This window comes from Maribacter sp. PR66, from assembly GCF_028464205.1.
GTDB lineage: Bacteria > Bacteroidota > Bacteroidia > Flavobacteriales > Flavobacteriaceae > Maribacter > Maribacter flavus.
Window position 1 is genome coordinate 57,672 of the sequence record NZ_JAQPCH010000011.1, and the last position, 57,671, is coordinate 115,342.

General features: G+C 40.7%; 54 protein-coding genes and 5 tRNA genes (2 of these 59 cut by a window edge). 38 read left to right on the forward strand and 21 right to left on the reverse strand.

Features of this window, described 5'->3' with window-relative positions:
• Positions 1-239 carry the 5' end (the start) of an orotate phosphoribosyltransferase gene (pyrE, locus tag PP181_RS16120; RefSeq protein WP_154920722.1) on the reverse strand. The gene continues 403 nt to the left of window position 1, outside the view, so 239 of the gene's 642 nt are visible here — the first part of the coding sequence; the start codon lies at positions 237-239; its stop codon lies off the left edge, out of view.
• A gap of 7 nt (positions 240-246) precedes the next feature.
• Here pyrE and PP181_RS16125 point away from each other — a divergent pair, with 7 nt between their 5' ends.
• Positions 247-837, forward strand: a complete 591-nt coding sequence (locus tag PP181_RS16125) for an NUDIX hydrolase (protein WP_154920723.1) — start codon at positions 247-249, stop codon at positions 835-837.
• 32 nt (positions 838-869) lie between these two features.
• Here the strand turns inward: PP181_RS16125 and PP181_RS16130 are convergent, their stop codons facing one another.
• The 5 genes from PP181_RS16130 to PP181_RS16150 form a co-directional block, all read right to left on the reverse strand.
• Positions 870-2,618, reverse strand: coding sequence for a M14 family metallopeptidase (locus PP181_RS16130; protein WP_272637846.1), 1,749 nt, complete (start codon positions 2,616-2,618; stop codon positions 870-872).
• A gap of 77 nt (positions 2,619-2,695) precedes the next feature.
• Positions 2,696-3,100, reverse strand: a complete 405-nt coding sequence (locus tag PP181_RS16135) for a response regulator (protein WP_154920725.1) — start codon at positions 3,098-3,100, stop codon at positions 2,696-2,698.
• The gene (locus tag PP181_RS16140; RefSeq protein WP_272637847.1) at positions 3,087-4,937 is read right to left on the reverse strand and encodes a PAS domain-containing sensor histidine kinase; all 1,851 of its coding nucleotides are present in this window, start codon (positions 4,935-4,937) and stop codon (positions 3,087-3,089) included. The genes PP181_RS16135 and PP181_RS16140 overlap by 14 nt, the downstream gene beginning before the upstream one ends.
• Positions 4,938-5,105: 168 nt before the next feature.
• A complete protein-coding gene (coaD, locus tag PP181_RS16145) occupies positions 5,106-5,564 on the reverse strand; it encodes a pantetheine-phosphate adenylyltransferase (protein WP_154920727.1) in 459 nt (152 codons plus the stop codon).
• Between the two features lie 129 nt (positions 5,565-5,693).
• Positions 5,694-6,668, reverse strand: a complete 975-nt coding sequence (locus PP181_RS16150) for a D-alanine--D-alanine ligase (RefSeq protein WP_272637848.1) — start codon at positions 6,666-6,668, stop codon at positions 5,694-5,696.
• A 149-nt stretch (positions 6,669-6,817) separates the two neighbouring features.
• Here PP181_RS16150 and PP181_RS16155 point away from each other — a divergent pair, with 149 nt between their 5' ends.
• The 4 genes from PP181_RS16155 (at position 6,818) to PP181_RS16170 (ending at position 9,736) form a co-directional block, all read left to right on the forward strand.
• Entirely contained in the window at positions 6,818-7,405 is a 588-nt protein-coding gene (locus PP181_RS16155) for a PASTA domain-containing protein (RefSeq protein WP_272637849.1), read from the forward strand.
• Positions 7,406-7,407: 2 nt separating this feature from the next.
• The gene (locus PP181_RS16160) at positions 7,408-8,436 is read left to right on the forward strand and encodes an RluA family pseudouridine synthase (protein ID WP_272637850.1); all 1,029 of its coding nucleotides are present in this window, start codon (positions 7,408-7,410) and stop codon (positions 8,434-8,436) included.
• A gap of 115 nt (positions 8,437-8,551) precedes the next feature.
• On the forward strand, positions 8,552-9,313 hold the full coding sequence (yaaA, locus tag PP181_RS16165) for a peroxide stress protein YaaA (protein ID WP_272637851.1): 762 nt from the start codon (positions 8,552-8,554) through the stop codon (positions 9,311-9,313).
• A gap of 57 nt (positions 9,314-9,370) precedes the next feature.
• On the forward strand, positions 9,371-9,736 hold the full coding sequence (locus PP181_RS16170; RefSeq protein ID WP_154920732.1) for a hypothetical protein: 366 nt from the start codon (positions 9,371-9,373) through the stop codon (positions 9,734-9,736).
• Positions 9,737-9,738: 2 nt separating this feature from the next.
• Here the strand turns inward: PP181_RS16170 and PP181_RS16175 are convergent, their stop codons facing one another.
• A complete protein-coding gene (locus PP181_RS16175) occupies positions 9,739-9,867 on the reverse strand; it encodes a 30S ribosomal protein THX (RefSeq protein WP_138259533.1) in 129 nt (42 codons plus the stop codon).
• Between the two features lie 281 nt (positions 9,868-10,148).
• Here PP181_RS16175 and PP181_RS16180 point away from each other — a divergent pair, with 281 nt between their 5' ends.
• A complete protein-coding gene (locus tag PP181_RS16180) occupies positions 10,149-10,808 on the forward strand; it encodes a uracil-DNA glycosylase family protein (protein ID WP_272637853.1) in 660 nt (219 codons plus the stop codon).
• A gap of 277 nt (positions 10,809-11,085) precedes the next feature.
• On the forward strand, positions 11,086-13,632 hold the full coding sequence (locus PP181_RS16185; protein ID WP_272637854.1) for a phosphoenolpyruvate carboxylase: 2,547 nt from the start codon (positions 11,086-11,088) through the stop codon (positions 13,630-13,632).
• Positions 13,633-13,702: 70 nt separating this feature from the next.
• Here the strand turns inward: PP181_RS16185 and PP181_RS16190 are convergent, their stop codons facing one another.
• Entirely contained in the window at positions 13,703-13,846 is a 144-nt protein-coding gene (locus PP181_RS16190; protein ID WP_165776594.1) for a hypothetical protein, read from the reverse strand.
• 279 nt (positions 13,847-14,125) lie between these two features.
• Between PP181_RS16190 and PP181_RS16195 the strand changes: the two genes are divergently transcribed.
• Positions 14,126-14,770, forward strand: a complete 645-nt coding sequence (locus PP181_RS16195) for a TonB-dependent receptor plug domain-containing protein (RefSeq protein WP_272637855.1) — start codon at positions 14,126-14,128, stop codon at positions 14,768-14,770.
• A gap of 3 nt (positions 14,771-14,773) precedes the next feature.
• Here PP181_RS16195 and PP181_RS16200 read toward each other — a convergent pair whose 3' ends face one another.
• The 12 genes from PP181_RS16200 to PP181_RS16255 all read right to left on the reverse strand — a co-directional run bounded on the left by PP181_RS16200 (position 14,774) and on the right by PP181_RS16255 (position 25,303).
• Positions 14,774-16,276: a M20/M25/M40 family metallo-hydrolase gene (locus PP181_RS16200; protein ID WP_272637856.1), complete on the reverse strand. Its 1,503-nt coding sequence runs from the start codon at positions 16,274-16,276 to the stop codon at positions 14,774-14,776.
• 63 nt (positions 16,277-16,339) lie between these two features.
• Positions 16,340-16,555, reverse strand: coding sequence for a hypothetical protein (locus PP181_RS16205; protein ID WP_138259538.1), 216 nt, complete (start codon positions 16,553-16,555; stop codon positions 16,340-16,342).
• On the reverse strand, positions 16,552-17,313 hold the full coding sequence (gene trpA / locus PP181_RS16210; RefSeq protein ID WP_272637857.1) for a tryptophan synthase subunit alpha: 762 nt from the start codon (positions 17,311-17,313) through the stop codon (positions 16,552-16,554). Before trpA ends, PP181_RS16205 begins: the two co-directional genes overlap by 4 nt.
• 98 nt (positions 17,314-17,411) lie before the next feature.
• On the reverse strand, positions 17,412-18,632 hold the full coding sequence (gene trpB, locus PP181_RS16215; RefSeq protein WP_272637858.1) for a tryptophan synthase subunit beta: 1,221 nt from the start codon (positions 18,630-18,632) through the stop codon (positions 17,412-17,414).
• A gap of 53 nt (positions 18,633-18,685) precedes the next feature.
• Positions 18,686-19,333: a phosphoribosylanthranilate isomerase gene (locus PP181_RS16220; RefSeq protein WP_272637875.1), complete on the reverse strand. Its 648-nt coding sequence runs from the start codon at positions 19,331-19,333 to the stop codon at positions 18,686-18,688.
• An 86-nt stretch (positions 19,334-19,419) separates the two neighbouring features.
• Positions 19,420-20,202 carry an indole-3-glycerol phosphate synthase TrpC gene (gene trpC / locus PP181_RS16225; RefSeq protein WP_272637859.1) on the reverse strand — a complete coding sequence of 261 codons (783 nt, stop codon included), beginning with the start codon at positions 20,200-20,202 and terminating at the stop codon, positions 19,420-19,422.
• 99 nt (positions 20,203-20,301) lie between these two features.
• Entirely contained in the window at positions 20,302-21,297 is a 996-nt protein-coding gene (gene trpD / locus PP181_RS16230) for an anthranilate phosphoribosyltransferase (protein ID WP_272637860.1), read from the reverse strand.
• A gap of 97 nt (positions 21,298-21,394) precedes the next feature.
• The gene (locus PP181_RS16235; protein WP_272637861.1) at positions 21,395-21,973 is read right to left on the reverse strand and encodes an anthranilate synthase component II; all 579 of its coding nucleotides are present in this window, start codon (positions 21,971-21,973) and stop codon (positions 21,395-21,397) included.
• Complete coding sequence (locus PP181_RS16240) at positions 21,974-23,371, reverse strand: anthranilate synthase component I family protein (RefSeq protein ID WP_154920743.1); 1,398 nt, start codon at positions 23,369-23,371, stop codon at positions 21,974-21,976.
• Between the two features lie 231 nt (positions 23,372-23,602).
• A complete protein-coding gene (locus tag PP181_RS16245; RefSeq protein ID WP_272637862.1) occupies positions 23,603-24,184 on the reverse strand; it encodes a YceI family protein in 582 nt (193 codons plus the stop codon).
• Between the two features lie 35 nt (positions 24,185-24,219).
• Positions 24,220-24,852 (reverse strand): NAD(P)H-dependent oxidoreductase, encoded by a 633-nt coding sequence (locus PP181_RS16250; protein WP_272637863.1) that lies wholly within the window; start codon positions 24,850-24,852, stop codon positions 24,220-24,222.
• A gap of 4 nt (positions 24,853-24,856) precedes the next feature.
• Positions 24,857-25,303, reverse strand: a complete 447-nt coding sequence (locus tag PP181_RS16255; protein WP_138259547.1) for a MarR family winged helix-turn-helix transcriptional regulator — start codon at positions 25,301-25,303, stop codon at positions 24,857-24,859.
• Between the two features lie 132 nt (positions 25,304-25,435).
• Here PP181_RS16255 and PP181_RS16260 point away from each other — a divergent pair, with 132 nt between their 5' ends.
• The 26 genes from PP181_RS16260 (at position 25,436) to PP181_RS16385 (ending at position 47,689) form a co-directional block, all read left to right on the forward strand.
• Positions 25,436-25,747 (forward strand): rhodanese-like domain-containing protein, encoded by a 312-nt coding sequence (locus PP181_RS16260; RefSeq protein ID WP_125223761.1) that lies wholly within the window; start codon positions 25,436-25,438, stop codon positions 25,745-25,747.
• Between the two features lie 58 nt (positions 25,748-25,805).
• Positions 25,806-27,086 (forward strand): DUF2851 family protein, encoded by a 1,281-nt coding sequence (locus PP181_RS16265; RefSeq protein ID WP_154920746.1) that lies wholly within the window; start codon positions 25,806-25,808, stop codon positions 27,084-27,086.
• Between the two features lie 10 nt (positions 27,087-27,096).
• Positions 27,097-27,324 (forward strand): PspC domain-containing protein, encoded by a 228-nt coding sequence (locus PP181_RS16270; protein WP_138259550.1) that lies wholly within the window; start codon positions 27,097-27,099, stop codon positions 27,322-27,324.
• 2 nt (positions 27,325-27,326) lie between these two features.
• Positions 27,327-28,340, forward strand: a complete 1,014-nt coding sequence (locus PP181_RS16275; protein WP_154920747.1) for a potassium channel family protein — start codon at positions 27,327-27,329, stop codon at positions 28,338-28,340.
• A 78-nt stretch (positions 28,341-28,418) separates the two neighbouring features.
• Positions 28,419-30,092, forward strand: coding sequence for an alanine/glycine:cation symporter family protein (locus tag PP181_RS16280; protein ID WP_272637864.1), 1,674 nt, complete (start codon positions 28,419-28,421; stop codon positions 30,090-30,092).
• A 17-nt stretch (positions 30,093-30,109) separates the two neighbouring features.
• The gene (locus PP181_RS16285; protein WP_246160931.1) at positions 30,110-30,985 is read left to right on the forward strand and encodes a helix-hairpin-helix domain-containing protein; all 876 of its coding nucleotides are present in this window, start codon (positions 30,110-30,112) and stop codon (positions 30,983-30,985) included.
• Between the two features lie 4 nt (positions 30,986-30,989).
• Positions 30,990-32,159 carry an acyl-CoA dehydrogenase family protein gene (locus PP181_RS16290; protein WP_154920750.1) on the forward strand — a complete coding sequence of 390 codons (1,170 nt, stop codon included), beginning with the start codon at positions 30,990-30,992 and terminating at the stop codon, positions 32,157-32,159.
• A gap of 97 nt (positions 32,160-32,256) precedes the next feature.
• Positions 32,257-32,451 carry a 30S ribosomal protein S21 gene (gene rpsU, locus PP181_RS16295; protein ID WP_138259555.1) on the forward strand — a complete coding sequence of 65 codons (195 nt, stop codon included), beginning with the start codon at positions 32,257-32,259 and terminating at the stop codon, positions 32,449-32,451.
• Positions 32,452-32,538: 87 nt separating this feature from the next.
• Positions 32,539-33,432 carry a tyrosine-type recombinase/integrase gene (locus PP181_RS16300; RefSeq protein WP_272637865.1) on the forward strand — a complete coding sequence of 298 codons (894 nt, stop codon included), beginning with the start codon at positions 32,539-32,541 and terminating at the stop codon, positions 33,430-33,432.
• 53 nt (positions 33,433-33,485) lie between these two features.
• Complete coding sequence (gene hpf / locus PP181_RS16305; RefSeq protein ID WP_154920752.1) at positions 33,486-33,788, forward strand: ribosome hibernation-promoting factor, HPF/YfiA family; 303 nt, start codon at positions 33,486-33,488, stop codon at positions 33,786-33,788.
• A gap of 102 nt (positions 33,789-33,890) precedes the next feature.
• Positions 33,891-33,964: transfer RNA gene (locus PP181_RS16310), tRNA-Thr, on the forward strand.
• Positions 33,965-34,003: 39 nt separating this feature from the next.
• The gene (locus tag PP181_RS16315; protein WP_272637867.1) at positions 34,004-34,144 is read left to right on the forward strand and encodes a hypothetical protein; all 141 of its coding nucleotides are present in this window, start codon (positions 34,004-34,006) and stop codon (positions 34,142-34,144) included.
• Positions 34,107-34,188, forward strand: a tRNA-Tyr gene (locus PP181_RS16320). Before PP181_RS16315 ends, PP181_RS16320 begins: the two co-directional genes overlap by 38 nt.
• 47 nt (positions 34,189-34,235) lie before the next feature.
• Positions 34,236-34,308 (forward strand) — tRNA-Gly (locus PP181_RS16325).
• Positions 34,309-34,455: 147 nt separating this feature from the next.
• Positions 34,456-34,527 (forward strand) — tRNA-Thr (locus PP181_RS16330).
• Between the two features lie 55 nt (positions 34,528-34,582).
• Entirely contained in the window at positions 34,583-35,770 is a 1,188-nt protein-coding gene (tuf, locus tag PP181_RS16335) for an elongation factor Tu (RefSeq protein ID WP_154920753.1), read from the forward strand.
• A 107-nt stretch (positions 35,771-35,877) separates the two neighbouring features.
• Positions 35,878-35,950, forward strand: a tRNA-Trp gene (locus PP181_RS16340).
• A 131-nt stretch (positions 35,951-36,081) separates the two neighbouring features.
• A complete protein-coding gene (gene secE, locus PP181_RS16345) occupies positions 36,082-36,270 on the forward strand; it encodes a preprotein translocase subunit SecE (protein WP_138259559.1) in 189 nt (62 codons plus the stop codon).
• A 10-nt stretch (positions 36,271-36,280) separates the two neighbouring features.
• Positions 36,281-36,832, forward strand: a complete 552-nt coding sequence (gene nusG, locus PP181_RS16350) for a transcription termination/antitermination protein NusG (RefSeq protein ID WP_138259560.1) — start codon at positions 36,281-36,283, stop codon at positions 36,830-36,832.
• Between the two features lie 66 nt (positions 36,833-36,898).
• Positions 36,899-37,336 carry a 50S ribosomal protein L11 gene (gene rplK / locus PP181_RS16355; RefSeq protein ID WP_138259561.1) on the forward strand — a complete coding sequence of 146 codons (438 nt, stop codon included), beginning with the start codon at positions 36,899-36,901 and terminating at the stop codon, positions 37,334-37,336.
• 19 nt (positions 37,337-37,355) lie between these two features.
• Entirely contained in the window at positions 37,356-38,045 is a 690-nt protein-coding gene (gene rplA, locus PP181_RS16360; RefSeq protein WP_154920754.1) for a 50S ribosomal protein L1, read from the forward strand.
• A 25-nt stretch (positions 38,046-38,070) separates the two neighbouring features.
• Complete coding sequence (gene rplJ, locus PP181_RS16365) at positions 38,071-38,586, forward strand: 50S ribosomal protein L10 (RefSeq protein WP_154920755.1); 516 nt, start codon at positions 38,071-38,073, stop codon at positions 38,584-38,586.
• 50 nt (positions 38,587-38,636) lie between these two features.
• Complete coding sequence (gene rplL / locus PP181_RS16370) at positions 38,637-39,017, forward strand: 50S ribosomal protein L7/L12 (protein ID WP_154920756.1); 381 nt, start codon at positions 38,637-38,639, stop codon at positions 39,015-39,017.
• Positions 39,018-39,149: 132 nt separating this feature from the next.
• Positions 39,150-42,959: a DNA-directed RNA polymerase subunit beta gene (rpoB, locus tag PP181_RS16375; protein WP_272637868.1), complete on the forward strand. Its 3,810-nt coding sequence runs from the start codon at positions 39,150-39,152 to the stop codon at positions 42,957-42,959.
• A gap of 57 nt (positions 42,960-43,016) precedes the next feature.
• On the forward strand, positions 43,017-47,315 hold the full coding sequence (gene rpoC / locus PP181_RS16380; protein ID WP_272637869.1) for a DNA-directed RNA polymerase subunit beta': 4,299 nt from the start codon (positions 43,017-43,019) through the stop codon (positions 47,313-47,315).
• A 59-nt stretch (positions 47,316-47,374) separates the two neighbouring features.
• Positions 47,375-47,689, forward strand: a complete 315-nt coding sequence (locus PP181_RS16385) for a DUF3467 domain-containing protein (RefSeq protein WP_138259567.1) — start codon at positions 47,375-47,377, stop codon at positions 47,687-47,689.
• Positions 47,690-47,715: 26 nt separating this feature from the next.
• Here the strand turns inward: PP181_RS16385 and PP181_RS16390 are convergent, their stop codons facing one another.
• Complete coding sequence (locus tag PP181_RS16390) at positions 47,716-49,305, reverse strand: peptide chain release factor 3 (RefSeq protein WP_138259568.1); 1,590 nt, start codon at positions 49,303-49,305, stop codon at positions 47,716-47,718.
• Positions 49,306-49,727: 422 nt separating this feature from the next.
• Between PP181_RS16390 and PP181_RS16395 the strand changes: the two genes are divergently transcribed.
• The 4 genes from PP181_RS16395 to PP181_RS16410 all read left to right on the forward strand — a co-directional run.
• The gene (locus tag PP181_RS16395) at positions 49,728-53,285 is read left to right on the forward strand and encodes an Ig-like domain-containing protein (RefSeq protein ID WP_272637870.1); all 3,558 of its coding nucleotides are present in this window, start codon (positions 49,728-49,730) and stop codon (positions 53,283-53,285) included.
• A 12-nt stretch (positions 53,286-53,297) separates the two neighbouring features.
• Entirely contained in the window at positions 53,298-54,251 is a 954-nt protein-coding gene (locus PP181_RS16400) for a PorP/SprF family type IX secretion system membrane protein (protein WP_272637871.1), read from the forward strand.
• A 9-nt stretch (positions 54,252-54,260) separates the two neighbouring features.
• The gene (locus tag PP181_RS16405; RefSeq protein WP_272637872.1) at positions 54,261-56,207 is read left to right on the forward strand and encodes an OmpA family protein; all 1,947 of its coding nucleotides are present in this window, start codon (positions 54,261-54,263) and stop codon (positions 56,205-56,207) included.
• Between the two features lie 189 nt (positions 56,208-56,396).
• Positions 56,397-57,671: the 5' portion of a Calx-beta domain-containing protein gene (locus tag PP181_RS16410; RefSeq protein ID WP_272637873.1), read on the forward strand. 1,272 nt of this gene lie beyond the right edge of the window; the window shows 1,275 of its 2,547 coding nt (coding positions 1-1,275); its start codon is at positions 56,397-56,399; its stop codon lies off the right edge, out of view.

Genomic DNA, 57,671 nt, shown 5'->3' on the forward strand with positions numbered 1-57,671 from the left:
CCTGTTGCAACACCAGCAATAACATCCGGTTTCCCATAAAGGGATTCGACTTGTTTTGCCATTTCGTCCTTGATAAAGTTCCTTATACTGGGGTACGAAAGTAAAATTCTATTGTCGCAATAAATAGGGGATTTCCATCCTGAGGCCCATGTAAAAGGATTTTCGGGTTTCAATTTTATTGCATTAATTTGCAGCAGAAGCTCAGCTGTTTTTTTAGCCGTGTTTTTGTTTAAAACCATGTCGCAAATGTATAAAGTTTTTGTTAATGAACTGCCTCTGATTTTAACAAATAAACTCTCCGAAACAGCTGGTGGCGAGTATTTTCTTCTGAATCAAGAATCTATCAACAGTGCCATAAAGGCATTAAAAAAGAAAAAGCTTACTGAGGCCTACATCTATCATCCCAATTCGGAAGAAATCCTAAAAAAATTTACACAGGAAATCCCATTGGTCGTTGCTGCCGGGGGTGTGGTCACGAATCCATTGGGAAAGGTCTTGTTTATTTATAGGAACGATAAATGGGATTTGCCCAAAGGTAAGCTGGACAAGGGAGAATCCATTGAGGACTGTGCAGTAAGGGAAGTTATGGAAGAAACCGGTGTAAAGGGTTTACGTGTAGAGAATTTTCTTAGGACGACTTACCACATTTTCAAAAATAATGGCGTCATAACACTTAAGCAGGTGCATTGGTATGCTATGAAGACCGATTATTCAGGAAAACTGAAACCCGAAAAAAAGGAGGGAATCGTTAAGGTGAAATGGAAAGGACCCAAAAAGATTCAAAAGGCCTTACAGAACTCCTATGTGAACATTAAAATTTTGTTCGAAGGAGATTAGGCCAATGCTGTTCGAACTAATGGTGAACTACATCACTTTTTCAAGACCCTGTATACTGGATATCGATTATGGGCTTTTTCATAGAGCTCGGATTTCTTGAACAACCAGTCAAGTTGGGTGTACCAATTTTCTGAAAATGTCGTATCATTCTGTTTTTTAAACTCAAATTCTTGTCTTAAAACCGAATCGTTTTGTAGCATTAAGAGGGCGGTATCTTCAAAAACATACGGTGAAAACCCTTCTTTTTGCTGTAATATGGTGTCAAAGAAGTTCCAGTTGAAAAAGGAATCCACTGCTTCTGGTTCCAGGGTTTCCAATAGATATCTGATGCCCTCCTGCTGTGTAGGTATCAATACATCCCCGGCTTCAAATGAAATATTTTCAACTGTGGCCAATACTTTAGTGTTGTAGTGTAGATAATGCCCTTCATAAGGTCGGTTCCGAGTCTCAAAGCTATCAATGGTATAGGATTCCACATTTTTGACCGTATCCTTTTCGACAACACTAAACTTAATTGCGTTCGTGCTCAATAGGTCAATAACCTCTTTCCATTGTTTTTTAATTATATATGCTTCGGGGATTTCTATGGAGTCCGCTGCTTTGTAATAATCGTAATAGGTAACCTCCTTTGTTATGGGTTTTTCCCTATCGAACTTCAATCGCTTAAATCCGGTTACCCCACTAATGACCGTATCCGCTTGAAAGCCCTTAAAATCAATTTTAGAGATTTTTGTACTATCAATAACCCATTGAATTGGATAATGGTCTTTCTCTAAAAAAGCCGCGTTGGATTTGCTCTTTAATTCCTTGATCTTGGCGCCTTCAATTTCGCTTAGGGCAAGCATTTTGGTCATTAGCTCATAAGTGCCTTCTACCCTTGTTTTGTATGGTTTTAACATGTGCGTTTCTACCATCATGCCCAAAGTGTTCCATAGGGTCGTATAGCCTGTGGAGTATCTGGGATGGTCCATAAATTGGGCAAAACCAACCTCTGGCGGCTTGTTGAAAACGTTCACGTAAGGTGTAATATCCCAATTATCGCTGGCCAAAGAGTCCACTAGGGCCGGCATGAACCGCTCATGGAGATAGGGACCCAATTCGCCCCCAAGTTTGTTATGTTGTGTAAACAGATGGGTCAGGGTGTATTGGTAATCTGCCCCATTGCTAACATGGTTGTCAATAAAAACATCGGGCTTTACCAAATGGAAAATATGGGCAAAAGTTCTTGCATTTTTTGTATCGGACTTAATAAAATCCCTATTTAGGTCATAATTGAGAGCATTTCCCCTAAAGCCATAGGATTTAGGTCCGTTCTGATTAGCCCTGGAGGTGGAATTTCTGTTTAACGCGCCGCCAACATTGTATATGGGTATTGTTACCAATACGGTATTTTTGGGTGGCGATAGTTTCCCGCTCGCCAAATCCCGATACAACAGCATCGTGGCATCAATGCCATCACTTTCTCCTGGATGGATTCCGTTATTGATGAATAAAACTGTTTTTTCCTTGTTTATTTTACTGAAATTGAAATCTCTATCGTTATTGTAGGTAACCAAGTGCAGCGGCCGATCACTATCCGTTTTACCAATAGTCTGGATATTTATTTCAGGAAATTCCTTCGCCAACTTCAAGTAAAAATCAATTATTTCTTCATAAGTAGGCGTTTCTGTGCCATTGGATGTTTCAAATGTAGTAGGGAGGTCTAGGGCAACATTTGTTGTCTTGGTTTCACAGGCAAGAAATATAAGGGATAAGATAGGTAGTATAAAACGCTTCTTCATAGCAAAAAACTACATCACTAATTACTATAATTCAATGGATTTCTTGCAAAAATAGCCAAAAACATCCAACTTCAGAATTAAGCTTCTTTGGTCATTTCTGCTATTTCCTCCCGGTTTATCGGTTTGTTATTATAAGTTATAACGTGGTGTGTGCTATCCTTGAAGTAACTCCATTTTTCTTTGTCAAATGGATCAATTGAAGATGTTACGATATTAATCCTTATCCTTTTTTTAATCGGTAACTTAATAAATTCTTCTAAGAATTGCCATCCATCCATAATGGGCATATTAATATCCAAAAAAATTACCTCTGGAATATCCTCATCATGCTCGAACTTTTTTCTAAATGTATCAAAGGCTATTTTACCATCCTTATACGCTTCAATACTATCACAATCCACAACACAGCTTAGCAATTTTTTAATACCGAATATAGTTATTGGATCGTCATCTATTATGCTTATAAATTTAAATTTCCTCATTAAAAAAAATCTTAAATGTGGTTCCAACTCCGACGTTACTTTCAACTTCTATTTTACCACCCATAGCCTCAACTTGATTTTTTGTAATATAAAGTCCCATACCCCTAGCGTTTTCATGAGCATGGAAGGTTTTGTACATTCCAAAAAGCTTATTTCCATATTTCATTAGATCTATTCCCAGTCCATTATCTTTGATTGTTAATATGGAAACCAGTTTGCCTTTTTCCAAACTCAGTGAAATAACGGGTTTTCTTTCTGGGTGTTTATATTTTATCCCATTGGTAATAAAGTTCATTAAAATACTTTCCAAATATGCAGGTACTGTCTTTATGGTTTGATCTAAATGAAAATCCGATTCAATTTGCGCCTGGTTTTCGAAAATAACATTGGCCAAATTTTTCTCAACTGATTTTAATTTTTCAAATAGGTTGATTACCTTTTTTTCAACATTAATGTTGGTGTTTATCGCCAATACCTCATTAAGATTTTCAATAGTTTCTAAGAGATTACCTGATGCATTGTTGAGCATTCCCAGAATTTTTTGTTTTTCATCTTCATCGTTTTCATGTCGTAAAAAGTCAAGGAGCATCGAAAAATTAGCACTATGGGACCTAAGGTTATGAGAGACAATATGGGCAAAATTTATAATTTTTTTATTTTGCAAGGAAGTTACGTCTATGAGATTTCTTAATTCTTTTTCCTTTTGTTTTATGGATGTTATATCAACACTGATACCTATAAGTCCATTTGCCCGTCCCCTTTCATCTAGCAAGGGAATTTTAGATGTCAAAAAGGTCGTTTCGACCCCATTCTTGTCAATACTTACCACTTCTTCTCCTAGGATAGGCACTAAATCAGACATTACTTTCATATCCTGCTCCGTAAATTTCTTTGCCGTCTCAATATCATAAATGTCGAAATTATCTTTCCCAATAAGTTCTGATTCATTTTTGGCCCCTAAATAGATGCACTCCGCTTTATTGACCAATATCTTTTTGGAGTTAATATCCTTTACATAGACATTCAATGGAAGGTTATCTATTAATGTTCTTAATAGTTTTTCACTTTTCTTGATCTCATTGTTGGCTAATACCTGTTCGTCTATATCTTGGAAGGTTCCGGTGAAACCTATAAGTTTTCCTTTTTCATAGTATGGTTTTCCGGTAGCCAACACCCATTTTTCTTTTCCTGTTGCTGTAATGATCTGTAATTTTAGGCTCCATGCCCTTCCTTTTTCCTGACCTTCAAAAACGGCCATGGAAATAGCATTTCTACTATAACCCTCTTTGTAGAATTGAATACTAGTATCCAATCTGGGGACAAAACTTGAGGGTACTTCATGGATTGCCTTTGTAGTATCGCACCAAGTTATTTCGTCCTTTTGAATATCGTACTCCCATCTACCGGTTTTAGAAATTTCGGAATGTTGCTTTAACTGTACTTTTGTTTTTCTTAATTCTCGTTCATTTTCTACGGCATCAGTTACATCGTTCATCTGAATGATAGCGCCAATAATATTCTCATTCTCATCATACCAGCAAGTGTTGGACCACTTGTACCACTTAACTTGATTGGATATATCTGTATATTTTTGAATTCCAATGGGACTACATTTTCCTTCAAAGCACCCCATCAATACCTTCTTCCATTTAGAATTTAGTTCAGAAAAAACGCTAAAAAGACTATCACCTATGGTACTGGTGCTTTTCTCTCCAAAAGTAAAAAGCCATTTGTCCGAAGCATGGATGATATTAAAATCCGTATCAACAAATACTGTTAGTGTAGGTAGTTGCTTTATTAAATACGAAGTAGATTGAATCTTTAGGCCCTTCAACATATATGTAATTTCTTACAAAAATATCGGTTGATGTTAAATGTATTTTATAAATGTTGTGAACATATGAATTTTTGTGGTATTTTCTTACAATTGGAAAAAATTAAAGGGATTTGTGGCTTGATTCCAAAATTTTTTTAAAAGAGTAAGCATTGGACTAAGTGGCAAACTTTATTTTGAAACCTTGACAGAATCAGGGACTAGGCCGGTATAATCTCCCCCGTTCCTGATTACATCCCGCACGATGGACGAGCTGATATAGGATTTTCCGGAAGAGGTTAGCAGGAATACGGTCTCAATTTCGGAAAGTTTCCGATTGGTGTGCGCAATGGCTTTTTCGAACTCAAAATCCGCCGGATTTCTTAGACCTCTTAAAATAAAACCTGCATTTACTTTTTTACAAAAATCCACGGTTAGGCCTTCATAGGTCAAAACCTTTATTTTAGGTTCGTTCACGAAGGCCTTTTCAATGAAGGTAACCCGCTCTTCGAGGGTGAACATGTACTTTTTTTCGGCATTCTTTCCAATGGCTATAATAAGTTCATCAAACAACGTGATGCCACGCATGATGATGTCATGATGGCCTAGTGTAAGTGGGTCAAAAGATCCTGGAAAAATTGCGCGCCTCATAAAATGGAACTAAGATTGATTTTAAAAATACTCATTTTATTGCCTCCGCCAAAGGTTTCAAGACCCAGGAGTTTATCCTAAAACTTAAATAGTTTTCAGCCTAAGCCAACGGACTTGCCCTGAAACAGCTTATCCTAAAACCTCATTGATGGCATTTTCAAAAAGAGCTGAAAGGGATATTCCCGCTTTGACGGCCTGTTGTGGCAGAATACTCTCCGTGGTAAGACCGGGTGTGGTATTTACTTCCAAGAGATACGGTTCATCTCCGATAAAAATAAATTCGCTTCTTGAGAATCCTTTCATTTTCAAAACCTCATAGATTTTTTTTGCCAATTTTGATACATTCGCCTCCTGTGTTTCTGAAATTCTTGCGGGTGTTATTTCCTGCGATTTACCTTCATATTTTGCCTCGTAGTCAAAAAAATCGTTTTCTGAGATAATCTCGGTAACCGGAAGTACCTTAGTCTTTCCCTGATATTTGATAACCCCTACGGATACCTCAGTGCCGCTCAAAAAGCCTTCAATGATTATTTCATCGTCCTCCTCATAGGCCACTTCAATCGCTTTTTTCAATTCTTCCTTTTTGTAAACCTTTGAGATTCCATAGCTACTACCGGATTTATTTGCCTTTACAAAACAGGGAAGCTTTACTTTTTCAATGATCTCATACTCATTCACGGCGTCGCCTTTGTTCAAATAAAAGGATGGGGCGCATTTAATGCCATACGGCTTTAAAACACTCAATAAATCCCTCTTGTTAAAGGTAAGTGCCGATTGGTAAAAATCGCAGGAGGTCTGTGGTATATCCAACAATTCAAAATAGGCTTGCAAGAGTCCGTTTTCTCCTGGTGAACCATGGATGGCATTGAAAACACAATCAAAATTCACTTTATTACCGTTTATTTCGATGGAAAAATCGTGTCTGTTTACCGGGGTTTCTTCATTTTTTTCATCCACATACACCCATTTATCCTTGAATATATGAATGGAAAAACAGTTGAATTTTTCCTTGTCCAAATAATCGTAGACCACATTGCCGCTCTTCAAGGAAATCTTGTATTCACTTGAATACCCGCCCATAATAATCGCTATATTTTTCTTCATGGATGAAATGGAAGTTTAGGCTACAAAGATGGATTATTCCCGTAAAAGAAAAAAGACCTGTATGCCGGCGAGTGCCAATTATTTATCGAAAAAAGATGTGCCCTATTTGTAAAATGGCATTTACTATATTTGTACCAATTTAAAAATACATGAGAAATTTTTTAAGGTTTTTAAAGAGCAAAACTTTCCTGATACAAATAGGCCTTGCCATAGGTATCTTGTTGATACTGATCTTTTTGGTTTTAAGATGGCTTAACAGTACCACAAACCATGGGGAATTTGTAGAAGTACCGGATTTTTCAAAACTATCGGTAATGGAAATGCGCCAAAAAGTGGAAAGTGCCGGTTTGCGTTATGAAGTTGTGGACTCGGCCAATTATAATCCAGATTATCCAAGATTTTCGATTATTGAGCAAAATCCATCCGCTGGCACCAAGGTCAAAAGCAATAGAAAGATATACTTTACGGTAAATCCGTCCGGATATAAAAAGGTGACCGTGCCCAAAATTATCCAAGTAACCAAGCGAAACGCATCGTCCATGTTAAAAGCCGTTGGTCTGGATGTCCAACGTGTAACCTATATAGACCAATTGGGAAAGGATATGGTCTACTACATAAAATATAAGGGAAAGGATATCAAGCCAGGGGATAAGCTGCCCAAAACCTCTAAAATTGAGTTGATTTGCGGTAACGGCAACGTGCCAGGCAGTGTTGTCATTCAGGAAGATCCGGAATAATTATGACTTCAATAGTAAATTCGGAGCAAGAGGACAACGACGATCTTTTTGAGCATTACAAGTTTGTAGCCTCCAAGGGACAAGATCCATTGAGGGTGGATAAATTCTTGATGAACTTTGTTGAAAACGCCACTCGAAATAAGATACAGCAAGCCGCCAAGGACGGCCATGTTTGGGTAAACGATGCCATTGTAAAAAGTAACTATAAGGTAAAAGCAGGGGATGAGGTAAAGGTACTTTTTGAACATCCGCCCCATGAATTTTTATTGGTGCCGGAAAATATTCCCTTGGATATTGTCTATGAGGACGATATCCTTTTGGTGGTGAACAAGCCCGCGGGCATGGTGGTACATCCCGGGCACGGGAATTATTCCGGTACGCTCATAAATGCTCTGATCTATCATTTTGAAAATTTACCTACCAACAGCAGTGAACGACCGGGATTGGTTCATAGGATCGACAAGGACACTTCGGGGTTATTGGTAATCGCCAAGACCGAAACGGCAATGGCCCATTTGGCAAAACAGTTTTTTGACAAGACCTCTGAGCGGGAATACATCGCATTGGTATGGGGAAATGTGGAGGATGATGAAGGAACGATTCGTGGAAATATTGGCAGGAATCCCAAAAACCGACTCCAGATGCACGTTTTTCCTGATGGATCCGATGGTAAAGAGGCAATCACCCACTATAAGGTGTTGGAACGTCTTGGCTATGTAACCTTGGTATCCTGCAAATTGGAGACCGGTAGGACCCATCAAATAAGGGTCCATATGAAGTACATAGGCCATACCCTCTTTAACGACGAGCGCTACGGGGGCGACAAAATCATGAAAGGGACCACCTTTACCAAGTATAAACAGTTTGTAGAAAATGCCTTTAGGGTTTTACCCAGACAGGCACTACATGCCAAAACATTGGGATTTGTCCATCCGGTGACGGGCCAGCAAATGCGCTTTGATTCCGTTATTCCTGAGGATATGCAGACGTGCATAGAAAAGTGGCGAAATTACGCTAAATCCGGTTTATAGAATAAGTCGATAGGACTATCAAAACTCTTTTTTGATATCGGTTTTTGAACGGACAAAAATCACATATTTTTGAAGCTGAGAAATTGATGTTTGCCATCGGAAATAACAGAAACAAATGAAAATTGTAATATCTCCAGCAAAATCCTTGGATTTTGAAAGTACCTTGCCTACCGATAGATTTTCCCATCCCTATTTTTTGAAACAAGCCCAGCAGCTGAATAAAGTGCTGGCCAAGAAAAAACCCAAGGTACTTTCAGAATTGATGTCCATTTCCGATAATCTGGCCCAATTGAACTGGGAGCGCAACCAAAATTTTTCTATTCCCTTCACCAAAGAAAATGCTAGGCCGGCAATATATGCCTTCAATGGTGATGTATATCAAGGGCTGGATGCGTATACCATCCGGGAAGAAAAGCTTGATGACCTACAGAATACCCTACGCATATTATCCGGACTCTATGGTATTCTCAAACCCCTCGATTTAATTCAGCCGTACCGATTGGAAATGGGTACCTCCTTAAAAGTAGGTAGGAAAAAGAACCTCTATGATTTTTGGAAAATGGAGGTTACGGAACACTTAAACAATGAATTGGAAGATGGGGAGCTGTTCGTGAACCTGGCCAGCAACGAGTATTTTAGCGTCTTGGATACCAAGAAATTAAAAGCCCCCGTAATCAGTCCCGTATTTAAGGATTGGAAAAACGATAAATTAAAGGTGATAAGCTTCTTTGCCAAAAAAGCCCGTGGTTCCATGGTGCGTTATATTTTGGACTCCAAGGCATCGACTCTGGAAGATATCAAAGGATTCGATTTGGATGATTATCAATTCAGTCAGGAACATACAGTTAAGGAAAGCGAACCTGTCTTTATCCGCTAATAATATATTTTCCTTCTTTTCGTTCTGCTAGTATAGTTTATTCTTACTCTAAAAAAAATGAAAAGAATCCTACTGGTTTTCGCTCTATTTTCCGCAGTCCTTTTATCATGTACCGATCGCGACGATGATGTGAACAAGGTAAACATCCGTATAAAGAATGATACGGATTTCAATTTCAGCGAAGTCAGGGTGACCGAAAAGGATACGATTTACGAAAATGTACTGGCAGGTGAATTCTCAGAATATTATCCTTTTGATTCGGCTCCGGAAGAAATGGGCTTGACCATTGTGTCAGATTCAGCAACTTTCGAATATACCCCTAGGGTTCTCATTATAGATTCATTGCCAGTAGGCTTTTATACCTACGAATTGGGTCTTGATGATGAAAACCAAATTGATTTTAACTTTAGGATAGACTATTAAACCTATTTCTTCTTCCCGACTTTAATTTTCTCCTCAACGGAGGGTTTTCTCTTTATTTTTCTAGGTCTTCTTGCCCCGTATGAATTATTGGCAATTTTTCCGCGCTTTGTTTTTTTGTCCCCTTTTCCCATATCATTTTCGTTTTTATTGGCAAAGCCAATGGGTATTGTACCCTGATGTTTAACTCAAGATTAAAAGTACGTTTCCATCGAACGCCTTGCGGACGTGCTCCAAGGAACTTTACTTATTTATAAAATTTAAAACTCCTGTTGTGCTTCCACGCACATGGATGCCTAGCTCCAAATGTTTTTGGTCGCTTAAACCAGAAATGGTATTACTTCCTAAAGTTACAAAATTGGAGTTAAACGCCTATTTCAATAGATTTGGTTTCCTAATCTCAATATCCAATAGTTTGTTTCTGCATACACATCCCTATGAACCTTTTCTTTTTGAAGGCGTAAAAAAATTGATCGTTGGTACCCTACCGCCACCAAGATTCACTATAGGAGCCCTAAAGAAGGGCGATGTGAATTTCTGTTATGGAAGCAGAGATGGACAGTTATGGCCTATTTTGAACGAAATCTTTCAACTGGACCTACTTTTTGAAACCTCTGAAAGGGCTATTGTGCAACGAAAGGAATTTTTGATCAGGAACAGAACAGGGATTTGTGATATTGTTGCATCGGCGGAACGTGAAAAAGTGGATGCCTCTGATTTGGGAATGCAAAATATCAAACTTAGAAACCTTCTCTTTTATTTGGAAAAATACCCTACCGTGGAAACATTGCTATTCACGGGGGGCAATAGTAAGAACGGCCCGGAGTACTTTTTTAGAAAACACTTGAAGGAGCATGGATTACACTTGAAGGTGAAATCTAATGAAGTTCCAAGAATACATGAATTTGTACACCCTAAAACCAACAATACAATTAAAACGGTATCCTTGATCGCACCCTCCGGTGCTGCAAATCGCGCAGTGGGCAGTATTTCAGAATACAAAGCAATGAAAGAGGCCAACCCAAATTTTAATACGGTAGACTATAGGGTGCTCCAGTACGCCAAACATTTCTAAACCCTTAAAACTAAAAAGAGCCTTGCTTTTGAGGCAAGACTCTTTTACGAGAACACTATATGAAAATGAAAAAATTATTTACCTGATTACGATATAAAATTAAGTCGGTTTTTTGGCTTGGATTAATTATTGTTGTCAAAACTGTTGTTTTTGTGGTGAAGGAAATCTATTTTGTTATTTAAGCATTTTCGTGCTTTCAATTTCCATAGAATATCGATCTTTATGGATGTAGGAAGGAGGGAAGGCAGTCTTATTAATTGAAAAAATTATTTGAAATATGCAGCAGTCGGAAAGATTGGAAGAATTTAAAAAATCCGTTGAAAATAAGTTTAATGTTTATAATAGTCTATTTCTAAACTTGCCATACAGTAATATCGATAATGTGGGCATGTTGATTCCTTTACTGATGGACCAATCTGAAAAAGGTCTAAAACAGGGTCTCAATCCAAAGGAAATATTGGATATGTTTTTCGAAAAGTTTGGTAGTTTGGAAACGGAAAAGGAAAAAATCGATTTTATGTTCCGTGTAATCCAGTATGTGGAACGCCAAGTAGTACTGTACGACAGTGTGGAGGATGCCGCTTTTCCAAAATTGCACAAACATTCCAGTTCATTGTCATTAAAGGATTATTTTCAATTGGTGGAACGCAATGGGGCCTGGGACCAAATTGGTGAAAAACTGGATAATTTCAGTGCACGCATTGTATTGACGGCGCACCCTACCCAATTTTACACACCGGCCGTTCTTGATATCATTACAAACTTACGGACGCTGATTCTCGAAGATCGTATCGATGAAATCGATGTGGCCTTACAGCAATTGGGCCTTACCTCTTTGATAAATGCAAAAAAACCTACCCCGTTGGATGAGGCCAAGAACATTATTTACACCTTGAGACATGTGTATTATGATGCCATAGGTGACCTTTATTCCTATATAAAGGGAAGTACAGGTTCAAAGAAGTTCGAGAACCACAATATAGTAAAACTCGGGTTTTGGCCTGGGGGCGACAGGGACGGTAATCCCTTTGTAACCGCGGAAATTACCAAGGATGTCATGAACGAACTTCGTTTAAACTTAATGAAGTGCTACTATAATGACCTAAAGCGATTGCAGCATAAATTGACGTTTAAAGCCGTCCAAGACCCGTTGAACCAACTACGTTCCAATCTCTATACGGCCATGTTCGATAGTACCAAGGATGTTGGTTATGACGAAATTATAAATCCATTGATTCAAATACGCGAAGCCTTGATCGACAAATACAACAGTTTGTATTTAAAGGACTTGGATAAGTTTATCGATAAGGTAAAAATCTTTAAGACCCATTTTGCCACCATCGATATCCGTCAAGATCACAGCATGCACACCAAGGTGATGACAGAAGTGCTGAAACATAAAGAATTTATTAAGGAGAACTTGAACGAATTGTCCGAAGATGAACTGGTCAGGATTTTGCTTCATGAGGATTTTGAACTTTCGGCAAAGGATTTCTCCGAGGATATCGTAAAGGATACTATAGTCAATATTTCCCAATTGAAGACGATCCAGGAAAAAAATGGGGAGGAAGGATGCAACAGGTACATTATAAGCAACTCCGAGGATATTTTCAGTGTCCTGTTCGTTTACGGATTGTTCAGATGGTGTGGTTGGGCCGATAAAAAAATAACCTTTGATATCGTACCCTTATTTGAGACTATGGCAGGTATGGACAATTCCGAAACCACCATGCAGAAGTTGTTCGGTTTGAAGGAATATCGGGAACATGTTGCCAACAGGGGAGACAAGCAGACCATCATGCTCGGATTTTCAGATGGAACCAAGGACGGCGGGTACCTAAAGGCAAACTGGTCCATCTTAAAGACCAAAGAGTCTTTGTCTGGGGTTTGTGAAGAAAATGGTGTGGATGCCATTTTCTTTGATGGTAGGGGAGGTCCACCGGCTAGGGGCGGTGGTAAGACGCATCGTTTTTATGCCGCCCAGACCAGCAAAGTGGCCAATAATGAAATTCAATTGACCATCCAAGGGCAGACGATTACCAGTACCTATGGCACCAAGGAGCAGTTTATTTATAACAGCGAACAATTGTTGACAGCCGGACTTTCCAATTCCATTTTAGGTAAGGAGATTACGATTTCCGATGCATCCAGGGCCTTGATCGAGGAACTATCCGATTCAAGCTTTGAGAAGTACGACGCCTTAAAGCACCATGATAAATTCATGCCTTATCTGGAAAACATGAGTACCTTGAAATACTATACAAAGGCCAATATTGGGAGTAGGCCGGGCAAACGTGGGAACAAGGCAAAATTGGAACTATCAGATTTAAGGGCGATTTCCTTTGTGGGTTCTTGGAGCCAATTGAAACAAAATGTTCCCGGATATTTTGGAATAGGTACGGCCCTTAAAAAATTGGAGGATGAAGGCCGATTCGATGAGGCCAAAAAACTATATGACGAGGTCCCGTTTTTTCAGGCGTTGATGATGAACAGTATGATGAGCCTTTCCAAGTGTTATTTTGAACTTACCAGCTACATGAAGGAGGATAAGGAATATGGGGCTTTTTGGGAGATTTTATTGCATGAGTACGAGCTATCTAAAAAGATGTTGTTACAGCTTTCCGGTATGGAAGTCCTTATGGAGAAGGAGGCCATATCTAGGGAATCCATTAAAATAAGGGAAGATATCGTATTGCCATTATTGGTCATCCAGCAATATGCGCTTCAGAAAATAAGCCAAGGGGTGGAGCACAAGGAACTCTATGAGAAAATTGTAACCCGGTCACTATACGGGAATATCAATGCGAGTAGGAATTCTGCATAAAACTAGGTTTACATTCATGAAAAAATCCCGGCGTAACAGCCGGGATTTTTTAGTATGATTATTCAGACAATTATTTTTTGTTCTGCTGGTCTTTTATTGTCTTTTCATCGATATCGAATTTATTGGTGTCGATTCTTGTATTGCCAGTCGGATTTGTAGGATTTTCCTGTTCCTTTGTTCGTTTAAATTTTCTTTTATCCTTAATTATTCCCATATTTTTTTTTTCTTGATTCAACTATAAGATAATAAATATGGGTCGAGAACTCCGTTAATGCCCCATTAAACCTTTGTTATTGGATGTTAAAGTCTTGAGAAATAGGTTCTAATTCAATTGGATAATAATTATTATTTCTCCTAATATGGTACGAATTTGTATCTTATTCTTTAGAACGACCAAATAGCCATCATTGCTTTCCATTTTTTTTGAATCTAGTTGTTTTGGAATTACTTGAATTGTTTACTAGTCTTTGAACCATTATCTTATAAGTTTTTTATGAAATATCTATTTATCTTTTTCCTATTGATTTCAGGTTTCTTACAATCACAACGGCGCTCATCCGATAAAATAAATATAGAGGGTATTGTACTGGACGGATTTGGCTCTCCCATAAAAAAGGCCATTCTTTACAAGGATTCGGTTAAGACTTTTGTCCAAACTAATAAAAAGGGTAGTTTTAAAACAAAGGTTTCAAATCAGACCAAAACGCTTTCGATTTATTCAGCGAAGCATGGAATGGCTACCCTGTTTTATAATGGGGAAGAGCGTGTAGAATTTGTTTTTCCCAAGGAGCATATTGTCTTAACGGAGCGTCAATTGGAGGATTTAGGATTCAATACTACCGCTTATAGAAAGGGAACCATTGACCCTTCAAGATTTGAGGATAATGCAGACATCTACCAATTGATAAGGGAAATGTTCACGGGTATAGTGGTCAATGGATCGGATATTGTCGTTAGGGGTAAAGGTTCTTTTGGGGATACTACACCGTTGTTTTTGGTAGATGATAGTTTTGTGCAAAGCATATCCTTTATAAATCCAGCGGAAGTCAAATCCATACAATTATTGAAAGGTGAAGATGCAACGTTATATGGCTCAAGGGGAGCCAATGGTGTGTTTTTAATTTATTTAAAAAAATAGCCGTTAATCCATTGGCGTGCATAACAGGGTATAAAAGGCCTGAATTCCATAGGCAATTTGACCGATTTTTAGATTTTCGTTGGGACTGTGTTGGTTGTTATCCGGATTCACCAATGGCACCAAGAATGCGGGAATCTGAAGTTCGTTCACAAAAGGGGCAATGGGAACCGTTCCCCCCATGATTCTAATCTGCACTACATCCTGGTCAAAAGTGTCCTTTAAGGTGTTTACAATGTGGTTTCCATAATGATCGCTCAAATCTGTGCGAAAGGCATCGGTAACGGAACCTTCGGTGACCATGATTACTTTTTCATGCTTTAAACGTTCTTCCTTCGTTGGTACCGTGTCCGTTATGTAAAAACCTTGGTCCCTGATAAAATCCTTCACCAATTTTTTGAGTCGGTTTCCATCCGATTCCGGTACCAACCTCAAATCCAATTCCGCCGTGGCCGTTGCTGGTACTATGGTCCGTGCTTCGGCACCTACCCAACCAGAGCCTAGTCCTCGGATGTTCAAACTTGGATATTGTAAGGATTCTTGGTAGAATGCCCCTACTTTATCGGCAGAATTAAATTGAAGTCTTTCCCTAATTTCGGTATCATTATCGGGAACACTTTTTAAAATAGTCTGGGTGTCGTCGTCCAAAACTATTCCATCATAATATCCCGGGATGATGACCCTACCTGCGTCGTCCTTAAAGGAAGCCAATAATTTGGAGAGTATAAAACCCGGGTTTGGGGCATAATTCCCATAATGCCCGCTATGCTGCGGATGAATTGGGCCAAATGCTGTAAGTGACAAGGTGGTGATACCTCGGCATCCATAAACCACCGTAGGTCTGCCCGATGCGTGTACCGGCCCATCATTTATTACCAGAAAATCGGCCTCCAAAAGTTCGCGATAGGTTTTCACCGCTTTTGGTAAAGGGGCACTACTTTTTTCCTCCTCACTATCCAAGATCACCTTTACGTTAAAAGGAAGGGTAACACCATTTTCCTTTAACAGGTCTATCGTATTCAAAAACATTACAATTGGCCCTTTGTCATCTGAAGTGGAACGGCCAAAAAGGCGCCAGTCGTAATTGATATCGGTATCCAAGGCATCAAAGGATTCTTTCTGCCATTGCCCTTCCTTATTGGACATTAATTCCAGAACGTAGGGGTTTTTCTGATTCCATTTGGACGCATCAACGGATTGGCCGTCAAAATGCATGTAAAAAAGTATGGTGGGTTTGACATCGTCCATGGGTAGCGCTGCGAAGAATAGGGGCAGTCCTTCCGTTTCTAGAATACTCGTATTAAAACCACGGGCATTGAATTTATTCCGAAGCCAAATAATGTTATTATCTATATCTTCCGGATTTAGGGCATCATTGGGTAGGGCCACAAAATCCTTTAGTTCATCGATGGTTTTACGCACCTGGGATTTTAATTTGATGGAATCCTGCCCCAGAATATTGGTTATGGTGGCAATGAAAAATACGAGGGTTATAACGCTTCTTATCATATAGTAGTAGCTGACTAATTGAAAAAGTGAAGCCTAAAGATAGGGCTACCAATTGAAATGAAACTACTTTTTTAGTAGGGAAAGTACAATTTTCCGAAGCAACAATACATAAGGAAAACCATGTAAAAGTACATCGAACCAATCCATAATTGCCATTCCTTTGGCCCCTCCCAGTATCCACCGTATTTTGCCCCAAAGATGTGGTTCAGGAAAAAAGGGGGCCAGGCCAAGGGTCAAACATAAGAGTATAATGACCCGCCAATCGTTTATGAAGCTCATCGTATTTTATGTATAAAACTATGGATATTTCCTGTGCCATTTTCCGTTAGGAATTTAATAAAGGCCGACCCAATAATCGCTCCCTTGGCCTTGCGAGTGGCCTTTTCAAATGTTTCGGCATCCTTGATGCCAAAGCCTACAATTTGTGGATTAGCGAGTTTAAGCGCAGCTATCCGCTCAAAATAAGCTTCTTGTTCTTTACCAAATCCGGATTTTGAACCCGTAACACTTGCGGAACTTACCATATAGATAAACCCTTTGGAGGCTTTGTCAATTTGGCGGATTCTATCGTCGCTCGTTTGCGGGGTAATGAGAAACGTATTCAACAATCCATATTTTTCAAAAATCGCTTTGTAATCGGAATCATAGACATCCAAAGGTAAATCGGGCAAAATGAGTCCGTCGATACCAATTTCCTGGCATTTCTTGCAAAATTTCTCAACGCCATATTGAAGTACCGGGTTAAAATAGCCCATGATGATAAGGGGTATGGACACAGTTTTTCTGATATCCTTTAATTGATCGAACAGAACATCCGTTGTCATTCCGTTGTTTAAAGCTGCGGTGGAGCTCTCCTGGATAGTGGGTCCGTCCGCCAATGGATCGCTGAACGGTAGACCAATTTCTATCATGTCCACGCCGTTCTTTTCCAAATCCTCAATGATTTGTACGGTACTTTTCAGGGAAGGATATCCAGCGGTAAAATAGATGGACAAAAGTTTCTTGTCTTCCCTTAATTTTTGTTGTATTCTGTTCATGAATAAGAGATATGAGATGCTAGAAATGATATGTTAGCTTTGTGGATATTGTTTGACCGGCATTATGGGTCTTACTTCTAATATCTTATGTCTAACATCTATATTTTAAAATAATCTATATACGTCTGTAAATCCTTATCGCCCCTTCCGGATAAACTCATGACTACCACATCGTCCGGCTTGAATTTTTTGTGCTGAAAAATGGCAAATGCATGCCCAGATTCGATGGCAGGAATGATTCCTTCCAATTGCGAGAGTTCCAGACCTGCCGTCATTGCCTCATCATCGGTGGCGGAATAAAATTCCGCCCTCCCCGATGTATACAAATGCGAATGCATGGGGCCAACCCCGGGATAGTCCAGACCTGCCGATATGGAATAGGGCTCCGTAATCTGACCATCCGCGGTCTGCATGAGCATGGTCTTACAACCATGTATAATCCCGATTTTCCCCAAGGCCGATGTAGCGGCACTTTCCCCGGAATCGATACCCTTTCCGGCCGCCTCTACGGCAATAATGCCTACTTCAGGTTCATCCAAAAAGTGGTAATAGGTCCCGGCGGCATTACTGCCACCACCTATACAAGCTACCACAAAATCCGGGTTTTCCCGGCCTTCCTTTTCCTTTAACTGCCATTTTATTTCTTCGGAAATGACCGATTGGAAACGGGTTACCATGTCTGGGTAGGGGTGTGGCCCAATGGCAGACCCAATAATGTAATGGGTATCCACGGGGTTGTTGATCCAGTCGCGAATGGCCTCGTTCGTGGCATCCTTCAAGGTCTTGCTCCCGGAAGTAGCCGGTCTAACTTCGGCGCCGAGCATTTTCATCCGGGCCACGTTGGGTGCCTGCCTGGCAATGTCGATTTCGCCCATATATACCACACAGTGTATACCCATTAGGGCACAAACGGTTGCCGTGGCCACACCGTGTTGACCGGCTCCGGTCTCTGCAATGATCCGGGTTTTGCCCAGTCTTTTGGCCATCAAGATCTGGCCAACGGTATTGTTCACTTTATGGGCCCCGGTATGGTTAAGGTCCTCTCGTTTTAGGTAGATTTTTGCACCATGCTTCTTCGAAAGTCTTTTGGCAAAGTATAATGGTGAGGGCCGCCCCACATAATCCTTTAAGAGCTGATGGAATTCTTTTTGAAAGGATTCCTCGTTCATGATTTCCAAATATTTTTGGCGTAGTTCTTCTACGTTGGGGTACAACATTTCGGGGATGAACGCGCCTCCAAATTCTCCGTAATAGCCTTTTTCGTTTACGTGAAACTTCCCTCCGCTCCCAAATAGGGAATCATGTCCAGATTTTTTCATGAGCTAATTTTTATTTCTTTTTTGCCTAATGCCTAATGCCTAATGCCTAATGCCTAATGCCTAATGCCTAACGCCTTTATAAATTCCTCTAATTTCTCAATATTTTTCAACCCTGGCCTGTCCTCGAATTTGCTGTTTACGTCAAGGACATGACAATATTTTGACTCGGGTGTTTGCAAAAACTTTTTAATTTCTTCCACATTTTCCGGCCCAATCCCTCCACTTAAAAAATAGGGTTTTTGGGATGGATAGTTTTTCAATAAATACCAGTCAAAAGTATACCCGTTTCCGCCCGGAAGTTTTCCTTTGGTGTCAAATAAAAAATAATCGCAAACCTCTTCATATTCTTTTAGAACTGAAAAGTCAAACTTCTCTTTTACCGAAAAAACCTTGATACACCTGACAGGTTTTAAAAACCTGTCAGGTCTTCCGGTGTATCCTACAAGCTCCTTACAATATTCCGGGGTCTCATTTCCATGCAATTGCACCCCTTGAAGGTCATACTTTTCAATTTGGTCCAAAACATAGGATATATCCGCATCTACAAACACCCCAATTTTTTCTATGTCCGGTGGTATAGCTTTGATTTCCCCATCAAAATATCTCGCCGATGGTTCCCAGAATATGAATCCCAGATAATCGGGTCGTAAGGTGGCAACCTCCATAGGATTGTATTTCATACCGCAAATTTTAAGCCCCACCCCGGCCCTCCCCAAAGGGGAGGAAGTTTTGCGTGTGTTGTATTTGCTGGTATCCATATTTTTGTGATTCTCTTTCATTGAAGGATTTAGAGGAGGCTTTTTATAAACATTTCGGCACTCTTTCCTGGATTATCGGTCTTCATAAAATTTTCACCGATTAAAAAACCTTGGTATCCAAACTCCTTTAACGTTTTTATTGCTTCGATGGAGCTAATGCCACTTTCCGAAACCTTTACAAAGTCATCAGGTATCAGCACCGATAGTGCCTTGCTTGTTTCCAAACTAACTTCAAATGTTTTTAGATTTCTGTTGTTGACCCCTAACATGTCCAAACTGGGCATGACCGATTTCTCCAATTCCTCCTGGTCATGCACTTCCAAAAGGACCTCGAGCCCTAGGGACTTGGCAAATTCTGATAGGTTCTTGATTTCTTCTCTTGAGAGAACGGCGGCAATCAATAGAATAACATCGGCACCATAGGCCTTTGCTTCCAAGAGCTGATATTCATCGATAATAAATTCCTTCCGTAAAAGTGGAATATCCACAGACGCCCTGGCCAACAAAAGGTCCTCAATAGAACCTCCAAAATATTTTATATCCGTTAGTACGCTCATTCCGCACACACCGGCCCTTTCATAGCCTTGGGCTACTTGTCCCACATTGGTATTCTGGTTGATTGTGGATTTTGAAGGAGAACGTCTTTTGTGTTCCGCTATAATACAGGTTTCACTGTTACGTAAAGCTTCGGCCAAAGAATTGCAGTTTCTATCAAAAAAAACCGATTTTTCAAACTGTGCTTTAGGTAGTACCGATTTTTTCAAAGCGACTTCCTTGCGTTTATCCGCCACTATTTTATCCAGAATATTCATTAATACATTTTTGATACATGGTTTAAAAATCGATTAGAATAGTATATATTCTAACATCTAACATCTAACATCTAACATCTAACATCTAACATCTAACATCTAACATCGGCTTATTTCCTGTAATTTCTTTAATGCCGATAGTCCTTTGCCACTTTTTAGGGATTCCATGGCCAATTCAAATCCCTGTTTTGGGGATACCCCATTGACCGTACTTATAGCTATCCCCGCATTGGCACAGACCACATTGTTTTGTGCTTCCGTTCCCTTACCGTTTAGAACGTTCAAAAATATTTGTGCCGATTCAGGTATGTCCTCGCCTCCTTCAATTTCCGTAGCTTTCACTTCAGATACACCAAAGTCCGAAGGCTTTAGAATATTCTCGGAACCATTTGATATGGTCTTTGTTTCGCCGGTCAGGCTTATTTCATCATACCCGTCCAAGGCATGTAAAACCGTAAAGTTCTTGTCAGTATTCTGATATAGATAGCCGTACATTCTAGCCAATTCCAAATTGAATACCCCCACCATTTGGTTCTTTGGAAAGGCCGGATTTACCATGGGTCCCAACATGTTGAAAAAGGTCTTTACGGCCAATTCCCTTCGAATTGGGGCCACATTTTTCATTGCCGGATGAAAGAGTGGTGCATGAAGCACACAGATTCCGGCCTCATCGATGGATTTTCGAAGGAAGTCGGGCTCGTTACTGAATTTGATGCCCAAGAATTCCATGACATTGCTGCTGCCACATTTAGAAGATACCCCATAATTTCCGTGTTTGGTCACTTTTACACCGGCCCCTGCGGTAACAAAGGAGGCCAGAGTGGAAATATTGAAGGTGTCCTTGCCATCTCCTCCGGTTCCACAAAGATCGATCGGGTTGTATTCTGATAGATCGACGGCCAAACAAAGGTCCAGCAGCGCATCACGGAATCCCTCCAACTCTTCAATAGTGACGCTTCGCATCATGTACACTGTCAGAAAGGCCGCGATCTGACTGGTGTTGTAATCGCCCTTGGCGATGTTGACCAATATTTGCTTGGCATCCTCTTTTTCAAGGATTTCGTGATTGATTAGTCTATTTAGTGTTTCTTTCATAAGCCCCTCCCAACCCTCCCCAAGGGGGAGGGCTTTTTTTATTGTTTTATGTTGGTTAGACCTGTCAGGTTTTTAAAATCTGACAGGTCTAAAAATCTTATTTCTTTTTCTGGCCGTTTAACCAGTTTTCTAATATCTTCTTTCCGTTTGGTGTTAAAACCGACTCTGGGTGAAACTGTACGGCCCTTATGTCGTAATCTTTATGCCGTAGGGACATAATTTGTCCATTTTTATCAATGGAGGTTACTTCCAAACATTCGGGTAATTTAGGGTTCACCACCCAAGAATGATACCTTCCTATTTCTATTTCCGTTTCAAGTCCATCGAAAATATAGTCATCAACTATAATATTTATTTTAGTAGCCACTCCATGGTAAACCTGGTCCAAATTTATAAGGGATCCCCCATAAACCTCCCCTATAGCCTGTTGACCTAGGCATACCCCAAAAATCCGTTTGGAGGGGCCATATTTTTCAATAATGGGTTTTAATAGCCCTGCTTCATCCGGGATACCCGGACCGGGTGAAAGTACTATTTCCTGATAGTTATCCACTTCCTCCAAGCTAAGTTGGTCATTTCTTTTTACGATTACATCGCGGCCCAAATCCTCAAGATAGTGTACAAGGTTGAAGGTAAAACTATCGTAATTGTCTATCATTAAAATCTTCCGTGCCATTTAGATAGTTTCAGCAATTTCTAGGGCCTTATTTAATGCGCCCAATTTGTTATAGGTTTCTTGAAGTTCATCATTCGCATCGGATGCGGCTACGAGCCCTGCACCGGCTTGGAAATGAAGTTCATGGTTTTTACTGAGGAAGGTTCTGATCATAATGGCGTGGTTAAAGTTTCCGTTAAAATCCATAAAACCAATGGCTCCGCCGTAATAACTTCGACTGGTTTTTTCATACTTTTCTATCAGTTGCATGGCCATATGTTTTGGCGCACCGCTCAAGGTGCCGGCCGGAAAGGTATCGGCAACTATTTTCAACGTAGAAATATCCGGTTTTTTCATCCCTGTTACCTTTGAAACCAAATGGATTACATGAGAAAAATATTGTACTTCCCTGTAAGTGTCTACTTGGACCAAGTTTCCATTTCTGCTCAAGTCGTTTCGGGCCAAATCAACTAACATGACATGTTCACTGTTCTCCTTATCATCCTGGGCCAGTTTTTTAGCGAGTTCCGCATCCTTTTCGTCGTTTCCGGTTCGTTTGTAGGTACCGGCAATGGGATGTATCTCGGCCTTTCCCTCCTTAACAATAAGTTGGGCTTCAGGGGAGCTTCCAAAAATCTTGAAATCGCCATAATCAAAAAAGAACAGATAGGGTGAAGGGTTTATAGAGCGTAAAGCCCTGTAAACGTTAAACTCGTCCCCTTTGAATTTTTGGGAGAACCTTCTGGAAAGTACCAACTGAAAAACATCGCCCCGTTTACAATGCTTTTTGGCCAGTTCCACATGTTCCTTGTACTCTTCATCCTTCAGGTTGGTTTTGGCATCGCCTTCCTTGGAAAAATTATAGGATGCAAATGTGCGAACGTTCAATAGTCTCTCAATCTCGGCAATGTTGTTTTCGGATTCAAAACAGTGGGCAAAGATGTAGGCCTCGTTCTTAAAATGGTTGATGGCGATGACATTCTTGTAAACGGCGTAAAAAATATCCGGAATCTCAACGGAATTTGGTTTTTTGGAAATGTCCACATCCTCAAAATAGCGGACGGCGTCGTACGCCATAAAACCAAAAAGACCGTTTGTAATGAACTTAAAATCCTGTTTTGTGGTGTTGAAACTTTTTGCGAATGTGTCCATTTCATGGATTACATCCACATGGGCATCGATTTCAACCTTTTCCTTTGAACCATCTGGAAACTCTTTTGAAATACATTCATTTTGAACCTTGATGGAAGCAATGGGATTACAGCAGATATAGGAAAAACTGTTATCGTTGGCATGATAGTCGCTACTTTCCAGCAAGATGCTGTTGGGAAACTTATCCCTTATTTTTAAGTAGACGCTTACGGGGGTTATGGTATCCGCAAGAATTTTTTTTGAGTATGTCTTAATTTTAAATGACATGATACGATTGAAAATTAAAAAAGGCCTGTCGTGATGACAAGCCTCTATATTATTTACATGGAGAACCAGCTCACGAATACCGTCGCAAGTTGTTCCACCACCAGATATTTTTTACTACTAACATGGGTGTAAATATAGAAAGGAAAATGAAAGTCTCAAATTTTCTTTCAAAAAAAATCCCTCTAGAAAAACTTTCCAAGGGACTTTAATTTAAAATGGGTGTATTACCTTTTATAAGGCTAAATCAACGACCAAGTCAAACTCATCGTAAATCGCTTTGTCCCCAAGATTGTCAAAAAAGCTTCCAGAACCATAGCGAACATCGTAATTTGCCCTGTCTACCTTAAGGGTAGCGGTGGCCTTATTTTCGTAAATGGAAACCACAAAGGTTACTGGATTTGTCTTTCCTTTGATGGTCAAGTCTCCCTTTACGGAATAGGAGTTCTTGTTCATGGATTCTGCGGAAGTGATTACCAATTTTGCGGTCGGGTGGTTTTCAACACCAAAGAAATCATCAGATTTTAAGTGTCCTTCCAATTTTTCCTTTCCTTCACCTGCGGCCATGTCCAAGTTGGTAATGGAAGTCATATCCACCACAAACTCACCACCCGTAAGTTTGTTCCCGTCCATTTCCAAATGGCCGGATTTAAGGTTGATCGTTCCTTCGTGGGAACCGGTCACTTTATACCCTTTCCAAGTAATCTTACTTTCGCTAACGTTCACTTCTTTCTTCTCTCCGTCGATTGGGGAGTTGGCCGTTGCGGAAAATCCGAATACTAGAGCCAATGCAATGCTTAAAACTGATTTTTTCATGTTTCTAATTTAAATGTTTGAATACTAATTTTTGTTTATAAATGGGTGAATAATCTTTCTTTTGGGTAACGAACTTTTGGTAGGTGCTGGGTTTCATCGGATGACGCCCTGTAGCCAATGGCCAATACGACCGAAGCATTTAGGTTGGCTTCCTTCAGCCCCAATATTTCATTGTACTTTTCATTCTCAAAACCTTCAATGGGGCAAGTATCAATTTTCATGGAGGCGGCCACGGTCATTAAATTACCAAGGGCCAAATATACCTGCCTGGCCGTCCAGCTATTTTTGTGTTCATTGGGGAGTCCCATTAGTTTCGACTTCATAAAATCCGAATACCCTTTAACGGCTTCATGGGTAATGCCCCGGGTCTGAACCACATTGTCCAAATAATCGTCTACCAAATCCTCACCAAAAGAATTTTTGTTGGCAAACACGATGACATGGGAGGCATCCGTTATTTGTGATTGGTTCCATGTGACAGGTTTTAATTTTTCCCTGAGTTCTTTATTTTCGATTACGAAAATATGGTAAGGTTGGAGGCCATAGGATGATGCGCTCAGTCTAGTTGCTTCCATAAGTGTTTCCAAATCCTCCGAATTAACCTTCTTGGTCGTATCGAATTTTTTGGTAGCGTAGCGCCAATTCAAATCATGTATAATGTCCTTCATTTCCTTAAAATTTATCCAATAGACTATTTAACTCTTTTAACTCGGTCGTAGAAAAGTTCTTAAGAATGTCCTTTTCCATTTCAAATTTTATGCCATCGATTTCATTTAAAACATCCAAACCTTTTGTAGTGATTTTAATTTCTACTTTCCTTCTGTTCTGCGGACATATTTTTCTAATGACATAATCTTTGGCCAACAATTTGTCAACCAACCTTGTAGTATTGCTCATTTTCGTGACCATCCTTTCATTTATGGTGGATAGGTTGGCAGGCTTATTTTCCTGGCCCCTTAAAATGCGCAACACATTGAACTGTTGAATGGAAATTCCAAAGGGTTTTAACGAGGCCGACATCATTTCATTAATCTTGTTGGTAACCAATGTCAGATGAATGATGGTCCTCGCTTCCAAGGGAATTTCTTTTTTTGTTTTTATGATTTTCTCAACGTTCATGTACAAACAATATTTGTATATACAAATGTATGTCGGTTCACAGGAATTATCCTAATGCAACCGATTTAATTTTTTGTTAAAATTATTTTTGACCGATTTCAAATAGATCCGTTATTTTTGAAAAAAACTATTATGGCAGACTTATCGCAAGAGGAATGGGCCTCTAGGCTAGCGCAGGACGACAATGCAATCATTTTGGATGTGCGTACCGATACCGAAGTCGAGGAAGGGTTTATACCCAATTCGGTCAATATCGATATTTATAAAGGTCAAGGATTTATAGATGAACTTGAAAAGATGGACAAATCAAAGAACTATTACGTTTATTGTAGGTCCGGCAATAGATCTGGTCAGGCATGTGCCATCATGAACAGTCTTGGTTTTGAAAACGCCTTTAATCTGGAAGGAGGATTTATGAACTGGGAAGGCGAAGTGGCCGAGTAAAATGGATTTAAATTCTTAATTTGGAGACCCGCATCTAGCGGGTCTTTTTAATTCTACCATGCGCGAAGACCTGTTGCACTACATCTGGAATTTTAAAAAATATCCCCAACAGGGATTAAGGACCACGAATGGGGATAATCTCTCCATAATCAATACCGGTTCCCACAATCATTTGCATGGTCCCGATTTTTTCAATGCCCAGGTACGGATAGGAGATCAGCTTTGGGCGGGGAACGTTGAAATCCACGTAAATGCATCGGACTGGTACGCGCACCATCATGAGAAGGATTCGAATTATGACAATGTTATACTTCACGTAGTCTGGAACGATGATGTATCGGTATACCGAAAGGATGGTACGGAAATACCCACCTTGGAACTAAAAAATCGGATAGATTCCCATTTGTTGGAAACATATCGGGAACTGATGAAGGCCAATTCAGGGAAATTTATCAATTGCGAAAAGAACATTGCAGAAATCCCGGAATTCGATTTCAATAATTGGCTGGAGCGTATGTTTCTGGAGCGCTTGGAGGAAAAATCCAAGGTAATTGAGAAACTTCTTCAAACCTTTAAAAATGACTGGGAAAAAGTGTTGTTTACCTTATTGTTGAAAAACTTCGGCTCAAAAATAAATGGCGACGCCTTTTTCCAGTTGGGCAAGAATTTGAATTTTTCCAAGGTTAGGCACTTACTGGGTAAACCCTTGGAATTGGAAAGCTTGTTATTTGGGATGGCAGGGCTATTGGAATCTGAAGAAGGGCTAGACTACTATTATAAGGAGCTGCAGGGTTCCTACAGGTTTTTAAGTGCCAAATATGAATTGGGGAATATTCCAATTTCAAACGTTTCCTTCTTTAAATTAAGACCACCAAATTTTCCAACCATACGCTTGTCCCAATTTGCCATGTTGTATGCATCTTCCCATAATTTGTTCCGCGACCTAATACACGGTCCTGAAATGGAACTTTATGGCCTCTTCAAGGTAAAGGCCAGTTCCTATTGGGATACCCATTACAATTTTGGCAAGGAATCCCAAAAGTCGCCCAAAACGATTTCTAAAAGTTTTGTGGACCTGTTGATAATAAACACCATCATTCCCTTGCGGTTCTGTTATTTCAGACAAAAGGGCAACTACAATTCAGATTCCTTGCTTTCCATAATGCAAGATTTAGGCGAAGAAAAGAATAGTATCATTGAGAATTTCAAACTTTTGGGCGTTCGTGTGGGTACGGCTTTTAAGAGTCAGGCACTATTACAACTGTACACTAATTATTGTACCAAGAATAAATGTCTTGACTGTGCCGTTGGGAACAGATTATTGAATTTAAAATCCTAATTTTACTTTTATGGACATCTTATATAATTTGTTGCATTATCTTCAGAAAAGGGGTTTTGAGGTATGTAGAAGGATTGCGGACCGACTTGGAATTAGGGCAAGGGTGGTACGAACTTCCTTCATTTACCTAACCTTCGTAACCCTTGGATTTGGATTTGCATTGTACTTGTTTTTGGCATTTTGGTTAAAGATCAAGGATTTGATTTATACCAAAAGAACTTCCGTATTTGATTTATAATCATGATAAAGCTCTTTCGTTCCAAACTATATGTGGCCCTATTATTAATGGTAGTGGTCCTATTTTTTGGGGTTTTGGGATATCGGTATATAGCCGATTATTCATGGATAGATGCTCTTTACATGACCATAATTACAGTAACGACAGTAGGATTTTCCGAAGTACGCCCCATGGATATCGAAGGAAAGATTTTCACCGTCGTCCTGATAGTCACCAGTGTTTTTATCTTTGGTTTTGCCATTTCCGTTATAACGGAATATCTTTTGAGTAGAAACAGTCCGCAAAAATTAAAATTAAAAAAAGTGAAAAATACGATCGATAAATTATCAAATCACGTAGTAGTCTGTGGTTTTGGTCGAAATGGAATGCAGGCTGCAGAAAGGCTAAAAGCCTACAAAAAGCCGTTCGTAGTAATCGAACGGGACAAGGAGCTTTTGGAAAAATACGATGACGATATTCTTTTTATGGAGGGAGATGCCAACGAAGATGAGGTTTTGCTAGCGGCAGGAATTGATAGGGCAAAATACTTGATTGTCACATTGCCGGACGATGCGGCCAATCTGTTCGTGGTGCTTTCGGCACGGCAATTAAATACCAACCTTTTTATAATTAGCAGGGCTTCCCAGGTAACCTCTCAACGGAAACTACAGTTGGCAGGAGCCAATAAAGTGATAATGCCGGATAAAATAGGGGGGGACCATATGGCCTCATTGGTCGTTATGCCCGATCTTATAACGTTTATGGATAAACTCTCCGTGGAAGGGGAGCATACAACGAATCTGGAGGAAGTTGCCATCGAGGATTTTTCCGATCAGATGGATTGTAGCTCCTTAAGAGATTTGGATTTGCGCAGAAAAACCGGGTGTACCATCATTGGATACATCGCACCTGATGGCGAGTATATAATAAATCCGGAAGCAGACCTTCCGTTACAGCCAAAAAGTAAGGTGATTGTTTTGGGCCGGCCAGAGCAAATTCGAAAGTTGAATGAAATGTTCCATATTGAGTTGAGTTAATTCAACGTTATAATTTGATTGGGTTCATTTTTTTTGTGATATTGCCAAACTAACTAACTAAAAAATCCAAAAAAGAATATGAAGTATAGACTTCTGAGTTTTTGTACGTTCCTATTACCACTATTATCCATGGCCCAAGAGGCCGAAGAAATTGGAATAGATGAAAAAATTGATCAAGTTTTCGGAGATCTTACTGGTTGGTTCGTAAACTTTATTTTTTATCAAATACCTTTTTCTGAGAACATAAAAATTTATTGGGTATTGTTTCCACTTATTCTTGGTGCAGGTTTTTTTACATTTTACTTCAAATTTATCAATTTAACTGGTGTGTGGACTGCCATAAAGGTGGTAATGGGTAAGTATGAGGATATCGAAAAATACGGTGCCAAGGAATTATATGGGGAAGAGGGTATTGCCGCAGGTGTAGATATGAACAAAGTGGAAAGTTTGGACAAGCACTTGGCAGACAACAAGGATGAAATTGTGGTTGACGGAGATATTCTGGATACCATAAGGGATGAGAGTTCGAGTGGGGAAGTTTCCCATTTTCAAGCACTTACTGCGGCGCTATCTGCAACAGTAGGTTTGGGAAATATAGCTGGTGTTGCCGTGGCAGTTTCAATAGGCGGTGCAGGTGCGACTTTTTGGATGATTATAGCCGGACTTTTGGGTATGGCCTCCAAATTTGTGGAATGTACTTTGGGAGTTAAGTACAGGGACGTAGGTAAGGATGGAACCATATTTGGTGGTCCTATGTATTATTTAAATAAAGGTTTAAAAAACAAAACTTTAGGAAAAATATTGGCTGGTGCTTTCGCTATAATGTGCATTGGTGGTTCATTTGGTGGGGGAAATATGTTTCAAGTGAATCAAGCGGTACAGCTCTTTGAAAATATGACCGGAGGTACGGAATCTTTCTTATATGGCTACAGATGGGCCTTCGGTGTTGTTATGGCCATCTTGGTCGGTATTGTAATAATAGGAGGTATCAAATCCATTGCCAAGGTTACGGATAAAATCGTTCCGTTTATGGTCATTATTTATGTGGGTGCATCTATTTTCGTCCTTGTGGCCAAATTTGATATGATCGGTTGGGCCTTTAATGAAATTATCCAAGGGGCCTTTGCACCTGTAGGAATTGTTGGTGGGGCAGTGGGTGTTATGATCCAAGGATTTAGACGGGCCGCCTTTTCCAATGAGGCGGGTGTTGGGTCAGCTTCAATTGCCCACTCTGCAGTTAGGACAAAATACCCTGCCTCCGAAGGCCTTGTTGCTCTTTTGGAGCCTTTCATAGATACTGTGGTAGTTTGTACAATGACCGCTTTGGTACTTATCATTACTGGGAATGTAGATCCAGGTAATGCTGGGTTGAACGATGCAGATGCTATCTTATTGACTTCCGGTGCTTTTGGTTCCGTTATTAGTTGGTTCCCCTATGTATTAACGGTGGCCGTGGTCCTTTTTGCCTTTAGTACGCAAATTTCTTGGTCTTATTATGGTTATCAGGCGTGGGCATATCTTTTTGGGAGAACTAAGAAAACGGAGTACACTTATAAAATCATTTTTTGTTTATTCGTTATCGTGGGAGCATCCGCGAGTATGAGTTCCGTAATTGGGTTTTCAGATGCCATGATTTTTGGTATGATGGTGCCTAATATGATAGGGATAGTAATCTTGGCGCCAAAAGTAAAAGGAGAGTTAAAAAGATACATGGACGCAATAAGACTCAAAGTTAAAGCAGTTACGGAATAGTGATTAATTGAATAACATTGAGAAAATCCCACATAAAGTTTACAAAACAGGAACGAAGTGGGATTTTCTTTTTGTTGTTGATCATCATCCTTGTTCAAGGTGCCTTTTGGTTTTACAAGCGGTCTTCCAGTGTGGCTACCCATTCTTTACATCTGGATAAGGAAATCCAAGGTAAGATAGATGCGCTTAAAGAGGAAACCAAAAAGCGGGATAATTTGGTGATATTCCCCTTCAATCCAAATTTTATTTCGGACTATAAAGGCTACACCTTGGGGATGTCTGTAGAGGAGATAGATCGTCTTCACGAGTTCAGGGAGCAAAATCGGTTTATAAACAACACGGAAGAATTTCAAGAGGTAACGGGGGTTTCGGATTCTCTTTTGAATAGGCTGTCACCATATTTCAAGTTTCCGGAGTGGGTCAAAAATAGTGGCATCACTGATAGGAATCCCAAGGTTGTCGAAAAAAGTAAGATCCCCCTTGATATTGCGCTGAAGGATTTAAACCAAGTTACCGTTCAAGAATTAATGGAGATACGCGGTGTAGGAAATATACTTTCTGAAAGAATCATAAAGTTCAGGGACAGATTGGGCGGGTTTTTGTTGGATGATCAATTGTACGATGTTTTTGGACTGGAACACGAGGTTGCCGCACGTGTCATTGAAAGATATAAGGTATTGAAAGCACCAGAAATTGAAAAGGTCAACATCAATACCGCCAGCGCACGGGAATTATCTAAAATAGGCTATATTTCTAGAAGCCTCGCTGAGGGAATTGTCAGGTTTCGGGAAGAGAACGGCGAAATAACTTCCTTCGATGAATTGCGACAAATCGAGAATTTTCCAACCAATCGGATAAATAGATTTCCTTTATATTTGTCGCTCAAAAAATAAAGCTATGGAGAATATGTACTTCACTGAAGAACATCTTTTATTTAGGCAAAGCCTAAAGGATTTTTTGCAGAAAGAAGTAGTACCGCATATTGAAAAATGGGAGCAGACCGGTACCATCGAAAGATTTATTTGGGAGAAGTTTGGCGAAATGGGATATTTTGGCCTCGCTACACCGGAAGAAGATGGCGGTTTAGGCCTGGATCTTTTTTATACGGTTATATTTTTAGAGGAACTGCAAAAGATAAATTCCGGTGGTTTCGCGGCCGCAATGTGGGCACACGCTTATCTGGCCATGACGTATTTGAACAAGAGGGCAAAAGGGGGTATCAGGAAAAAATATCTTGAGCCCAGCGCGGTTGGTAAATTGATCGGTTGTCTTGGTGTAACTGAACCCTATGGCGGAAGTGATGTCGCGGGTATGAGAACCACGGCGATAAAAAAGAGCAATACCTATGTAATAAACGGGTCAAAAACATTCATTACAAATGGTGTTTATGGAGACTATATTATCCTGGCAGCCAAAACGGACGCTTCGGCAGGGAATAAAGGGATTAGTATTTTTGTCGTTGATAGAAAAACGGAGGGCGTAACTGCAAATAAGCTTAACAAACTAGGATGGAGGGCTTCGGATACCGCCGAGCTAGCATTCGACAATGTTGAAATCCCTGAAGAAAATTTATTGGGCGAGGAAGGTATGGGATTCTCATATATTATGGAAGCCTTCGCACTCGAACGTCTTGTTATGGGAATCAACGCACATGCAAGGGCGGAATATGCCTTGGAATATGCCTTGCAATATATGTCCGAACGGGAGGCGTTTGGCAAGACCATCGATCAATTTCAGGCTTTGCGTCATAGGATAGTGGACCTTCATGCCGATATGGAAATTTGTAAACATTATAATTATTTTGTGGCAGGCCGATTGGACAAAGGGGAATACGTTGTAAAGGAGGCGACCATTTCCAAGCTTAAATCCACAAAAATGGCCGATGAGGTCGCTTATGAATGCCTGCAATTTCTGGGTGGTTATGGCTACATTGAGGATTACCCCATGGCCCGTTTGTTACGGGATAGTAGATTGGGCCCTATTGGTGGTGGAACCTCTGAGATATTGCGGGAAATTATTGCAAAGATCATCATAGATAAAAAAGAATATCGGCCTACAACGAATTAATGACAATTTCCTGTTCAAATTAGGCATTAATGTTGTCCATGTGAAATTAGTTATTATCTTTGCGGCCTTAATCACAAAAGAAAGGAGGTTGTAGCCCATGTTAATAATACCAGTTAAAGAAGGAGAAAACATAGATAGAGCTTTAAAACGTTTCAAAAGAAAGTTTGACAAGACAGGTACAATGAGGCAGTTGAGAAAACGTCAGCAGTTTACCAAGCCTTCCGTAGAGCGAAGAGCCCAAATACAGAAAGCACAGTATATTCAAAGTCTAAGGGACCAAGAGGAAATTTAGACTTTTATACATACAGCATTAAATCCCGCACTTGGCGGGATTTTTTGTTTTTGACGTTTTCTTCTCGGCAATTCCTAACTTTGGTATATGCACTTAAATCAATTCACGGACTATCTCGCCCTAGAAAAAAAGTATTCCGTTCATACGGTACAGGCCTACGGAACCGATCTTATTGAATTTCGGGATTTTTGTGAATCGGAATATTCCATTGGGGATATCGATTATGTCACCTATACCATAATAAGGAGTTGGATCGTGTCCATGTCCGATATCGGTATTTCAAACCGTACGATCAATCGAAAAGTTGCTTCTTTAAAAGCTTACTATAAATTTCTTCAAAAGATTGACATACTACAGGTGAGTCCTCTTTTGAAGCACAAGGCCTTGAAAACCCCTAAAAAATTGGAGACGCCTTTTTCTGAAAATGAGATGCAACAAGTTTTGAACGAAATTCCGTATTCCAAGGATTTTGACGGTTTGCGGGATCAGCTCATTATCCATATTTTATATACAACGGGTATCCGAAGGGCAGAATTGGTAAATATTAAAGTAAAGGAAATAGATCTTGCGGAGAAAACAGTAAAGGTTTTGGGAAAAAGAAACAAGGAACGGATCATTCCCCTATTGCCGGAGACGATACTTTTTATTGAGGATTATCTAGCTGAACGAAACACAATCGCCGAAGCTAAAAATACAGACTATTTATTCTTGACCAATAAGGGCAATAAAATATATGAAACCCTTGTTTATAGAATTATAAATAAGTATTTTAGAAAGGTTTCCGCTAAGGTTAAAAAAAGCCCTCATGTTCTGAGGCATACCTTTGCAACACATTTGTTGAACAAAGGAGCCGATTTAAATTCGGTGAAGGAATTACTGGGGCATGCAAGTTTGGCCTCAACGCAAGTTTACACGCATAACAGCATAGCAGAACTCAAAAGAATACATGCTTCTTCCCACCCTAGAGGGAAAAACAATTAATTGTTTAATCCGGTCCCTGGTCTAGATAAAGGGGCGTTAAAATTTTTTAGCTTATGAAAGTAAACGCACAATCAGTGAATTTTAATGCAGATATTAAACTGATAAATTTTCTGCAAAGCCGTTTGGATAAGTTGGAGACGTTTTATGATAAGGTCATCAGTTCCGATGTTTATTTAAAGGTGGAAAATACTAGTTCTAAAGAGAACAAGATTGTGGAAATTAAGTTAAATGTTCCAAAGAACCATTTCGTAGTAAAAAAGCAGTGCAAATCCTTTGAGGAAGCGGTAGATACGGCATGTAATTCCTTGGAGCGTAAATTGATCAAGAACAAGCAAAAATTAAGGGCACATGCTTGATTAAAATTTTTCGAAATTTATTTTGAAAAAACAAATAAATCTATACATTTGCAGTCCGTTAGAAATAGCGGACTTTTTTGTGCCGAAAAAAGCATTAAAAGTGCCGATGTAGCTCAGCTGGCTAGAGCAGCTGATTTGTAATCAGCAGGTCGTGGGTTCGAGTCCCTCCATCGGCTCTTGAAATAGTGAAAAAAGCATCAGGATGCAATTAAAAAGTGAATAAATACGCTTTTGTTTGTGGGGGCAAGAATTTTATCCTGGGCGAAGTCGATGGAAGTCCCTCCATCGTCTCCAAAGTTCTTAAAATACTGATAAGGCGGGGAGATACTCAAGCGGCCAACGAGGGCAGACTGTAAATCTGCTGACTATGTCTTCGCAGGTTCGAATCCTGCTCTCCCCACATAGCTTTATCATCGGTATTAAATTGAAATTTTGAAAATTAAACAAGCGGGAGTAGCTCAGTTGGTAGAGCGTCAGCCTTCCAAGCTGAATGTCGCCGGTTCGAACCCGGTCTCCCGCTCAAAATAAACCGGAAGTCTATTATTTAGGTTTTAGGTTTATGCAGGGTTATTTTGGGACGATTTTTTGTTCTGACCCTAATTTTTTGACTTTATAGTCATTCCTGCGAAGGCAGGAATTTACCATTTTGGTAGATTCGACACTTTACGCCGGTGTAGCTCAGGGGTAGAGCGTTTCCTTGGTAAGGAAGAGGTCACGAGTTCAAATCTCGTCATTGGCTCAATTAAGGTATAAATTTGTACACTAATATAAACTAAGATTAAAATTCAATAAACATGGCAAAGGAAACTTTCGATCGTTCCAAACCGCACTTAAATATTGGTACTATTGGACACGTGGATCACGGTAAAACTACATTGACTGCTGCTATCACAGAGGTTCTGTCTAACGCAGGTCTTTCTGAAAAGAGGAGTTTCGATTCTATCGACAACGCTCCAGAGGAAAAGGAAAGAGGTATCACAATCAATACATCGCACGTAGAGTATCAAACAGCTAACCGTCACTATGCGCACGTTGACTGTCCAGGTCACGCGGATTACGTGAAGAACATGGTTACTGGTGCCGCCCAGATGGATGGTGCTATTTTGGTGGTTGCCGCTACAGATGGTCCTATGCCACAAACTCGTGAGCACATTCTATTAGGTCGTCAGGTAGGTATTCCTAGAATCGTTGTTTTCTTGAACAAAGTTGACATGGTTGATGATGAGGAGTTGTTGGAGTTGGTTGAAATGGAGGTTAGGGAATTGCTTTCTTTCTACGAGTACGATGGTGACAATGGGCCTGTAATCTCAGGTTCTGCCCTAGGTGCGTTAAACGGTGAGCAAAAATGGGTTGATACCGTTATGCAATTAATGGAGGCTGTTGATAGCTGGATTGAATTGCCGGAAAGGGATGTCGATAAGCCTTTCTTGATGCCTGTTGAGGATGTATTTACAATTACTGGACGTGGTACCGTGGCAACAGGTAGAATTGAAACTGGAATCGCTAATACTGGTGATGCCGTAGATATCATTGGTATGGGTGCTGAAAAATTGTCTTCAACTATTACCGGTGTTGAAATGTTCCGTAAAATTCTGGACAGAGGTGAAGCTGGGGATAACGTTGGAATCTTGTTGAGAGGTATTGAGAAATCTCAAATTAGCCGTGGAATGGTTATCTGTAAGCCAGGTTCTGTTAAGCCACATGCTAAATTTGAAGCTGAGGTGTATATCTTGAAAAAAGAAGAAGGCGGTCGCCATACTCCTTTCCATAACAATTATCGTCCACAATTTTATGTAAGAACTACTGATGTTACCGGTAATATTTCCCTTCCTTCTGGTGTAGAGATGGTAATGCCAGGTGATAACCTTACAATTACTGTTGAATTAATTCAACCAATTGCACTTAGTGTAGGTCTTCGTTTTGCTATCCGTGAAGGTGGTAGAACCGTAGGTGCTGGCCAGGTAACTAAGATTTTGGATTAATCCAATCTTTTAATGTAATAGATATTTTAAGGGTGTCCGTCTTTTGACGGATACCTTTAAATGTAAATATAAAGGCGTGTCATCTAAAGATCTAGTGATAAGCAAATACGGGTGTAGCTCAGTTGGTAGAGCACTGGTCTCCAAAACCAGGTGTCGGGAGTTCGAGTCTCTCCTCCCGTGCTAAAATATTATAATAAAGTTGTGGGTCGAGATATATATCCCAAGCATAGTCTAAGGAGGTCTCTTTTCTCGCGCTTTGAACAGGTGGTCGCGTAATCGATACCTGAATTTTGAAACCTAATATAGTATAAATGCTTACATACATAAAAGAATCCGTTGAAGAATTGAGGAATAATGTTACCCTTCCTTCTAGGGCGGAAGCCTCTAACCTTATGGTAGTGGTCGCTGTTTTTTCCATATTGTTCGCTTTGGCAACGTGGGGTGTGGATACGGTCTTTAGTAAAGTCGTTCAGCTGTATTTTGATTATGTATTAAACTAATTAGAGCTCTATGTCAGAAGTATTGGAAAAGAAATGGTACGTAGTTAGGGCTGTAAGTGGTCAGGAAAACAAAATTAAGGGCTACATCGAGAGTGAGGTAGAGCGCCATGGTTTTTCGGATTATTTGGAGGAGGTTCTTGTTCCAACCGAAAAAGTGATTCAAATTAGAAATGGAAAGAAAATTAACAAGGAAAGGGTTTATTTTCCAGGTTATATAATGGTTAAGGCCAATTTGGGTGGTGAAATGGTCCATATAATACGTTCCATAACCAATGTAATTGGTTTTTTGGGTGAAACCAAAGGTGGTGACCCTGTTCCCCTAAGAAAGTCTGAAGTAAATAGGATGCTAGGTAAGGTTGATGAATTAACCGTGAATACGGACAGTGTTGCCATACCATTCGTCTTTGGTGAGACCGTAAAGGTTATAGATGGACCTTTCAATGGGTTTAACGGTACCGTAGAAAAAATTAATGAAGAAAAGCGTAAGCTTGAAGTTATGGTAAAGATTTTCGGAAGAAAGACACCATTGGAATTGAGCTATATGCAAGTAGAAAAGATTTAAGATAATTGTTACATATTTAAAAGTAGTGTTGCTTCCATTAACACACTTTCAATTTAATTTTAAACAATGGCAAAAGAAGTAGGTAAAGTAGTTAAACTACAAGTTAGGGGAGGTGCAGCGAATCCATCGCCACCGGTTGGACCCGCCTTAGGTGCTGCCGGTGTTAACATTATGGAGTTCTGTAAGCAGTTCAATGCAAGGACCCAGGACAAACAGGGCAAGGTATTACCTGTTGTTATCACCGTTTATAAGGACAAGTCTTTCGACTTCGTCGTTAAAACACCACCAGCGGCAGTCCAGCTATTGGAAGCTGCTAAGATTAAAAAAGGATCTGGCGAACCTAACAGAGTAAAATTGGGTAGTGTAACCTGGGATCAAATCAAGGCAATCGCCGAGGATAAGATGGCCGACCTTAACGCATTTACGATTGAATCAGCAATGAGTATGATTGCTGGTACTGCTCGTTCCATGGGTATGAAGGTTGCAGGTAAAAGACCTTTTTAAAATCTTTAAAAGCAATTAAATGGCAAAGTTGACAAAAAAGCAAAAGGAAGCACACTCTAAAATTGAAAAGGATAAACTATATTCTTTGGAAGAGGCTTCTGCTTTAGTAAAAGAAATAACAAGCACTAAGTTTGATGCATCTGTTGATATAGCTGTGCGTTTGGGAGTAGATCCGCGTAAGGCGAATCAAATGGTACGTGGCGTAGTAACACTTCCCCATGGTACCGGTAAGGATGTAAAAGTATTGGCTTTGGTTACTCCGGACAAGGAAGCCGAAGCTAAAGAAGCAGGTGCTGACTATGTTGGATTGGACGAATATTTGGATAAAATAAAGAATGGTTGGACAGATGTTGATGTTATCATCACTATGCCAAGCGTTATGGGAAAACTTGGACCTTTAGGACGTGTTCTTGGGCCAAGAGGACTAATGCCCAATCCAAAAACAGGAACAGTGACTATGGATATTGCCAAAGCGGTATCTGAGGTTAAAGCGGGTAAGATCGATTTCAAAGTTGACAAGACTGGTATCGTGCATGCTGCAATTGGGAAAGTTTCTTTCTCTCCTGATAAGATTGCAGGAAACGCCAAGGAGTTGTTGGAAACCTTGAACAAGATGAAACCAACAGCTGCAAAAGGTGTTTACATGAAAAGTATTTTCCTGTCCAGCACCATGAGCCCAAGTGTTCAATTAGACCCAAAGTCAGTTTAAGCACTGCTAGTTAAAAATATCAATTATGACAAGAGAAGAAAAAGCAACGGTTATACAGGATTTAACTACGCAGTTGGGTGAGAATTCCATTATTTATCTAGCGGATATTTCTGGAATGGATGCAGGAACGACCTCCGATTTGAGGAGAGCTTGTTTCAAGGCAAATATCAAACTTGCTGTAGTTAAGAATACATTGCTAGCAAAGGCAATGGAAGCTTCCGAAAAGGAATTTGGTGAACTTCCAGAAGTTTTGAAGGGAAATACCTCTTTAATGTTTTCTGAAGTAGGTAATGCTCCCGCAAAACTTATTAAGAATTTCAGGAAAAAATCCAATAAACCTTTATTGAAAGGTGCTTTTGTAGAGGAAGCAATATATGTAGGTGATGAAACTTTGGATGCTTTAGTAAACATTAAGTCGAAAGAAGAAATGATTGGCGAAATAATTGGATTGTTACAATCTCCAGCCAAAAATGTTATTTCTGGACTTAAATCTGGCGGTGGAAAACTGGCCGGTATCCTTAAGACATTATCAGAAAAATAAGTACGCACTAAAAACTAAGTATATTTTAAAATTTTATTAAACGATAGAAAATGGCAGATTTAAAAGATTTCGCAGAACAATTGGTTAACCTTACAGTTAAGGAAGTAAACGAACTAGCCAATATATTAAAAGAGGAATACGGTATCGAGCCTGCTGCTGCTGCAGTAGCTGTTGCCGCTGGTGGTGGTGCCGCTGAAGCTGGTGAAGCCGCAGAGGAAAAATCAGAATTCGATGTAATTTTGAAATCAGCAGGAGCTTCCAAACTAGCAGTAGTTAAATTGGTTAAGGAATTGACCGGACTTGGCTTAAAAGATGCTAAGGATATTGTTGATAGCGCACCAAAAGCTGTTAAGGAAGGTATCTCTAAAGACGAGGCAGAAGGTATCAAAAAATCATTGGAAGAAGCAGGAGCGGAAGTTGAGCTTAAATAATAGCTTTAACCATATTACTTTTGGTTTAGGTCTTTTCGCTTTTTGCGGTTAGACCTAAGCCTTTTTATAGAATTAGGTATATCAAGGGGTATACCACCCAAATAGTACTCACGATCAAAACACTGTCCGTAGATGTTCACAAATCAGACTGAAAGAATAAATTTTGCATCCGCTAAGAATACTCCGCAATATCCGGATTTCTTGGACATTCAGATTAAGTCCTTTCAAGATTTTTTTCAACTTGAAACCAAATCTGACCAGAGAGGTGATGAGGGATTGTACAATACCTTCATGGAAAACTTTCCTATCACTGATACCCGTAATCAGTTCGTACTGGAATTTTTAGATTATTTTATTGACCCACCAAGATATTCCATCCAAGAATGTATCGAGCGTGGACTAACTTATAGTGTTCCTTTAAAGGCGAGGCTTAAATTGTATTGTACCGATCCTGAACACGAAGATTTTGAAACTATAGTACAGGATGTTTATCTAGGGACCATTCCTTACATGACACCTAGTGGTACTTTTGTAATAAACGGGGCGGAAAGAGTTGTTGTATCACAGTTGCACCGTTCTCCTGGTGTATTCTTTGGGCAATCTTTTCACGCCAACGGAACAAAATTGTATTCTGCCAGGGTAATTCCTTTCAAAGGTTCTTGGATAGAATTCGCTACCGATATCAATGGTGTTATGTACGCCTATATCGATAGAAAGAAAAAATTACCGGTTACCACCTTATTCAGGGCCATTGGTTTTGAAAGGGATAAGGATATTTTGGAAATTTTTGACCTTTCTGAAGAGGTAAAGGTTTCCAATGCCGGACTTAAAAAAGTATTGGGCCGTAAACTTGCAGCAAGGGTTTTGAACACTTGGCACGAGGATTTTGTGGATGAGGATACGGGTGAAGTAGTTTCCATTGAAAGGAACGAAATTATTTTGGACCGTGATACTGTTTTGGAAAAGGAGCATATTGCCGAAATTTTGGAGGCTGATGTGAAGACCATTCTTTTGCACAAAGAAAACAATGCACAGTCGGATTATGCTATTATCCACAATACCTTACAAAAGGACCCAACAAACTCTGAAAAGGAGGCTGTTGAGCATATTTACAGACAATTACGTAACGCCGAGCCGCCCGATGAGGAAACGGCAAGGGGTATTATTGACAAATTGTTCTTCTCTGATCAGCGTTACAACCTAGGTGAGGTGGGTCGTTACAGAATGAACAAGAAGTTAGGTCTTGATATTGGAATGGACAAGCAGGTCTTGACCAAAGAGGATATCATTACCATCATAAAATATTTAATCGAGCTGATCAACTCCAAAGCGGAGATCGATGACATTGACCACCTTTCAAACCGTCGTGTACGTACCGTGGGTGAGCAATTGTCGCAACAATTTGGTGTAGGTCTTGCCCGTATGGCGAGGACCATCCGTGAGCGAATGAACGTAAGGGACAATGAGGTATTTACACCAATCGATTTGATCAATGCGAAGACCTTATCTTCCGTTATCAACTCCTTCTTTGGTACCAACCAGTTATCGCAGTTCATGGACCAGACGAATCCGTTAGCGGAGATTACGCATAAAAGAAGGTTATCGGCTCTTGGACCTGGAGGTCTTTCGAGGGAAAGGGCAGGCTTCGAGGTTCGTGACGTTCATTACACGCATTATGGACGTTTATGTCCAATTGAAACCCCGGAAGGTCCAAACATTGGTTTGATATCCTCCTTATCGGTATTCGCCAAGGTAAATCCTATGGGATTTTTGGAAACACCTTACAGAAAGGTAGAAGATTCCAAAGTCGATTTGGAAAATTACATTTATTTAAGTGCAGAGGAAGAGGAAGGAATGAAAATTGCCCAGGCAAACATTCCCTTGAAGGAAAATGGACAGATTGATACGGATAAGGTTATTGCAAGGGAGGAGGGTGACTTTCCTGTAGTAGATCCAGCAGAGATTCACTACACGGACGTTGCACCAAACCAAATCGCATCCATTTCCGCTTCCTTGATTCCGTTCTTGGAGCATGATGATGCGAACCGTGCCTTGATGGGCTCAAACATGATGCGTCAGGCTGTTCCACTTCTAAAGCCTCAATCACCCATTGTTGGTACCGGTCTGGAAAGACAGGTAGCATCGGATTCCAGGGTATTGATCAATGCCGAAGGCGATGGTACCATTGAATATGTGGATGCTGAAAAAATCACCATAAAGTACGATAGAACGGACGAAGAAAGATTGATTTCTTTTGACGAGGATGAAAAAACATACTACTTGGTGAAGTTCAGAAAAACGAACCAAGGTACTAGTATTAACCTGAAGCCCATCGTAAAGAAAGGGGATAGGGTCAAAAAAGGCCAAGTATTATGCGAAGGTTATGCCACCGAAAAAGGTGAATTGGCCTTGGGAAGAAACCTTACCGTTGCATTCATGCCTTGGAAGGGATATAACTTTGAGGATGCTATTGTGATTTCCGAAAAAGTGGTACGCGAGGATATTTTTACGTCCATCCACGTGGACGAGTATTCCTTGGAAGTTCGTGATACTAAATTAGGTGCAGAGGAACTTACCCATGATATTCCAAACGTCTCAGAAGAGGCCACAAAGGATTTGGATGAAAACGGTATGATCCGTATTGGAGCTGAAGTAAAGCCAGGCGATATTCTTATTGGTAAAATTACGCCAAAAGGAGAATCCGATCCTACACCAGAGGAGAAATTGCTACGTGCCATCTTTGGGGATAAGGCGGGTGATGTGAAAGATGCCTCTTTGAAGGCTTCACCATCTTTAAGCGGTGTAGTAATCGATAAAAAACTTTTCTCAAGATCTGTGAAGGATAAGAGAAAACGCTCAGAGGACAAGGAGGAACTTTCCAAATTGGAATTGGAATACGAAGTAAAATTCCAGGAATTAAAGGATATTCTGGTAGAGAAGTTGTTTACCCTGGTAAATGGAAAAACTTCCCAAGGTGTATTGAATGATTTGGGTGAGGAGGTATTGCCAAAAGGTAAGAAATATACCATGAAGATGTTGAACTCCGTGGACGATTTCGCACACTTGGTGAGCGGAAGCTGGACTACGGATACGGATACCAACAATTCTGTTGCCGATTTGCTTCACAACTATAAGATCAAGTTGAACGATCTTCAAGGAAACTTGAGAAGGGATAAGTTTACGATTTCCGTTGGGGATGAATTACCAGCGGGTATTATGAAATTGGCCAAAGTCTATATTGCCAAAAAACGTAAGCTTAAAGTAGGTGATAAAATGGCGGGCCGTCACGGTAACAAAGGTATCGTATCCAGAATCGTGCGTCAGGAGGATATGCCTTTCTTGGAGGACGGAACACCGGTTGATATTGTATTGAACCCGTTAGGTGTACCTTCCCGTATGAACATTGGTCAGATATATGAAACCGTGTTGGGTTGGGCCGGATTGAAACTGGGTAGAAAATTCGCTACCCCAATTTTCGATGGTGCATCCTTGGATGAAATCAATGCCTATACAGATGAGGCCGGTATCCCAAGATTTGGACATACACATCTTTATGATGGTGGTACAGGGCAGCGTTTTGACCAGCCGGCAACAGTTGGTGTTATCTACATGCTGAAATTAGGTCACATGGTAGATGATAAGATGCATGCACGTTCCATAGGACCTTACTCTTTGATTACGCAACAGCCATTGGGTGGTAAAGCACAATTTGGTGGTCAGCGTTTTGGGGAGATGGAAGTTTGGGCCTTGGAGGCATACGGTGCATCGGCAACCTTACGTGAAATATTGACCGTTAAATCGGATGATGTTATCGGAAGGGCCAAGACCTACGAATCAATCGTAAAAGGTGAGACGATGCCGGAACCTGGTTTGCCAGAATCTTTCAATGTATTGATGCACGAGCTTAAGGGATTAGGTTTGGATATCAGGTTGGAAGAATAACGATGGTCTTTAAGAGGCTGTTTTAAACACATTTAAAATCATTATCAGTACGCTATTATGGCTAGATTAAAAGATAATAACCAAGTAAAAAGGTTTGATAAAATTTCAATCGGATTGGCTTCGCCCGAAGCAATTTTGGCAGAGTCCAGAGGTGAGGTTTTAAAGCCTGAAACAATCAATTATAGAACCCACAAACCGGAACGTGACGGATTGTTCTGTGAGCGTATATTCGGACCTGTGAAGGACTACGAATGTGCGTGTGGAAAGTATAAAAGAATCCGTTACCGAGGTATTGTTTGTGACCGATGTGGTGTTGAAGTTACCGAGAAAAAGGTACGTAGGGATAGGGTAGGTCATATCAATTTAGTGGTTCCTGTCGCACATATTTGGTATTTCCGTTCCTTACCGAATAAAATCGGGTACTTGTTAGGTCTTCCTTCCAAGAAATTGGATATGATCATTTACTACGAAAGGTATGTAGTAATTCAGCCTGGTATCGCCAAAGGTCCTGAGGGAGAGGAAATCCAAAAAATGGATTTCTTGACTGAGGAGGAATATCTGAACATTTTGGAGTCAATTCCACAAGAGAATCAGTACTTGGAGGATACCGATCCAAACAAGTTCATCGCCAAGATGGGTGCGGAATGTTTGATAGATCTTTTGGGCAGAATCAATTTAAAGGAACTATCTTTTGAATTGAGGCACAAGGCAAATACGGAGACTTCCAAGCAAAGAAAAACCGAGGCTCTAAAGAGGCTTCAAGTTGTTGAGGCCTTAAGGGAGTCCCAGGACAATCGTGAGAATCTTCCAGAGTGGATGATCATGAAGGTCATTCCGGTAATTCCGCCAGAATTAAGACCGTTGGTTCCTTTGGATGGTGGTCGTTTCGCAACTTCCGATTTGAACGATTTGTACAGAAGGGTCATTATCAGAAACAATCGTTTAAAAAGGTTGGTTGAGATAAAGGCACCGGAAGTTATTCTTAGAAACGAGAAACGTATGCTTCAGGAAGCCGTGGATTCTCTTTTTGACAATACAAGAAAAGCATCAGCGGTTAAAACGGAATCAAATAGACCTTTAAAGTCCCTTTCGGATTCCTTGAAGGGTAAACAAGGTCGTTTCCGTCAAAACCTTCTTGGTAAGCGGGTGGATTACTCCGCACGTTCGGTTATCGTTGTAGGACCTGAAATGAAATTGTTTGAATGTGGTCTTCCAAAAGATATGGCTGCCGAGCTATACAAGCCTTTCGTAATTAGGAAATTAATTGAAAGGGGTATTGTAAAAACGGTGAAGTCCGCCAAGAAAATAATAGATAAAAAAGAGCCTGTTGTTTGGGATATTTTGGAAAATGTCCTGAAAGGACATCCGGTATTGCTGAACCGTGCCCCTACACTACACAGATTGGGTATTCAGGCATTTCAGCCCAAATTGATTGAAGGTAAGGCCATTCGTCTGCACCCATTGGTTTGTACCGCCTTTAACGCGGATTTTGATGGTGACCAGATGGCGGTTCACCTTCCGTTGGGTCCTGAGGCCATTTTGGAAGCACAATTGTTGATGTTGGCTTCCCATAATATTTTGAACCCCGCTAATGGTTCGCCAATAACGGTACCTTCCCAGGATATGGTCTTGGGTCTGTACTATATGACCAAAGAGCGTAAATCTACGCCGGAAGTTCCAGTAAAAGGTGAAGGTTTGACTTTCTATTCCGCAGAAGAAGTGGAAATTGCTTTCAACGAAGGAAAAGTTGCGTTGAACGCCGGTATTAAAGTTAGGGCGAAGGATTTTAATGAAGCTGGAGAATTGGTATACCAGATTATTCCAACTACCGTGGGAAGGGTATTGTTCAACATGGAAGTACCCGAAGCTGCTGGTTATATCAATAAGGTATTGAACAAGAAATCCCTAAGGGATATTATTGGTGACATACTATCCGTTACCGATGTGCCAACTACTGCTGATTTCTTGGACAAGATAAAGACTATGGGATACGAGTTCGCTTTTAAAGGTGGATTGTCCTTCAGCTTGGGGGACATCATTATCCCCGAAGAAAAGCACGATATGATCAATGATGCAAACGGTCAGGTTGATGGTATTATGGCCAACTATAACATGGGTCTTATAACCAATAACGAACGTTACAATCAGGTAATCGATGTGTGGACGTCCACGAACGCAATGTTGACCGAATTGGCCATGAAGCGTATCAGGGAAGATCAGCAAGGCTTTAACTCTGTGTACATGATGCTTGATTCGGGAGCTAGGGGTTCCAAGGAACAGATTCGTCAGTTGACAGGTATGCGAGGATTGATGGCGAAGCCGAAGAAATCGACTGCAGGTGGTGGAGAGATTATTGAAAACCCGATTCTTTCCAACTTTAAGGAAGGTCTTTCAATTCTTGAATACTTTATTTCTACGCACGGTGCACGTAAGGGACTTGCGGATACGGCTCTTAAAACAGCTGATGCCGGTTATCTAACACGTCGTTTGGTGGATGTTTCCCAAGATGTTATTATCAATATCGAGGATTGTGAAACCTTACGAGGCGTAGAGGTTCAGGCATTGAAGAAAAACGAGGAAATAGTGGAGTCCTTGGGAGAAAGAATACTTGGTCGTGTATCCTTGCACGATGTGTATGACCCAATTTCTGAGGAGATGTTATTGAAGGCCGGTCAGGAAATCATGGAGTCCGATGTCAAGAAAATTGAAGCTTCACCTATAGAAACGATTGAGGTTCGTTCTGCACTGACTTGTGAGGCGCAACAAGGTATATGTGCCAAATGTTATGGAAGAAACCTTTCTACGAATAAGATGGTTCAAAGAGGTGAGGCCGTTGGGGTTGTCGCTGCACAGTCCATTGGTGAACCAGGTACGCAGTTAACGCTTCGTACTTTCCACGTAGGTGGTATCGCCGGAAACATTTCTGAGGATAATAAGTTGGAAGCTAGATTCGCGGGTATCGCCGAGATTGAGGATTTGAGAACCGTAAAAGGTGAAAATTCAGAAGGTAAGCCGGTAGATATCGTAATTTCCAGAACGACTGAAATCAAGGTAGTAGATGCTAAAACGGGAATTACCTTGAGCACGAACAATATACCTTATGGTTCTCAACTCTTTGTTGAGGATGGCGGTAAAGTTCAAAAAGGCGATTTGATTTGTTCTTGGGATCCATACAACGGCGTTATCGTTTCTGAATTCCCTGGAAAAATTGCATACGAAAACATAGAGCAAGGTGTTACCTACCAAGTTGAGATTGACGAACAGACAGGATTCCAAGAAAAGGTAATTTCCGAATCCAGAAACAAAAAGTTGATTCCAACGCTTCTTATTCAGGATACTAAAGGAGAGACGCTACGTTCCTATAACTTACCTGTTGGTTCGCACATTATGGTAGACAATGGTGATACGATAAAAGAAGGTAAAATCTTGGTTAAGATTCCACGTAAATCTGCCAAGGCTGGGGATATTACCGGTGGTCTTCCAAGGGTAACCGAATTGTTCGAGGCACGTAATCCTTCTAATCCGGCTGTTGTTTCCGAGATTGATGGTGTTGTTTCTTTCGGTAAGATAAAAAGGGGTAACCGAGAAATCATTATCGAATCAAAATTGGGCGAGATAAAAAAATATCTTGTGAAACTTTCTAACCAGATTCTTGTTCAGGAAAATGACTACGTTAGAGCTGGTATGCCATTATCCGATGGATCTATTACACCAGAGGATATCTTGGCTATCAAAGGACCATCCGCAGTACAGCAATACCTGGTAAATGAGGTACAAGAGGTATATCGTTTGCAAGGTGTAAAAATCAACGATAAACACTTTGAGGTCGTCGTACGGCAGATGATGCGTAAGGTAAGAATCGAAGATCCGGGAGATACTATTTTCTTGGAAAACCAATTGATTCACAAAGATGATTTCATTATTGAGAACGATGAGATTTTTGGTAAGAAAGTGGTGATGGATGCCGGTGATTCAGAAAACCTTAAACCAGGTCAAATCGTTACGCTTCGCGAACTACGTGACGAGAATTCCATTTTAAAACGTGGCGACAAGGCATTGGTAGAGGCTAGGGATGCCATCGCGGCAACCGCAACGCCAATTTTGCAGGGTATTACCCGTGCTTCCCTACAAACTAAATCGTTTATATCCGCTGCTTCCTTCCAGGAAACGACCAAGGTACTGAACGAAGCTGCTGTGAGTGGTAAGGTGAACACCTTAGAAGGATTGAAGGAAAATGTAATTGTAGGACATAAAATACCAGCAGGTACAGGTATGAGGGACTATGAGAACATCATAGTTGGATCTAAGGAAGAATATGATGAGATAATGGCCAGAAAAGAGGCCTTGAGATTTTAAAGTTAAGAGCCCTCGTTAATGCGAGGGCTTTTTTAATTGTTATTTTTTTACTTACAAGTATGAGTGAAACTAAAAATCAAAAACAAAAGCAAATCAATATAGAGCTGGATGAAAAGACCGCCGAAGGGACATATTCCAATTTGGCCATTATAAATCATTCTGTTTCTGAATTTGTTGTAGATTTCATAAGTATGATGCCGGGTGCCCCAAAGGCCAAGGTCAAAAGTAGAATTATTTTGACGCCACAACATGCCAAAAAGTTCTTAAAGGCGCTCAATGAAAATGTACAGCGCTTTGAGAAGGCCCACGGAACCATTAGGGATTACGAACAGCCAGCAATACCAATGAATTTTGGGCCCACGGGAGAAGCATAAAAAAATCCACCTTTTGGTGGATTTTTTTATTCGAACTCGGAAGTAAAATACAGTTTTACGGAGGGATATTTTTGCTGTGCCATCTGAAGCGAGAATTGTGAATCTGCCAAGAAAACCAATTGCCCTCGCTTGTCCTTAGCCAAAAACTTTTGTTTTACTCGGATAAACTCCTTGAACTCTTCACTTTTCCTATTCTCCGTGCCTATCCAACAAGCCTTGTAGACCGGAAAATTTTCGTAGCTACACTTGGCACCATATTCATGCTCCAGTCGATATTGAATGACCTCAAACTGTAGGGCACCTACGGTCCCAATAACTTTACGGCCGTTCATCTCCAAAGTGAAAAGCTGTGCGACGCCTTCATCCATCAACTGGTCTATACCTTTATTTAGTTGTTTGGATTTCATTGGGTCCGCATTATTTATATATCTAAAATGTTCCGGTGAAAAGCTTGGGATGCCTTTATAATGGAGAACTTCACCTTCGGTCAAGGTATCCCCAATTTTAAAATTTCCTGTGTCGTGGAGCCCTACGATATCCCCTGGATAAGAAATATCCACAATTTCCTTTTTTTCGGCAAAGAAGGCATTCGGACTAGAAAACTTCAGATTTTTATCCAGTCTAACGTGTAAGTAAGGTTTGTTTCTTTCAAAAGTTCCGGATACCACCTTCACAAAAGCCAATCGGTCCCGGTGTTTGGGATCCATGTTCGCATGAATCTTGAATACAAATCCTGTCAAGGATTTTTCATCGGCATTCACTAGACGTTCCTCCGCCATTTTTGATTTTGGCGAGGGTGCGATTTCTATAAAACAATCCAACAATTCACGCACCCCAAAGTTATTCAGGGCTGAACCGAAAAACACCGGTTGCTGTTCTCCTTTTAGGTAAAGATCTTTGTCAAAATCCGGATATACGCCCCATACCAATTCTAAGTTGCTCCTAAGGTTCTCAGCTGCTTTGGTTCCAATGATTTTTTCCAGTTCAGGACTTTCAATATCATCAAAGGCAATTGTCTCTTCTATATTTTTCTTACTATCACCGCTAAAGAGATTGATGTTCTTTTCGTAGATATTGTAAATGCCCTTAAAGTCATATCCCATGCCAATGGGAAAACTAAGAGGGGTAACGGAAAGCCCTAGTTTTTGCTCAAGTTCATCCAAAAGGTCAAAGGCATCTTGTCCCTCCCTATCGAGCTTATTTATGAATACCAACATTGGAATTTTCCGCATTTGGCAAACCTCAACCAACTTAACTGTTTGCTCCTCAACACCTTTGGCAACATCGATTACTACGATTACACTGTCTACTGCGGTTAGGGTCCTAAAAGTATCCTCTGCAAAGTCCTTATGACCGGGGGTATCCAGGATATTGATTTTTTTATCCTTGTATATGAATGCCAAGACAGAAGTTGCCACGGAAATACCCCGCTGTCGTTCAATTTCCATGAAATCACTGGTGGCAGTTTTTTTTATTTTATTGTTCTTTACGGCACCGGCTTCTTGAATAGCCCCTCCAAAAAGGAGCAACTTTTCAGTAAGGGTAGTTTTTCCCGCATCCGGATGCGAAATAATGCCAAATGTCCTCCTTCTTTCTATCTCTTTCTTAAAGCTCATGCATTAAAATTTGGCGCAAAAATAAGCTAATTTATACATCTAGGTGACAATAGTATTTGTAGTAAAAAATAATGCGAATTTTTGTGACCTTAAAAAGGTTAAAGGTGTCTTAATCAATACTATAAATATTAGGAAAATAAACTTTTTCACAGTTTATGGAGAATTATTAACAACTTGACCGAATTACCCAACAACTGAATATTTATAAAGTATCTTGCGCATAATTTTCACCAAGGAAATCCCAAATCCTACTACACTTTTCAGAGATGCTATGACTTTTGTTTAACAATAACTGTCCCAGCATGGAAAGAACATTACTTTCTAAAACATATTCAAAAAGTCTTTTCGTAGTTTATATTTTGGTTTGTCTAGTTTGGAATAAGGAACTATTTGCCCAATATACCTTCCAAAATTCTAATTCAATGATTTTAAACTTCAATGACGATTTAGATTTGGATGATGATGGAATTCTCAATTCCATCGAAGATTTGAACCTTGACGGGGATAACGATTTTACTACAAACCCAACGGATTCAGATAATGACGGTATTCCCAACTATTTGGATGTCGATTCGGATAATGATGGTATTCTTGACAATGTGGAAGGTCAGCTAACTGCTAACTATGTTGCTCCTTCTGGAATTGATGCGAACATAAATGGTCTGGATGATGCATATGAAGGCTCTTATGGTTTTGGTATTGTTCCGGTGAATTCTGATTTTGGGCTTGGAGGTAATGGTTTAATACCGGATTTTTTGGATGTGGACTCTGATATTGACGGTATACGGGATAATGTTGAGGCCCAAGACTATTTAAATTTTATTCCTCCTTCTGGTCTAGATGAAAATTTCAATGGTTTGGATGATGCTTATGAAGGCCCGTATGGTTTTGGAATTAATCCAGTCAATTCAGATATGGATGAATTTCCAGATTTTCGGGATTTCGATTCAGATGGCGATGGTATTAAAGATAAGCTGGAGGCACAAACTAGTTCAGGTTATATCGCTCCCATTGGAGATGCTAATGGTAATGATATTGATGATGCCTATGAATTGGGTCTGACCCCAATTGACTCTGACTTAGATAGTATTCCTGATTTTAGGGATTTGGATTCGGATAATGATGGAATATTAGATATTAGAGAAAGTCAGACTTCGTCAGGATACGTTTTGCCGAGTGGTTTTGACAATGACTTTAATGGTTTGGATGATAGTTACGGCTCCAGTGGAATTACTCCGATAAATTCAGATTTGGATGAATTTCCAGATTTTCGTGACATCGACAGCGACAACGACGGCATCCCGGACAATGTGGAGGCGCAAACTACGGACGGTTACATAGCACCGAACGACGACGACGCGGCTACCTATGCAAGCAACGATGGCGTGAACAGTGCCTATCCAGATGGTCTTACCCCTGTGAACACGGACGGTACTGACGAGGTGGACTATCTGGATAACGATTCGGACAATGATTCGGTCCCTGATAACAATGAGGGCAACGACTTCAATTTCGACGGTATCCCTGACCAGACATTTACCGGTGTCGATACCGATGGCGACGGTCTGGAAAATGGTTACGAGGGCAGCGATGTAAATGACGGTTTTGATGTGAACGATGAAATCGACGACCCGGCCAACGACCTGCCGGATACGGACGGGACCGAGGACGTGAACTACCGTGACCTTGATGACGATGGGGACGGTATCGACACGCCAGATGAGGATGCGGACGGGGATGGCGACCCAACCAATGACGACACCGATAGTGATGGTACGCCCGATTATCTTGACCCCGATTCCCCAGGTACGGACACAGACGGTGATGGGGTCCCTGATAGCGCCGATTTGGACGATGACAATGACGGGATTTTGGATACCGTTGAAGATCCAAACCTCGACGGTGACAACGACCCGCTGACAGATCCCTTGGATTCCGATGGTGACGGATACCCAAATCATTTGGACATCGATAGCGACAACGACGGCATCCCGGACAATGTGGAGGCGCAGACTACGGACGGTTACATAGCACCGAACGACGACGACGCGGCTACCTATGCAAGCAACGATGGCGTGAACAGTGCCTATCCAGATGGTCTTACCCCTGTGAACACGGACGGTACTGACGAGGTGGACTATCTGGATAACGATTCGGACAATGATTCCGTGCCGGACAACAATGAGGGCAACGACTTCAATTTCGACGGTATCCCTGACCAGACATTTACCGGTACCGATACCGATGGCGACGGATTGGACGATGGCTACGAGGGCAGCGATGTCAACGACGGTTTTGATGTGAACGACGAAATCGACGACCCGGCCAACGACCTGCCGGATACGGACGGGACGGAGGACGTGAACTACCGTGACCTTGATGACGATGGGGACGGTATCGACACGCCAGATGAGGATGCGGACGGGGATGGCGACCCAACCAATGACGACACCGATAGTGATGGTACGCCCGATTATTTAGATCCATCGACAGAGATAGTTGATGTTGTAGACGATGAGGTCTCAATCCCTGAGAATACTGTAACGGAGATTGATGTATTGGAGAATGACATGAACATACCATCAGAAGGGGAACTTACTGTGACCCAACCGACCAATGGAACAGTAGCGATAGATGATGGAGGAACTCCAGACGATATCACTGATGATGTATTGATCTATACTCCAGAAGATGGTTTCAATGGAACTGATAGTTTCGAGTATACCGTTTGCGACACCAACGGTAACTGCGACACGGCAACTGTAACCGTTACGGTGGGAACACCTCAGATGCTGGATGCGGTGGACGATCAAGTTTCCACGCCACAGGATACGGTTGTCGATATCGATGTATTAGCAAATGACATGAACATACCATCAGACGGGGAACTTACTGTGACCCAACCGACCAATGGAATAGTAGAGATAAATGATGGAGGAACTCCGGAGGATATCACGGATGATGTATTGGTTTATACTCCAGAAGATGGTTTCAACGGAACTGATAGTTTCGAGTATACCGTTTGCGACACGGAAGGGAACTGCGACACAGCTACGGTAAACATAATGGTGGGCACACCAGAAATGTTGGATGCGGTGGACGATGAAGTTTCCACGCCACAGGATACGGTTATTGATATCGATGTGTTGGCCAATGACACGGGAATTCCTTCGGATGGGGAGTTGACGGTTACCGAGCCCAGCAACGGAACCGTAGCGATTGACGATAATGGAACTCCGGAGGATATCACGGATGATGTACTTATCTACACCCCGGATGCCGGGTTCAACGGAACCGATAGTTTCGAGTATACCGTTTGCGACACGGAAGGGAACTGCGACACAGCTACGGTAACCATAACCGTGGGGACACCACCAATATTGGATCTTGTGGACGATGAAGTTTCCACGCCACAGGATACTTCCATTGAAATTGATATTCTAAACAATGATTCCGGAATACCTATGGATGGAGAATTAACGGTAACTGCCCCTTCAAATGGAACGGTGGAAATTAACGACGGCGGAACCCCGGGCGATATTTCAGATGATACGGTAACCTATACTTCACGGGAAGGTTTTAGCGGAACCGACAGTTTCGAGTATACCGTTTGCGATACGGATGGGAACTGCGACACGGCAACAGTCAGTATTACCGTGGAGGAAATTACGAGCCTAAAAGTGGAAGTTAATCAAATGCTAACACCCAATGGGGATGGACGCAATGATTTTCTATTCATCCGTGGTACAGAAAATATCAGACAGAGTACCTTGAGAATTTTTAACAGATGGGGCGTTTCGGTATACGAAGGGGAAAACTACAATAATCAGACCAACGTTTTTGATGGCCGTTCTAGAGGTAGGTCAACCTTAAGTGTGGAAGAATATTTGCCATCGGGAGTCTATTTTTACATTTTTAATTACACCACTTTGGACGGAGAGAATGTTGTGGATAGTGAGTATATTTACATCAGCAGATAAAAGCATAACTATATGAATATCAGATACAGGATACTAACTTTTTTAGCTATTACTTTTATCTTTCTAGAGGGGGCAAGTGCGCAGCAGGATGCACAATATACACAGTACATGTACAATACGATGACCGTGAATCCGGGGTATGTGGGATCTCGGGGTCAATTAAGTATGGCAGGTCTGTACCGTTCCCAATGGGTGGGATTGGAAGGTGCCCCAAGTACGTTTACACTCAACCTTCATTCCCCCATACGAAATAGTAAACTGGGTTATGGGGTGTCCATTGTAAATGACGAAATTGGTGATGGAACCGTACAAGAGACCTATTTGGATGCCATGGTTTCCTATACCATTGATGTTTCAAGGGACGCAAAACTTTCATTCGGATTAAAGGCTGGAGGAAACATTTTAAGTCTAGATTTTGCCAAGCTTAGAAATTTTGACAACGAGGTGGTCCGTACCGATAATATTGACAGTAGATTTTCTCCAAATTTCGGATTGGGGATGTACTATCACACCAATAGTTTTTATGCTGGATTATCCGCCCCCAACTTGTTGCAGACGGAATATTTTGATAATACCAACAGGGACGCAAGTTCCGTTCAATTTGTTTCACAGGAAAGAATCAACTTTTACTTTATAACAGGTTACGTTTTTGATCTGAACGGCAACTTAAAGTTCAAACCCGCTTTATTGACCAAGGTGGTGGGTGGAGCCCCTCTACAAGTGGACCTGTCCGCCAATTTCATGTTTAATGATAAATTTACCTTTGGTGCGGCCTATCGTTGGGATGCCGCGCTTAGTGCCTTGGTAGGTTTTCAAGTATCTGAACAGTTCATGTTGGGACTGGCCTACGATAGGGAAACGACGGAACTTGGTGGAACCCAGTTCAATGACGGTTCTTTTGAGGTCTTTTTAAGATTTGAATTGGTCAGATCTTTTCAACGTTTGGTATCACCCCGATTCTTTTAAAATATGCACATGTTTAAAAAAGTACATATCCTTTTTTTGCTAATAATGGCCCAATTGGTTTCGGGAACTTTGGTTGCCCAGGAACGGTTTTTAAAAAAAGGAAATGAAAAGTACGAGGAATATTCCTTTAGTCCTGCCATAGATATTTATAAAAAAGTCTTGGACAAAGGTTATGTTTCCGCAGATTTGCTAAGAAAATTGGGGAATTCCTATTATTACAATGCGGATTACAAAGAAGCCGGGGAAACTTTTAATAGATTGGTGAACGAATTTGAAGGCGAAGTGAGTGCGGAGGATTATTTCAAATACGCCCAAACTTTAAAATCCTTGGAGGAATATGAAAAGGCGGGTGAGATAATGAACAAATTTACCCAAATAACGGGTAACGATGTCAGGGCCCGGCAATTTAAGAGCGCGGAAGATTACCTGGCAGAAATAAAAAAGAACTCCGGAAGATATGAATTGAAAACTTTTGAATACAATTCGCCCTATTCGGATTTTGCCCCATCCTTTTACAAGGAAGGTCTAATTTTTTCTTCGGATAGGGATACCGGAAACTTTGCCCGAAATAGGCACACTTGGAACGGCAAGGATTTTTTGGATTTATATAAAGTGAATGCCGATAGTGCCACACGAAGCAAGGTGGTAAAATTGGACGATTATGTGAATACCCGGCTACATGAATCCACTTCCATAACCACCAACGATGGCCAAACCCTTTATTTTACCAGAAATAATATCGTGGAGGGAAAATATAAAAAGGACGAGGAGGGCATTATTCGGCTAAAAATATTTAGGGCCCAAATGATGGATGATGGCATTTGGGGCGAGGTGGAGGAACTTCCGTTCAACAGCGACTCTTATTCGGTGGCGCACCCTGCGCTTAGTCCGGATGAAAAAACATTGTATTTTGCTTCGGACATGCCAGGTACCCTCGGTGCCTCGGACATTTTCATGGTAGAAATCAATAAGGACGGTACTTTTGGTACCCCCGTAAATTTAGGGAGTAACATAAATACGGAGGCTCGTGAAACATTTCCGTTCGTGACGGAGGAGGAAATTCTCTATTTTTCATCGGATGGCCACCCGGGCTTAGGTGGCTTGGATGTTTTCGGAACAAAAATAAAAAGGAAGGACTTCAACGGGAACATAATGAACGTGGGTGAACCTGTAAATAGCGTTAAGGACGATTTTACGTTTATCTTTAATGAGGAGAACAGAGAAGGCTATTTTGCGTCCAATAGGGATGACGGAATGGGCTATGACGATATCTACGCCTTTATTGAAAACGAACCCTTGGTTTTTGATTGCATACAACAGGTTACAGGTACGGTTAGGGACAAAATTTCAAATCAGGTTCTGGTGGGAGCCACGGTAAAAGTGATCAATGAGGACAACGAAGAACTTTTGTCCACGATTACGGATTCCAAGGGTACTTATAGTTTGGTATTGGATTGTAACCAAGGCAACTTTGTACGGGCTTTGATGGAAGGATATACTCCCCATGAGGAGTATATTGGCGTATCCGATGGCAAACCAAAAATCATCGACTTTTATTTGGAAAGGGATAGGGTGACAGCAGGTTACGGCGATGATTTGGCAAAACTCCTACAATTGAGTACCATCTATTTCGACTTCGATAAGTATAATATTAGAAAAGACTCCGAAGTCGAGATTGAAAAGGTAATCGCGGCCATGGAAAAATATCCCAGTCTAAAAATCAAGGTCAATTCCCATACGGACAGTAGGGGGCCTGCGGCCTATAATTTATGGCTGTCACAGAAAAGGGCGGAATCAACGGTAAATTACATGATCAATAAGGGTATTTCCAAAGACCGATTATTGAGCGAAGGATTCGGTGAATCTAAGCTTTTGAACGAATGTGCCGATGGAGTTCCATGCTCTGCGGCCAATCATGACGTCAATAGAAGGTCTGAATTCATTATTTTCGAATAAAGTGAACAATAATACTAATACGAAAAGGCAGCCAAATTGGCTGCCTTTTTCTGTTTGGGTGCCGCTTTGAATATAACCCAATAACGTTTTTTAAGGGCCACACTTCATCGATTAGCCCTTTCACAACAATTGTTTATTGATACCTTTTTCAAGCTTTAACTTCGTTTAATTGCAAAAAGTTGTATAGAAATGAAGTTCTTTAAACTGCTTTTGATTATCTCTTTAATGGTAGCTGCTGATGTTTCCTGGAGTCAGGAGACCTTTAGGGATAATTTTAGTTCTGCTTCATATTCAAATAATGATGGTAGTCAGAATTTTAGTTCTAATTGGATTGAGAACAATGATAATAACAATCCCGGTAGTGGTTCTACAAGAATTACTTCAGGGCGTTTGCGCTTTTCTAATAGTGATGATGATTGGATTTATCGATTTGTACCATTGGCAGGAGCATCAAGTGTTCAACTGACCTTGGATTTTGACGGTACATCTAGGGGTGGAGAAATCATGGATGTATACATTTATAACAGTAATACGGCGTTTTGGAATTTGGTAGGGAGTGTAGACAGTAATACTACTGGTACCATAACATACAATCTCACCGCTGCCGAAATCGATTCCAATCCAGCAATCATTTTTTATCCCAGGGATACTGACTGGCAAAATGGAGATACTATTTTTATCGATAATGTGTTATTTACGGCATTTTATGACCCAGTAGTTGAAATCACCGATGTTTCCGTAGATGAAACTGCTGGTACTGTTGACATTACGGTGACCCATACAGCAACTAATACTGGTAGTTTTAGCGTTAACTTTCAAACTGTTGACAATACTGCTGTAAGTGGGTCGGACTATAACTTTAATTCTGGAACTCTAAATTTTTCTGGTACCGTTGGAGATACTGAAACGGTGACGGTTACAATATTGGATGATAGTTTACTTGAGGGGCCGGAAAGTTTCATTTTGGACCTAACTGGCTCAAGTAATCCTTCGGTTGATATTACTGATAACGGAACGATTACTATTAACGATGATGAAGTTCAAGTTAACCCTCCTTTAGTACTGGTTCGAGAGTTCAATGGTAACTTTGACTACACTTCCACGGGAGGATCATTAAGAACCCTTCCTAATAATAATTCCAACAACGATGCTTGTCAGATACAAGCAACTTCTCAGGCACCCCTTTTGGTTGATGTTCCTGTAGGTGCCACTATTGAAAAGGCATATCTGTATTGGGCCCATTCCAATGGTACATTGGATACAAATGTGACCTTTGAAGGACAAAACGTTACAGCGGACCAGGCCTATACTTCCTTCATTACTACAAGGCAGTTTAACGGCTATGTAAGTGATGTAACTTCCATTGTACAGGCAAAGGCATATTTAAACACGGCTGATTTCACGTTTACGGATTTAGATATAGATAATTCAGCTACCTACTGTAGTTCCTCAACGGTATTGGGA

Excerpts from the sequence above, each read along its gene's own strand:
- trpC (WP_272637859.1), bottom strand. The coding sequence starts at position 20,202 with ATGAATATTCTGGATAAAATAGTGGCGGATAAACGCAAGGAAGTCGCT.
- PP181_RS16155 (WP_272637849.1), top strand. The coding sequence starts at position 6,818 with ATGAGAAATTTTTTAAGGTTTTTAAAGAGCAAAACTTTCCTGATACAA.
- PP181_RS16205 (WP_138259538.1), bottom strand. The coding sequence starts at position 16,555 with ATGAGCTTCATAAACGATTGGCGGGTCATTATACTCTTATGTTTGACC.
- rplJ (WP_154920755.1), top strand. The coding sequence starts at position 38,071 with ATGACAAGAGAAGAAAAAGCAACGGTTATACAGGATTTAACTACGCAG.
- PP181_RS16400 (WP_272637871.1), top strand. The coding sequence starts at position 53,298 with ATGAATATCAGATACAGGATACTAACTTTTTTAGCTATTACTTTTATC.
- rpoC (WP_272637869.1), top strand. The coding sequence starts at position 43,017 with ATGGCTAGATTAAAAGATAATAACCAAGTAAAAAGGTTTGATAAAATT.
- rplK (WP_138259561.1), top strand. The coding sequence starts at position 36,899 with ATGGCAAAAGAAGTAGGTAAAGTAGTTAAACTACAAGTTAGGGGAGGT.
- PP181_RS16190 (WP_165776594.1), bottom strand. The coding sequence starts at position 13,846 with ATGGGAATAATTAAGGATAAAAGAAAATTTAAACGAACAAAGGAACAG.
- secE (WP_138259559.1), top strand. The coding sequence starts at position 36,082 with ATGCTTACATACATAAAAGAATCCGTTGAAGAATTGAGGAATAATGTT.
- PP181_RS16250 (WP_272637863.1), bottom strand. The coding sequence starts at position 24,852 with ATGAAGGACATTATACATGATTTGAATTGGCGCTACGCTACCAAAAAA.
- PP181_RS16185 (WP_272637854.1), top strand. The coding sequence starts at position 11,086 with ATGCAGCAGTCGGAAAGATTGGAAGAATTTAAAAAATCCGTTGAAAAT.
- PP181_RS16260 (WP_125223761.1), top strand. The coding sequence starts at position 25,436 with ATGGCAGACTTATCGCAAGAGGAATGGGCCTCTAGGCTAGCGCAGGAC.
- PP181_RS16280 (WP_272637864.1), top strand. The coding sequence starts at position 28,419 with ATGAAGTATAGACTTCTGAGTTTTTGTACGTTCCTATTACCACTATTA.
- PP181_RS16405 (WP_272637872.1), top strand. The coding sequence starts at position 54,261 with ATGTTTAAAAAAGTACATATCCTTTTTTTGCTAATAATGGCCCAATTG.
- PP181_RS16385 (WP_138259567.1), top strand. The coding sequence starts at position 47,375 with ATGAGTGAAACTAAAAATCAAAAACAAAAGCAAATCAATATAGAGCTG.
- PP181_RS16135 (WP_154920725.1), bottom strand. The coding sequence starts at position 3,100 with ATGAGGAAATTTAAATTTATAAGCATAATAGATGACGATCCAATAACT.
- PP181_RS16390 (WP_138259568.1), bottom strand. The coding sequence starts at position 49,305 with ATGAGCTTTAAGAAAGAGATAGAAAGAAGGAGGACATTTGGCATTATT.
- PP181_RS16175 (WP_138259533.1), bottom strand. The coding sequence starts at position 9,867 with ATGGGAAAAGGGGACAAAAAAACAAAGCGCGGAAAAATTGCCAATAAT.
- PP181_RS16290 (WP_154920750.1), top strand. The coding sequence starts at position 30,990 with ATGGAGAATATGTACTTCACTGAAGAACATCTTTTATTTAGGCAAAGC.
- PP181_RS16270 (WP_138259550.1), top strand. The coding sequence starts at position 27,097 with ATGGACATCTTATATAATTTGTTGCATTATCTTCAGAAAAGGGGTTTT.
- trpD (WP_272637860.1), bottom strand. The coding sequence starts at position 21,297 with ATGAAAGAAACACTAAATAGACTAATCAATCACGAAATCCTTGAAAAA.
- nusG (WP_138259560.1), top strand. The coding sequence starts at position 36,281 with ATGTCAGAAGTATTGGAAAAGAAATGGTACGTAGTTAGGGCTGTAAGT.
- trpB (WP_272637858.1), bottom strand. The coding sequence starts at position 18,632 with ATGAAAAAATCTGGACATGATTCCCTATTTGGGAGCGGAGGGAAGTTT.
- PP181_RS16300 (WP_272637865.1), top strand. The coding sequence starts at position 32,539 with ATGCACTTAAATCAATTCACGGACTATCTCGCCCTAGAAAAAAAGTAT.
- PP181_RS16130 (WP_272637846.1), bottom strand. The coding sequence starts at position 2,618 with ATGAAGAAGCGTTTTATACTACCTATCTTATCCCTTATATTTCTTGCC.
- PP181_RS16255 (WP_138259547.1), bottom strand. The coding sequence starts at position 25,303 with ATGAACGTTGAGAAAATCATAAAAACAAAAAAAGAAATTCCCTTGGAA.
- PP181_RS16235 (WP_272637861.1), bottom strand. The coding sequence starts at position 21,973 with ATGGCACGGAAGATTTTAATGATAGACAATTACGATAGTTTTACCTTC.
- PP181_RS16195 (WP_272637855.1), top strand. The coding sequence starts at position 14,126 with ATGAAATATCTATTTATCTTTTTCCTATTGATTTCAGGTTTCTTACAA.
- rpoB (WP_272637868.1), top strand. The coding sequence starts at position 39,150 with ATGTTCACAAATCAGACTGAAAGAATAAATTTTGCATCCGCTAAGAAT.
- PP181_RS16150 (WP_272637848.1), bottom strand. The coding sequence starts at position 6,668 with ATGAAGAAAAATATAGCGATTATTATGGGCGGGTATTCAAGTGAATAC.
- PP181_RS16275 (WP_154920747.1), top strand. The coding sequence starts at position 27,327 with ATGATAAAGCTCTTTCGTTCCAAACTATATGTGGCCCTATTATTAATG.
- rpsU (WP_138259555.1), top strand. The coding sequence starts at position 32,257 with ATGTTAATAATACCAGTTAAAGAAGGAGAAAACATAGATAGAGCTTTA.
- PP181_RS16140 (WP_272637847.1), bottom strand. The coding sequence starts at position 4,937 with ATGTTGAAGGGCCTAAAGATTCAATCTACTTCGTATTTAATAAAGCAA.
- PP181_RS16395 (WP_272637870.1), top strand. The coding sequence starts at position 49,728 with ATGATTTTAAACTTCAATGACGATTTAGATTTGGATGATGATGGAATT.
- coaD (WP_154920727.1), bottom strand. The coding sequence starts at position 5,564 with ATGAGGCGCGCAATTTTTCCAGGATCTTTTGACCCACTTACACTAGGC.
- PP181_RS16265 (WP_154920746.1), top strand. The coding sequence starts at position 25,806 with ATGCGCGAAGACCTGTTGCACTACATCTGGAATTTTAAAAAATATCCC.
- PP181_RS16125 (WP_154920723.1), top strand. The coding sequence starts at position 247 with ATGTATAAAGTTTTTGTTAATGAACTGCCTCTGATTTTAACAAATAAA.
- tuf (WP_154920753.1), top strand. The coding sequence starts at position 34,583 with ATGGCAAAGGAAACTTTCGATCGTTCCAAACCGCACTTAAATATTGGT.
- hpf (WP_154920752.1), top strand. The coding sequence starts at position 33,486 with ATGAAAGTAAACGCACAATCAGTGAATTTTAATGCAGATATTAAACTG.
- trpA (WP_272637857.1), bottom strand. The coding sequence starts at position 17,313 with ATGAACAGAATACAACAAAAATTAAGGGAAGACAAGAAACTTTTGTCC.
- PP181_RS16240 (WP_154920743.1), bottom strand. The coding sequence starts at position 23,371 with ATGTCATTTAAAATTAAGACATACTCAAAAAAAATTCTTGCGGATACC.
- rplL (WP_154920756.1), top strand. The coding sequence starts at position 38,637 with ATGGCAGATTTAAAAGATTTCGCAGAACAATTGGTTAACCTTACAGTT.
- PP181_RS16160 (WP_272637850.1), top strand. The coding sequence starts at position 7,408 with ATGACTTCAATAGTAAATTCGGAGCAAGAGGACAACGACGATCTTTTT.
- PP181_RS16245 (WP_272637862.1), bottom strand. The coding sequence starts at position 24,184 with ATGAAAAAATCAGTTTTAAGCATTGCATTGGCTCTAGTATTCGGATTT.
- yaaA (WP_272637851.1), top strand. The coding sequence starts at position 8,552 with ATGAAAATTGTAATATCTCCAGCAAAATCCTTGGATTTTGAAAGTACC.
- rplA (WP_154920754.1), top strand. The coding sequence starts at position 37,356 with ATGGCAAAGTTGACAAAAAAGCAAAAGGAAGCACACTCTAAAATTGAA.
- PP181_RS16170 (WP_154920732.1), top strand. The coding sequence starts at position 9,371 with ATGAAAAGAATCCTACTGGTTTTCGCTCTATTTTCCGCAGTCCTTTTA.
- PP181_RS16200 (WP_272637856.1), bottom strand. The coding sequence starts at position 16,276 with ATGATAAGAAGCGTTATAACCCTCGTATTTTTCATTGCCACCATAACC.